The organism is Nonomuraea sp. K271 (genome assembly GCF_009908215.1).
Lineage (GTDB): Bacteria > Actinomycetota > Actinomycetes > Streptosporangiales > Streptosporangiaceae > Nonomuraea > Nonomuraea longispora.
In genome coordinates, this window is record NZ_JAAAHR010000034.1 from 1 (window position 1) to 57,671 (window position 57,671).

Genomic DNA, 57,671 nt, shown 5'->3' on the forward strand with positions numbered 1-57,671 from the left:
CCGCCGCCCGGCTCCGGGCCGGAGCCGGGCGGCGGGTAGGCGGGGGCCGGGGCGGTGGCGCGGTTGCGGCCCGTCAGCGTGCCCGCCTCGCCCTGGACGTACAGGCTGATGGCGAGGCGGCGGCGGGGGCGCACCCGTACCGGGAGCGGGTCGCTGAGTGCGGTCGCGCCCGGCGCCACCGTCACCGCAGGGCTCCCGCCGAAGGTCAGCATCCGGTTCGACCCCGGCTCCAGCGCCGCCCCCGCCAGCGGGACGGCCAGCGGGACGTGCAGCGGGACGCCCGCGTGGACGTGCCCGAACGTCACGGGCCGGTCCCCGAAGGCGTTGGTCAGCCGTACGCGCAGGCCGTTCCCGCCCACGGTGGTCCGCACGATGTTGCGTACGGTCACATCACGCAGGCCGCCGCCGTCGAGGCGTTCGGCGGCGGCGGCCCACGTGGTCACCGGCCGGTACGTCACCGACCCCACGACGCGGTGAACGTGTACCGGCCGGAGCCCACCTGGCACACCGAAGCGGCCTCGGTCGACTTGATCACGTCGATCCCCGCCGTGGCAAGCGGCGTTCCGGACTCGCGGACCGACGACGGGTCCTTGGTGGGCACGTGGACGGTGGCGAGCGCGCCCGGCGGTACGCGTACCTCCAGCGTCAACTCCCCGCCGGAGATCTCCCACCGGCTGGACAGCCGCCCCAGCGGCGTGTCGTACGCCGCCGCGGCCCACCGCAGCCGCCCGCCCGGCAGCGGCCGGATGAGCGGCCGCCGGAAGCCGACAGAGTTTTCCTCCTGGCCGAGCCCCGCGACCCCGCTGTACAGCCACTCACCCACCGAGCCGAGCGCGTAGTGGTTGAAGGAGTTCATGGCGACGGGCCCGAAGCCGTTCTCCTCCGTCCAGCCGTCCCACCGCTCCCAGATCGTGGTGGCTCCGCGCTTGATCGAGTACCCCCACGACGGGTAGCGGTCGTCGTGCAGCAGGTCGTAGGCGAGGTCGTGGTGCCCGTACGCGGACAGGACGGGCCCGAGCAGCCCCACACCGGCGAACCCGGTGGTGAGCCGCCGCCCCCGCCGCTCCAGGTCGGCCACCAGATGCCTCACTGCCGCGGGAACCAGGTCATCGGGGACAAGCTCGTGCGCGAGCGCCAGCAGGTAGCCCGTCTGCGTGTCGCCCGAGACCCGCCCGTCGGCGGAGACGAACTCCCGTACGAACGCCTCCCCGATGCGCGCCCGCAGCTCCGCGTAGTGCTCGGCGACGTCCGCGAGGCCCAGCACGGCGGCGGCCCTGGCGGTGAGGCCTGCGCTGAGCGCGAAGTACGCGGTGGCCAGCACGTCGCGGGAGGTCCGCACGCCCGCCTGCAGCCAGTCGCCGTAGTGGCTGCCCACCCGCTCGCGCCAGATCAGGCCGGGGTTGTGACGTTCGACGTGGTCGACCCACCGGCGCATGCTGGGCAGGCTGTCGCGCAGGACGCGCTCGTCGCCGTAGACGCGGTAGAGGTGCCAGGGCACCACCGTGGCGGCGTCCCCCCAGCCGGGGGCGCCGTGCCGCTCCGTCATCACGTGCGGCACCACGTCGGGGACCGCGCCCTCGGCGGTCTGGGCGCAGCGCAGGTCGGCCAGCCAGCCGGTGAAGAACGCGGCCACGTCGGCGTTGTAGCAGGCGGTGGGCAGGAACACCTGCGCGTCGGCGGTCCAGCCGAGCCGCTCGTCGCGCTGCGGGCAGTCGGTCGGCACGGACACGAAGTTGCCCCGCTGGCTCCACCGGAGGTTGCTCGTCAGCCGCCGCACCATGTCGTCGGAGCAGGAGAACTCGCCGGCGACCGGCGTGTCCGAGTGCATCGCCCGGCCCAGCACCTCGACGTCGTCGTGCCCGGTGACCTCGACGTAGCGGAAGCCGTGCACGGTGAAGCGCGGCTCGAACGTCTCCTCCGGCAGCCCTGCGGCGACGTAGTGGTCGGTCGCCTCGGCCGAGCGCAGGTTGGCGGTGTAGAGGGAGCCGTCCTCGTCGAGCGCCTCGCCGTGCCGGAGCGTGACGCGGGTGCCGGCGGGGGCGCCGCGCACCGTCAGCCGCACCCGGCCGGCGATGTTCTGCCCCAGGTCGACGATGGTACGGCCGGAGCCGTCCCGCCGGGTCCCCACGGGCACGAGGTCCTCGGTGACGCGTACGGGCTCGGCCGCCGAGGGCACGAGGACGTCGTGACCGGTGTCCACGACGCGGGCGGGGGCCCACGACGAGTCGTCGAAGCCGGGCAGGTCCCAGCCGGGCTGCTCCAGCCGGGCGTCGTACCACTCGCCCATCAACAGGTCGGCGTAGCGCAGCGGCCCGGTGCTCTCCCGCCAGCTCCCGTCGGTGCCGACGACCGTGCGCGAGCCGTCGGCGTGGTCGGCCACGAGCTGGACGAGCAGCTCGGGACGCCTGCCGTAGCGCTGGGCCTGCCGGCGGCCGTCCCAGCCGAGGCTGCCCGACCACCAGCCGTCCGCGAGCACCGCGCCCACGCAGGCGGGGCCGTCGCCGACCAGGCCGGTGACGTCGTACACCTGGTACGGCACCCGGTAGCGGTAGTCGGTCCAGCCGGGGGTCAGCTCGCCGTCACCCGCCCGGTGGCCGTTGACGCGCAGCTCGTACAGGCCGCGGGCGGTGCCCACGATCCGTACGGAGGTCGCAGGGCGCAGGTCGACGACGCGCCGGAAGTAGCGGGGCGGGGGCAGGGACGCGGTGCGTACGCTGCGGGGCTCGCGGTCGTCGGCCGGCGGCTCGAACGGCGGCAGGGTCTCCGGGTCGTGGCCGATCCAGGCGGCCGCCCACTCGTCCGGGTGCAGCACGCCGGTGCCGAACCACGACTCGGCCGCCGCCTCCTCGCCGTCCGCGGAACGGACCTGGACCTGCCAGGTGTGACGGGCGAACGACGCAAGCGGCGCGCCCGCGTACGAAGCGCTGGGGTCCTGTCCGTCGATCCAGCCGCTGTCCCAGGCCGGAGCGCCGCCGGAGCGGACCGTGATCCGGTACGCGGCCTGCGCGTCGCCGCGCCGGCCGGAGGCCAGCCGCCAGCTCAGCCTGGGCGCCCGGGTGGCGATGCCCTGCGGGGTGGCGAGGTGCTCACAGCGCAGGTCGTACGGGTGCAGCGCGCCCCCGGCGGGAGCAGGGGGAAGTGACCATCCGCTCACGGCGCTCACCAGGCCCATTCCGTGGCCGGCCGGGACAGCGGGTAGTCGCGTCGCGGCGCGGTGGGGTGCACCTTGCGCCCGCTGTACATCGGCCGGGCGGTGCCCTCGGGGCTGATGCCGATCACGTCGTCGCCGCGCCAGCGCACCCGGAACTCCCGGCCGGACGCGACCTCCGTGCTCGTCGACTCGGGCACGGGGAACGTGACGGTGATCCGCTCGCCCCGCCTGGGCGCGCGTACGGACAGGTAGCCGTCGGGCGCCCACGCGCCGGGCCGCGTGCCGTCGAAGCCGTCGCCGTCCCGGGTGACGCGCACCTTGGCGTACCCGGCCCATTCGGGCACCCGCATCCGCAGCTCGCGCAGGTCCCGGTGCACGTCGAGGTCGACGCGGCCCTCATGGGGGAGGTGGCTGAGCACGGTGACCCGCTCGGTGGCCCTGGTGAGCAGCAGGTTGACCCGAACGTCACGGTCATCGCCGGTGACGACGGAGTTCCACCCCCAGAACAGCCCGCGCACGCCGGAGCCGACGCAGCACGCCTGCACGTCGGCGGTGTGCCCGCGGCCCAGCTCGATGTCGCAGACGTAGTCGTTGGGGGCGCCGTACCCGGCGAAGGCGCCGCGTACCCGCTCGCCCACCCGCACGTGCGTCACCCAGCCGGGCTCGTCGCCCGAGGTGTCGGGGGCCGACTCGACCCAGCTCAGGTCGAGCAGCTGGGACTCGACGAGGTGGTTGCGCAGGAACCGCTCCACCACGCCCCAGTAGGCGGTGTGCCCGGAACCGGCGAGCGTGACGCCGGTGCCGATCAGGTCGACCAGGGAGCAGCTCTCGTGTTCGTAGCGCTGGCCTTCGAGGTCGCCGGGCGTCCAGCCGAACCGGGTGGCCTGGGTGAGCGCCCAGTCGTAGGAGCGGCGTACGAACGCGGTCAGCTCGTGGTCGCCGGTGTGGCGGGCGTAGCGGGCCAGCCCTTCGAGGGTTCCGAGACGGGTGTGGAAGTGGCCGCTGCGGTAGGCGCGGGCCGCGTTGAAGGCGCCGTCCTCGTGGAAGACGCCGCTCTTGTGCACGATCAGCCGGGCGAACCAGCCGCACAACTCCAGCGCGTCCTCGTTGCCGGTGGCCTGGTGGTAGCGGAGCAGCGGCATGATGAGCCGGCCGCTGAACGACGCCGGGTCGGGGGCCAGGTGCAGCGCGATGGCGTTCGGGGACGGCCAGCCGTCGGGGGTGTACTCGGAAGCGGGGTAGAACCAGACGTCCCGCTCCTTGATCGCGATCCGCTTGAGGGCGGCCACGTGCCGGTCGGCCAGCCGCCTGGCCTCGGGGTCGCCGTCGGACACGTACCACGTGGTGAGCGACAGGAGCACGGCGCGCTGGTCGATGAGGTTGGCGTTCGGGGGCCAGCCGGCCTCGGGGCGGGCCCGCCGGTAGCTCAGCCCGTCGGGGCCGAAGAAGCTCGTCAGCCGCCGCCTGAAGCCGTCCTCGACCTCCCGCCAGGTGTCCTTGCCCGTCATGTGCCGGGCGAGCAGGCAGGCGTCCAGCAGCCGGCCGTGGCTGGAGCCGTAGTCCCAGTCGCCGTGCCGCAGCGCGGCGGGCCGGGCGAGCAGGTCGGCGCTGAAGTACGGAACGCCGTCCATGCCCGTGTCCGGGTCCGTGTCGGGCAGTCCGGCCACCGCGTTCATCGCCAGCTCGGCCCGCTCTTCGAGCAGCACGGTGTCGGGGATCTCTGGCATGGCCGTCCCTTCGTTGCACATAAATATTCAACTGTGCATAGATGTCGCATTCAGCCTGCGTCGCCAGTTGACCCGCGTCAAGGTCTGCATGGATATTCATATCTTGTTGGATATGTCAGGCTGGGGGAGGATGGTGCCATGAGCGTTGATCCGGTGGTACGGCCAGGTTCGGGTGCGGCGGTGGCCCTGCGGCCCGTGACGGGAGCCCGCATCCACGACGGCTTCTGGGAGGCGCGGCAGCGGGTCAACCGCGAGGTGACGATCCCGCTGGGAGGGGAGCGGGTACGCGACTCCGGCGCCTTCGGCAACCTGCGCCGGGCCGCCCGGGGAGGCCCCGCCGAGCATGAGGGGAAGATCTTCGCCGACTCCGACGTCTACAAGTGGCTGGAGGCGCTGGCCTGGGAGCGGGGCAGGCGCGAGGACGACGGCCTGGCCCGCTCGTACGCGCGGGCGTCGGAGCTGGTCGCCGCCGCTCAGTGCGCCGACGGCTACCTCCACACGCACACCCAGCTCACCGGCCGGCGACGCTACTCCGACCTGGCCTCCAGCCACGAGCTCTACTGCGCGGGCCACCTCATGCAGGCCGCCGTGGCGGGCCGCCGGGCCACCGGCGACGAGACGTTGCTGCGGGTCGCCGCCCGCTTCGCCGACCACCTGGCCAAGGACCTGCCCCCGGACGCGATCGACGGCCACCCCGAGGTGGAGATGGGCCTGGCCGAGCTGCACCGGGAAACCGGCGTGCCCGCGTACCTCGACCTCGCCGCGCGCCAGGTGGCCGCGCGGGGGCGCTCTCTCATCCAGCTCAAGGGCCACCACGGCCCCGGCTACCGGCAGGACCGCGTGCCGGTCGCCGAGGCCACCACGGTCGAGGGGCACGCGGTGCGCGCGATGTACCTCGCGGCGGGGGCGACCGACGTCGCCGTCGAGACCTCCGACCTCGACCTGCTCGCCGCACTCGGCCGGCAGTGGCGCGACATGGTGGCCACCAAGACCTACCTGACCGGCGGGCTCGGCTCCAACTGGTACGGCGAGGCGTTCGGCGGCCACCACGAGCTCGCCCCCGACACCGCGTACTGCGAGACCTGCGCGGCGATCGGCAGCGTCCAGTGGTCGTGGCGGATGTTGCTGGCGACCGGCGACCCCGCGTACGCCGACCTGGTCGAGCGCACCCTCTACAACGCCGTGCTGCCCGGCGTCTCGCTCGACGGCGAGCACTTCTTCTACGTCAACGCGCTGCGCGTGCGCGCCGGCGCCGACCCCGACGACCTGCGCTCCCCCGCCCGCGGCCGGCAGGGATGGTACGGCACCGCCTGCTGCCCGCCGAACGTCATGCGCCTGCTCTCCTCCCTCGACCACTACCTGGCCACCCGCGACGCCGACGGCGTGCAGCTCCACCTGTACGCGCCCGGCACCGTACGCGCCGGCGACGTGCTGCTTGAGGTGGAGACCGGCTACCCGTGGACCGGCCGCGTCGAGATCGTGGTCAAGGAGACCCCCGGCCACCCGTGGACGCTCGCGTTCCGCATCCCCGCCTGGGCCGACGCGGCCGGGGCCGACGGGCGGACGGCCGAGCCGGGCGGCTACCACCGCGTGCGCAGGACGTGGCGGCCGGGCGACCGGGTGGAGCTGAACCTCGGGATCCGCCCCCGGCTGACGGCCGCCGTGCCCCGGCTCGACGTCGCCCGCGGCCAGGTCGCGGTGGAGCGCGGGCCGCTGGTCTACTGCCTGGAGCAGGCCGACCACCCGGGGGTGATCGTCGACGACCTGTGCCTGGCCGCCGCGGACCTGCGCGACGCGGGCCCGGTCGCCGGCCTGCCCGCCGACGTGGTGCCGGTCACCGCGCGCGGCCGGGCCCACGTGCACCGGGAGGACGACGGCGGTTTCCCCTACCGCGCCGCCGTCGCCCCCCATGAGCCGGAGCACGGGGGCCCGGTCGATCTGACGTTCGTCCCATACCACGTGTGGGCCAACCGGGGCGCCGGGCCGATGACGGTCTGGACGCCCATGCACCGGACATGACCGGCGAAGGCAAAGGAACCCTCATGATCTGTGATCACAGGTGGAAAACGGGTATGTCGTAGCGGCCGTTCGTGACGACTTCCGATCGCCCCCGACGTCATGCCCGGAGTGGAAGCGGCGGACGGCGGGATGTGATGATGTCCCCAACGGCACGGGGAGGAAGCGATCGTGGGGTCCCTCGCGGGCGACGGGCTGCCTCCGGATGACGTCGTCGTCTCCGCGCTGCGTGCGGGCGACGAGGAGATGTTCGCGACGCTGCTCGACACCTGGGCGCGGGGCATGCTGCGGGTGGCCCGCTCCTACGTGTCCACCGACGACTCCGCGGAAGAGGTCGTGCAGGACACGTGGCTGGCGGTGATCGGCGCCATCGACGGGTTCGAGGGCCGATCGTCGGTGAAGACCTGGGTCTACCGCATCCTGGTGAACACGGCCAAAAGGCGCAGCGTGCGCGAGAGCCGTACACTGCCGTGGAGCGCCTTCGAGCGGGACACGAGCCCGGCCGCCGATCTCACCCTGTTCCACGGAATCGACGGGGCTCTGGCGGGCAGGTGGAAGGAGGCACCCGCGGCCTGGCCGACGCCCGAAGGGCAGGCGCTCGCCGCAGAGGCGCGGGGTCTGATCGGCGAGGCGCTGGCGACGTTGCCTCCACGGCAGCGCATCGTGATCACGCTGCGCGACGTGGAAGGATGCACCTCCGAGGAGGTGTGCGAGATCATGGAGATCTCCGCCGTCAACCAGCGGGTGCTGCTGCACCGAGCCCGTGCGGCGGTTCGGGACCTGCTGGAGAGTTACTTCGCGTCGGTGAAACAGCCAGAATAGGTGAAACGGTTAAATACGCAGAGGGTAAGGCGGTCAACGTCGTGAAGCGGTTCACGTGCGGCGAACTGGTGGAATCCATCACCGCGTACCTTGACGACGCCCTCGACCCGCCCGTCCGCGCCGGGTTCGAGGCCCACGCGGCCTGCTGCGACGACTGCCGGCGCCACGTCCACCAGTTCCGCGTCACCATCCGGGCGATCGGCGACCAGCCCCCCGAGAAGTTGCCGGACCGCACGCGCGAGCGGCTGATGTCCGCCTTCAGACAGCGCCGGCGAACCTGACCGCTCCCGTGTAACGCTCGCCCGGCCGGCGGCTCTATAGAGCCATGCGTCACGCGAGGGCAAGACGATGATCGGGCTCACGACCGAGGGGTCGCCGCTCCGAGACGCCTCCGAGGTGGGGGACTACGCGCACCAGTGCTTCCGCCCCGGCGGCGACGACCAGGTGGGCGTGGAGCTGGAGTTCCTGGTCTTCGACCGCGTGTCGGCCACCCGCCACGTCCCGATGGACCGGGTCGAGCGGGCGCTGCCGCCACTGCCCGGCGGCAGCCGGGTCACCTTCGAACCGGGCGGCCAGTTGGAGCTGTCCGGCCCGGCCGGCTCGCTGACCGGCGCGATCGACGGCCTCACCGCCGACGTGGCCGCCGTACGCCAGGCCCTGGCGCACGACGGCCTGGTGCTGGCGGGCGTGGGCCTCGACCCGATGCGCCAGGCGGTACGCCAGTTACGGCAACCCCGGTACGACGCCATGGCGGAGTTCCTCGGCCGGCCGTACGGCGCGCTGATGATGTGCTCCACGGCGTCCATCCAGGTCAACCTGGACCTGGGGGAACGGCCCCGCACGCGGTGGGAGCGGGCGCACCTGCTCGGACCCGTGCTGACCGCGGCCTTCGCCAACTCGCCGCTGAGCCGGGGCCGGCCGTGCGGATGGATGTCGGGCCGCCAGGCCGTGTGGGAGCACCTCGACCCCACCAGGACGGCGCCCGTCCCCGCGTCGGGAGATCCGGTGGCCGACTGGGCCCGCTATCTGCTCGACGCCCGCGTCATGCTGGTGCGGGAGGGCGGCGAGCGCTGCCGCACCGTCCGCGACGGCTCCACCTTCCGTGACTGGCTGGGCTCGCGCGAACGCCCGCCCACCGTCGAGGACCTGGCCTACCACGCCACCACGGTGTTCCCGCCCGTACGCCCCAGGGGCTGGCTTGAGATCCGCTTCCTGGACGCCCAGCGCCCCGCGGACTGGCCGGTGTGCGTGGCCGTCACCCACGCCCTGATCAGCGACGACCGCGCCGCCGACGCCGCGGTCGCCGCCGTCGAGTCCTGCCTCGGACCCGGGTGGCGGCGAGGGCCGGGGGCGGACCGCGAGCCGTGGGCCTCCGCCGCGCGCCGCGGCCTGGCCGACCCCCGGCTGGCCCGCGCCGCGGACGCCTGCTTCCGCGCCGCCGCCGAGGCGCTGCCCCGCCTGGGCGCCACCCCCGCACTGACCGGGGCGGTGGCGGCGTTCGCCGACCGGTACGTGACGACCGGCCGCTCCCCGGCGGCCGACCTGATGGATCTGGCGAGAGAACCGGGGCGGCGCCTGCCGGCCTGGCTGACCGAAGAGGGACGAGAATGAGCGACTTGAAGGAACGCATCGCGAGCGAGCTGCTCGCGGTGCGCAGCCGGTCCCTGACCTACACGGAGGCCGAAGACGACCTGCTCGTACGCCAGCACTCCCCGCTGATGTCGCCCCTGGTGTGGGACCTCGCGCACGTCGGCAACTACGAGGAGCTGTGGGTCCTGCGCGAGGCCGGCGGCCTCACCCCGCTCAGGCCCGAGATCGACGACATCTACGACGCCTTCAAGACCCCGCGCAAGGACCGCCCCAGCCTGCCCATCCTCGGCCCGGCCGAGGCCCGCCGCTACATCGAGGGCGTACGCGGCCGCGTCCTCGACGTCCTGGACGCCGTCGACTTCGACGACCCCGCGCCGCTGCGCCGCGACGGCTTCGTCTTCGGCCTGGTCATCCAGCACGAGCACCAGCACGACGAGACCATGCTGGCCACGCTGCAACTGTCGAAGGAACCCGGCCTGGTACACGACGGGCGCCTGCCGCCGGCCCGCCCCGGCGGCCCGGCCGAGGTGTACGTGCCCGCCGGCCCCTTCCTCATGGGCACCGACACCCGGCCGTGGGCCTACGACAACGAGCGCCCCGCCCACCGCGTCGACCTGCCCGCCTACTGGATCGACCGGCTGCCCGTCGGCAACGGCGCCTACGCCGCGTTCATCGAGGACGGCGGCTACCACGACCCCCGCTGGTGGACCGGCGAAGGCTGGGAGTGGCGGCAGCGGCAGGGCGTCTTCGCCCCGCTGTTCTGGACCAAGGACGGCGGCGCCTGGCACCGTACCCGTTTCGGCCGCACCGAGCCCGTGCCCATGGACGAGCCGGTGCAGCACGTGTCCTGGTACGAGGCCGACGCCTACGCCCGCTGGGCGGGCAGACGGCTGCCCACCGAGGCCGAATGGGAGAAGGCCTGCGGCTGGGACGCCGGGGCGGGCCGGGCGCGGAAATACCCGTGGGGAGACCACGAGCCCACCCTCGAGCTGGCCAACCTCGGCCACCGAGCCGCCCGGCCCGCGCCGCTCGGCGCCTACCCGGCCGGCGCCGGCCCGTACGGGGCCGAGCAGATGATCGGCGACGTGTGGGAGTGGACCGGCACGTGGTTCGACGGCTACCCGGGCTTCCGCAGTTTCCCGTACCGGGAGTACAGCGAGGTCTTCTTCGGCCGGGACTACCGCGTGTTGCGCGGCGGCTCGTGGGCGGCCGACCCGGCGGCGATCCGCACCACGTTCAGGAACTGGGACTATCCGATCCGCCGGCAGATCTTCACGGGGTTCCGCTGCGCCCGTGACGCGGAGCCGGCCTAGTGTGCCGGCACGCGGCCTGGCTCGGAGCCCCCCGCGCCCTGTCCACGCTGATCCAGGACCCCGGGCACGGCCTGCTCGCGCAGTCGTACGCGCCCCGGCGGCAGCGGCACGGCACCGTCAACGCCGACGGCTTCGGCATGGGCTGGTACGACGCCGTCCGCGCCGAGCCCGTACGTTACCGGCGGGCCATCCCGATGTGGGCCGACGCCAACCTGCCCGCGCTCGCCCAGGTCGCCCGCTCCGGCTGCCTGCTGGGGGCCGTCCGGTGCGCCACCGTCGGCATGCCGGTCGAGGAGAGCGCCACCGCGCCGTTCACCGAGGGCCGGTGGCTGCTCAGCCACAACGGCCGCGTCGAACGGGACGCGGTCAGGGCGCTGGCCGACAGCGCCGAGAGCGCCTGCGACTCCGCCTGGCTCGCCGCCGCCGTCTTCGAACGGCTGCGCACCGGGCCCGACCTCGGGGAGGTCCTCGCGGAGGTCGTCGCCCACGCCGGGGAGAAGGACCCCGGCGCCCGCCTGAACCTGCTCGCCTGCGACGGCGCGTCCATCGCCGCGACCGTCTGGGGCGACACGCTCTTCGTCCAGCGTCACCAGGACGGCGTGGTCGTGGCGAGCGAACCGCTCGACGATTTGCCCGGCTGGCAGGCCGTGCCGGACCGCAGCCTGCTGCTCGCCTCGCCGGAAGGCGTGCGCGTCCAGCCCATGTGACCCCTTCTCCTGAGGAGACACCGTGCCTGTGAGCCCTTCGACCGTGCGCCTGGTCAACCACCTCGACCTCGACTATCTGCGCTCCTCCCTCGAGAACGACGTCAGGGCCGGCCTGATATCGTCGCCGAAGTTCCTGCCGCCCAAATGGTTCTACGACGAGGCGGGCAGCGACCTGTTCTCGCAGATCACCCGGCTGCCCGAGTACTACCCGACCCGGCGCGAGCTGGCCATCCTGCGGGAACGGGCCGCCGAACTCGCCGCCGCGAGCGGCGCCGACACGCTGGTCGAGCTGGGATCCGGCACCAGCGAGAAGACCGTGCTGCTGCTCGACGCCCTCACCGAGGCGGGCACGCTGCGGTGTTACGCCCCCGTCGACGTCGACGCGGTCACGCTCGCCGCGGCGGCGCAGCGGCTTGCCGAACGCTACCCCGGGCTCGCCGTTCGCGCCGTGTGCGCCGACTTCGAACGCCACCTGCGGCTGTTGCCCCGTACCGGCCGGCGCATGGTGGCCTTCCTCGGCGGCACCATCGGCAACCTCGAACCCGACGCCCGCCGGGTCTTCATGAAGGAACTGCGCGGCACGCTCCGACCCGCCGACACGTTCCTGCTCGGGGCCGACCTGGTCAAGGACAGGAAGCGGCTGGTCGCCGCCTACGACGACGCCGCCGGGGTGACGGCCGCCTTCAACCGCAACGTGCTGCACGTCATCAACCGGGAGCTGGACGCCGACTTCGAGCCGGACGCGTTCGAGCACGTCGCCCGCTACGACGAGGAGCACGACTGGATCGAGATGCGCCTGCGGGCCTCCCGCGCCATGCGGGCGCGCGTCGCGGCGCTCGACCTGGACGTGGACTTCGCCGAGGGGGAGGAGATGCGTACGGAGATCAGCGCCAAGTTCCGCCCTGACGGCCTGCGCGCCGAGCTGGACGCGGCCGGCTTCACCGTTCTGCGCTGGTTCACCGACCCGGCGGAGGACTTCAGCCTGGTGCTGGCCCAGGCGTGATCGGCAAGGCGTGGCGGGCGGCACGCTCCGTCGTACCGCCGGGTCACCTCGACGCGGCCGGCTGCAACGTACCGAGTGACCGGGTGCTCGACACGGTCGTGGAGCGGCTCCGGCGCGAACGCGAGCACGGCGGCTACGCGGCCGAACCCGGCCTCACCGACGCGAGATCCGCCCTCGCCGCCCTGCTCGCCCCGGCCGGCGTGTCTCCCGGGGACGTGGCCTTCGTGGAGAGCGGTACGGCGGCGATGGCGGCGTTGCTCGGCGGCTTGCGGCTCCCACCGGGCAGCCGTGTCGGCTTCGCCCGCACCGAGTACGGCAGCACTCTGATGCTCCTGCGCCGCCTGGCCGCCGACCGCTCGTGGACGCTCGTCGAACTGCCCGTGGACGCCGGCTCCCGCCTCGACCTCGACGGCCTCGCATCCGCGCTCGCCGGGGGGCTGGACCTCGTCACCCTGGTCCACATCGCCTCCCACCGGGGCGTCGTCCAGCCCGCGCGGGAGGCCGGCGCGTTGTGCCGCGCCGCCGGGGTGCCGCTGGTGCTGGACGCCTGCCAGTCCTTCGGCCACACGGACGTGGGCGGGGTGGGGGCGACCGCGTATGTGGGGACGTCCCGCAAGTGGCTCGCCGGCCCACGCGGCACCGGCTTCCTCATCGTCCCCGGACTCACGACGGGCACGGCACCGGGACCCCCGTGGGGGCCGCCGGCAGGCATGGACGCCGCCGCCCCCGCGCTCGGCGGCCACGTGTGGGGCACGGACGACCTTCCCGAACCACTGCCGGGGGCGATCCGCTACGAGAGCTCGGAAGGAGCGATCGCGTCCCGGGCGGGACTCGGCGCCGCCGTACGGGAGTACCAGGAGCTCGGCCCGGCCGACCTGCACGAGCACGGGGCAGAACTGGGCCGCACGGCCCGGCACCTCCTCCACGGCGCCGGCGGCTGGCATGTGGCGGAACCGCTCGACGAACCCTCCGCCATCGTCACCCTCCGGCCTCCGCCGGGCGACTCGGTGGAGGCCGCCCGCGCCCGCGCCGCCGAGGCGGGACTGCTCGTGGGCGCGGCACCGGTGGCGAGGGCGCCGCTGGACCTGCGAGAGCCCGTCCTGCGCGTCTCACCCGCCCCCGGCACGGAGCCGGAAACCCTGCACACGCTCGCCAGGATCCTCAGCACACCGCACAGGCGTTCACGGCCGACGTCCGAGCAGTAACTGGCCGGGAGACCACGCACCCTCAGTGCACACTGGAAACATGGCTTGGAGCTCGCGCTACGCGCATCTACGACATGCTGGACAACAGCCACGTGGGACTGATGGACGAACGTGTGATCCGCGAAGCGACTCGGCTGGACGATGTGCGTACATACCTGAACCATGAGAAGCTGATCGAGCTGTGGCCTCGTCTGTTTCTGCCCATCGAAGTGAGACGGGCGTGGGAGGCATCGTCCCTGCGGCTTGGACGAGCGGCGTAGCCGAGCTCTCATGAGTCGCGAATCTCCGCCGTTGCTTCCACCGCTGGGAGGTGTCGCTCGATCGGTGACAAGCGTGCTTGATGAGTTCGGACATACTGAGGAAAGTTGATGGGCGGGGAAGAATGACAGCGGGTTCCGGAGCGGGTGAGCGCCTCACGGCATTGGGTACGCAGCTGCTGGAGGTGCACATCTGGCTGCGCGAGATGCTGGAAGACCTCCAGGACGGCATCGACGACTACCTTGACGGCAAGGGCATGCCGCCCCGTGATCTGCGCGCCCACTGCCTGTCCTTCTGCACGGCGCTGACCCGCCACCACACGGGCGAGGACAGAGCCGCGTTCCCGGCGATCGCCGAGGAGTTCCCCGAGCTGCGCAAGGTGCTCTCCGACCTGCGCACCGACCACAACCAGATCGACTGGCTCATGGGGAACCTGCGCAAGCTCCTCGACTCCCTCCCCGAGCAGCCGGACCCGGCCACGGTGGCCAAGGTGCGCGAGGAGGTGGAGGCGCTGTCGGCGGTCATGCAGACGCACTTCATCTACGAGGAGAAGAAGCTGATTTCCGTGCTGAACTCCATGGACGTGCCCGAATGGCGCGATAACCGGCCCGACTTCCTGCTGATCGACGACGAGGACGACGCCTGAGGTGGCCGAACGCGGCCGGATCACGCTCCTTTCTCGCGCCGCAGACTCACGGTGGCAACGCCGGCCACATCATCGTCCTGGAGGACGGTCGTGGTCGTTCGGACGGGAAGCACGGGATTGCACATGTCCATCGCTTGAGCAGCTAACTGAGCTCGCTACGGGCGTCGCACGTGTTCTACACTTGTGGCATGTCTGCCATTCCAGCCCGCGAACTCCGCAACCATACGGCCGATGTCCTGCGGCGCGTCGAGAGCGGCGAGGAGATCGAGGTGCTCAGGGACGGTCAGCCGATTGCGAAGATCATCCCGTTCACGCGACGCCGTCGGTGGATCTCCGCGGTCGAGGTCGGTGGTGAGCTGGCTCGCCTGGGCGCGGACACGACAGGCCTGGCAGAGGAACTGCGGGAAACCCTCACCGGGACAACGGACGATCTCCCGTGGTAGAACGCAAGCGCGCATTGGCCGACACCTCGGTCTTCATCGGCATGGAAGCCGAGCGCTTCGATACCGCTCGGTTCGCGGGCTTCGAATGGGGTGTCTCGGCCGTGACTCTCGGCGAGCTCAGGCTGGGCGTGCTGCAGGCTCGTGACTCCGAGACATCGGCCCGGCGGCTGTCCACGTACCAACTCGCCGAGCGCTTCGAACCCATCGTCATCGACGAGGCGGTCTCGGACGCTTGGTCACTGCTGGTCTCCCGCCTCAGAGCCGCAGGGCGCAAGGCGCCCATCAACGACAGTTGGATCGCCGCCACCGCCATCGCCCACAAAGTTCCCGTCGTCACCCAGGACGCGGACTACGACGAGATGCCCGGCCTCGACGTGATCAAACTCTAGGCTCCGGTGCTCGCCCAACAGGGCACACCCGGCGTACGCGTCGCGCCGGAGCGCCGCGTACAGGCCGACATCGGTTCTTCTCTTCGCGGACATCCTTCCCCTGTTCGGCGAACGCCTTGAAATCCTGCATGTGCTGCTGCGACTGCTTGTGGAAGGAACCGGGCATCAGGAGCCCCACCAGCCGCATCAGCAGGCCGCCGAACCGGTATTCGCTCTCGCTCTCCCGACGATCTCGCGGTCGAAGTGGTGAGCAGCGGGTGTGGCTCGGCAGTCCCGACGGGCCCGCGTGGAAGCTCCCGGCTGATTCTGGTTCGTTCACGGTCGGCCCTCATCAGGGCGCGGGACCCACCTTGACGTCCGCGAGGGTCAGGCCGGTCACGTCGGCGGCCACGTCCGCGCGCTGCACGTGGGCGAACGTGCTGTCCCTGATCGTGATGTCCCTCAAGGGCTGTTCGGGATACCCCCGCAGCAGGTACGCGCTGCGCGTCCGGTCGCTGCGCACCCCCGCCACGTTGATGTTGCGGATGGGGGGCGGGTCGTCGCCGTTGTGGCCGTCGCCGTGGTAGAGGTCGATGGAGACGGCTTCCTTGGTCAGCTCGCTGATCTCGACGTCCTTGACGAAGACGTTCTCGACGTAGCCCCCCCGTACGGAGTTCGTCTTGATGTAGAGGCCGAAGTAGAGTCCGGGGCCGCCCCAGCGGCAGCGGCGGACGAAGACGTTGCGGATGCCGCCGGTCGTGTCCGTGCCGATGGCGACCGAGCCGTACCGGTAGCGCATGTCGCAGTCCTCGATCAGCACGTCCTCGCACGGCACCCCCACCCGCCGCCCATCGGGGCCGCGGCCGGCCTTGATGGCGACGCAGTCGTCGCCGACGTCGAAGACGCAGCCCGTGATCACCACCGAGCGGCAGCTCTCGGGGTCGCAGCCGTCGTTGTTGGGCCCGCGAGAGTGGATCGAGACGTTCCTGACGAGGACGTTCTCGCACCGTACGGGATGGATCTCCCACATGGGGGAGCGCACGATGCGCACACCCTCGATGAGCACGTCGCGGCACAGATACGGCTGGATCATGTTCGGGCGCAGGTGGTGGCCCGCGCCGAACACCCGCTCCTCGACCGGCACCCCATCCGCGGCCATCCGCTGCAACGCCGCCCAGTCGTCCGCCTCGTTCGGCATGCCGGGTCGCCAGCCGAAGGCGGGCGTGCCCACCCACCACCACCAGTGCTCGGGCCCGGCCCCGCCGTCGAGCGTCCCGGCGCCTGTGACGGCGATGTTCTCCTGTCCGTGGGCGTAGATGAAGGGGGAGTAGTTGTAACACTCGATGGCGGAGAAGCGGGTGAAGACGGCCGGGAGGTAGTCGGCGGGGTCGGTGCTGAACAGGATCGTCGCGCCCGCCTCCACGTGCAGGTCCACGTTGGAGAGCAGGTGGATCGCGCCGGTGGGGTAGGTGCCGGGCGGCACGCGCACGTGCCCGCCGCCGCTCTCGTGGCACGTCTCGATGGCGGCGCGGAACGCCCTCGTCCACGTCTCCCCGCCGCCGAAGCCGGTCACGTCGAACCACCGGTCGGGGAACTCGGGCGGCCGCACCCGCTTCCGCAGCTCGTCGGCGTACCGCCAGGCCTCTTCCTCGTTCATGCCACCTTCCTCATGCGCAGCGCGTGGTGCAGGGGCAGGGCGATCACCCAGGACGGGTTCCACGTGTTCGCCTCGCCCTTGCGCTGCCAGTTGGTCTGGAAGAATCCTTCGCCCTGCTCGCCGGGGACGTGGAAGCCCCAGTCGCCGGGTTCCGTGCAGATGCCCTGGCCCATGGCGTGCAGGATCGTCTCGGCCCGTTCCGCGTAGTGCGTCCGGCCGGTCATCAGGCCGAACTCCATCAGTTCGGACGTCGGGAAGAACACGTCGAGGTGGTGGTTCTGCACGCTCACCGCGGGCCAGCCGCACGCCTGGAAGCCGCGCCGCCGGAACGTGCTGCCCTCGTCGAACTCGGGCGACCACACGTAGACGAACGTCAGCAGCCAGTCGGCCGCCGTCTCCGCCCACCGCGCGTACGTCTCCCGCCCGGTCAGGCGGTAGAGCTCGAAGGCGGCCTGGAAGTAGTACATCCCGGCCTCCTTGTCCTCGCCGGAGGCGTCGAGGGTGGCGTGGGCGAAGGGCCGCTCGAACGTGGCCGCGTACAGCCGGTGGTAGTGGCCGAGCACCTCCTCCGCGCGCCGCAGCCACACCTTCTCGCCGCCCAGCCGGTACGCGCCCAGCAGCGCCTGCACGCACGCCACCCCCGCCGCGGTGACCATGGGAGAGAACGGGTCGCCGTCCGGGGTCCAGCCGAGGGGGACGACGCCCTCCGGCAGCCGGGTCCGCCAGAAGAACGCGGCGGCGTCCTCCACCGCCTCCTCCCAGTCCGGCGGCACCGGCAGGGCGGCCTCGCGCAACCGCAGCGCGAGCTCGGCCAGGTCGGCGACCGTCTCGCCGTGGGCGCGGCTGGAGACGAAGGCGGCGCCGTCCTTGCGGAACGCCTCCCACCTGTCCTCGTCGAGCAGGTGGCGTCCGTGCCGCAGCCCGCGTACGGGCATCCGGCTGCCCTCGACGTAGAAGGCGGCGGCACGACGAGCTCGCCCGACACGTTCGGGTTCCTCCCGTTCGAGGCCCAGTTCGGCGTCGCAGCGGGCCAGTTTCATGCACTGGCCCGTCCAGCCGTACAGGTACGAGCGGGGCTTGCCGGGCCGGGTGCCGTCGTAGGCGAGGTAGCCCTCGCCCGCCCAGCGCGCGTCCATGGCGTTCGTCTTGAGCCGCACGATCTCGTCCCGGGACAGCGGCCTGGCGCCCGTGTCCCGGTAGAGATCCGTGCGGACGAGCCTGGTGAAGCCGAGGCCGCGCGGCTCCACCGAGCCCCAGTCGAGCGTGTGGCGGGTGGTGACGGTCTCGCCCGGCCCCAGGTCGCGGTAGCCGACGGGCCGGTCCGCCACCTCCGCCTTGCTGACGTAGCAGACGTCCGGCTCGCCGTCGAAGGCGATCACGCCGGTCATCGCCGCGACCGTCAGGCCCGGCGACCGTACGACGCCGAGCGAGCCGTACGCCACGGTGCCGTCGTCGAGCCTGGCCGGCGTGGGGTGGGCGAAGAGGCTGACGTAGCGGCCGTCCCATGCGGCGTTGACGGCGGGGATGGGCAGGCGGTGCTCCTCGCCCACGAACCCCTCGCGCGGCACCTTCCTGCGTGGGTCGGACGAGGGGTTGCCGTTGTAGAGCACGCCGGGCATGGTGACGTGCGCGTCCGTGGTGGGCAGCGGCAGCAGGAGGCCGGCCGCCACGTCGGTGACCTCGTGATCGGCGTCGTTGCGCCAGGTGGTGGTGAGGGTGAGCAGGCCGCCGTGGGCGAAGGCCAGCTCCAGCCGGGCGCTCAGCGGCCCGAGCCCGGCCGTGACCACGACGGTCCCGCCCGCCGTACACACGCGGACGGAGTCGCCGAAGGCCGGCTCGACCCGCCACGGGCGGCCTGTGGAGGCGGTGAGCATGCCGCTCAGCGGCGCCCGCAGGTGCGGCCCGTCCGTGTCGCGGCGGCGCAGCAGCAGCTCGGGCCCGCCCGCGCCGGCCACCACCTCGACGACCTTCCCGCCCGGCTCCTCGACGGCCGTGAGAACGCCCGCCGTCATGGCCGCCGCCGGATCCTGACGGCCTGGCCGACCGTCCCGGGCAGCGGCACCGTGATCGTCCCGCCGTCCAGCACCCCGAGCGGCGTGACGGTCATCTCCCAGGTGTCGATCACCTCGACCTCGTACCGGCCCTGCGGCACCTCGTACGTCCTGTCGGGGAAGCGGTGCTCCCCGCAGTACTCCAGGTAGAACTCCCCGGGCACCTCCAGCATCGGCGCGTCCCGGTCCTGGTAGCGCGCCTCGTCCGGGGTGCCGGCGACGACCTGGCGCAGCAGCGCGAGCCGGGGCACAGCGGCCCCGGTGAGCGTGCCGCCGTCCTGCGACCAGGTCAGCCCGTCGTCGTCCACGTACGACTCGCCGTGCGTAAGGTGGCGTCGGCGCACCGACCCGTCCCAGGCCATGGTGACGACCTTCTCGGGCGGCAGGCTCAGGGATGGGTCCTCGGCGTCGCCCTCGTACCCGCACATGTCCATCAGCACCGGCTTGTGGTGGTCGCGCGTCGCCACCCACGCGTCGCGCGGGCTGGGCGCGCGTACGCTGCCGTGCGTGAACGAGCGCCGCCACAACAGCGGCGAGTCCGCGGGCACGGTGATCGAGAGCGGGTGGTGGCCGGGGTCCTCCTCGGCCACCAGGTCGGCCAGCCGCACCCAGTCGTGCTCGGTGAACGCCGGGAACCGCGAGGGGTCGCCGGACAGCGACCACCACACGTTCGGGTGCGCGGACAGACGCGGCACCACGTCCCGCACGTAGCGGCGGGCGGTCTCGACGTCGGAGACGCCCTCGCCGGGATGCATGAGCACGAGTTCGGCGGTCACGCCGATCCCGGCCAGCTCGGCCACCCGCTCCTCCAGCGCGTCGAGGGAGCACCGGGTGGCGAACGCCGCCATCCGCACCCGCTGGAACGGCGACGACTCCAGCGTGGCGAGGGTCCGCGAGCGCCGCTTCTCGTCGTGCAGGTGCCAGCCGAGCGCGGTGGTCGCCATCGGCCCGATCCTCATCGATCTCCCACTCTCGTCATCCGCAGCGCCAGGTACGGTTCGCGCGGCAGCCCGACCCGCACCCGGTCGCGGTGCACCCCGTCTACCGGGGTGACGGTCATGTTCCAGGTGTCGATCAGCTCGACCTCGTACGCGCCGCCCGCCGGCAGGTCCACCGTGACGTGGGCCGGTTGCCGCCGCCCCAGGTAGCGCAGGAGCGTGCCGTCGGGGCGCTGCTCCACGATCGTGCGCAGGAAGGCGATCCTCGCCGGGCTCTCGCCGTACAGGCCGCCGCCGTTGCCGATCCACGCGCGGTCCTGGAAGCCGGCCAGCGACTCGCCGTGCCCCACGTAGCCGCCGCGCGTCACGCCCTCCCAGAACCGGTCCACCAGCTCCTGGGCGGTGACGTTGCCCCAGCGTTTGCCGATGTTCCCCTCGTAGGAGATCTCGTCGATGACGACGGGCTTGGGGCAGGCCGCCAGCCAGGCGTCCGTCGGGGTGGCGTCCCAGTGCTGGATGCTCTGGTGCGTGATCCACGGCTTGGTGAAGTCGTACAACGACGCGACCTCGAACATGCGGGTCCCGTTGTGGATGGAGCGCAGGTGCTCGTACGGGTCGTGGCGCACGATCGTGCGCAGGATGTCGTCCCAGTCGGCCACGGTCTTGGCCCGGTTGAAGTCGTACTCGTTGGCGGCCGACCACCACACGTTGCGGTAGGCGGACAGCCGGGCGATGACATAGCGCACGAAGGCGTGGTCGACCTCACGGCCCATGTCCTGGAAACCGCGTACGCCGCCGTCGTACGGGTGGAAGAGGATCACGTCCGCCTCCACGCCGATGTCGCGCAGTTCGCGGACCCCGGCCTCCAGGTGGCGGAAGAACACGGGGTTGAACCGGGTCAGGTCCAGCCCGTCCGGGTCCTTCCCGGCGAACGGCACCTCCGGCGGCGTCATCGGGCCCGTCGGCAGCACGCACATGCGCAGCTTGTTGAACGGCGACGACTTGAGCGTCCGCAGCGTCCGGCGTTCCCGCTCCTCGTCCATGTCGTGCGTCCAGTGGTACGCGGTCGTGCCGAACGGCAGGTACGGCGTGCCGTCCGCGTACGCGAAGCCGGTGCCGGCGGCCCGCACGGGGCCGTGGTTGCCCGGGGCGGGCGGCCCCACGTCGAAGCCGCCCGAGCATCCGTCCAACTCTTCCACGTTGCTGACAGTCGTGAACCGCCACGGACCCACCGCGTCCGGCATGAACCGGACGCGGTAGACGCCGTCCCCGTCGTAGAAGCCCTCGGCCTCGACGACGCGGTTGCGGTACTGGTACCGGGCCGACAGGCGAACGTCCGCGAAGGGGTTGCCGCCGGTCGGTCCGGCCAGTTCGATCTCGTGGACGCCCCAGCGTTCCACGGTGGTGGAGAACGTCACCAGTCCTTGCCCGCTTCCGCCTGCGCCTTGATGTAGTTGGGGATGTCCTGCTGCTGGGAGAGGCTCAGCGCCTGCTCGGGCGTGCCGCCGTCACGCAGGATGTGCTGGCGGTAGACCGACCACAGCGGCAGGTCCCAGTACTCGGTGTTCTCGTAGTTCGAGATGGTGGCGTTCTCGCCCCAGTAGACGGCGGAGGTGTCGATGCCGGCCAGTTCGGGGATGGCCGTGCCGAAGCTCCGCACGACCTCGTCGGTCTGCAGGACCGCCTTGAGGCCGTGGCTGGACAGTTCGGTCTGGCCCTCCTCGGAGACCAGCCACTTCACGATCTGCAGGGCCTGGTCCTTCTTGGGTGAGGACGGCGGGATGAACGCGGCCCGCGTGTTCGGCTGGTAGGTCGTCGTGGAGCCCTTCTTGAGCACCGGGACGGCGCTGACGCCGATGTCGACGCTCTTGGCGTGCTCCGCGAAGGAGTCCTCGTCGCCGTCCTCGATGAACAGCTCGCTGCCGGCGTACATGTTGAGCCGCGACAGCGTGTCGACCGCCATGGCCAGGTGGCCCGGCTGGCTCATGTCGCCCTTGAAGAAGTCGGTGACGGTGGTGAAGTCGTTGCGCGGGATCTCCAGGAAGCGGTACAGGTTGTCGACGTACGTCTTCCAGGCGTCACTGCTGATGTCGACCTTGACGTCCTCGGGCGCGGGCTCCTCGCTCGTCGTCGGCTGGAACGGGTAGAGGCCGGCCTGGTTGAAGTCCAGATACTGGTCAGGGTGCTGCATGTAGCCCTTGTAGTGATCCAGGCCGTCGTCCGCGGTCAGCCGCTTGGCCTTCTTGTACGCATCGTCGTACGTCATGCCGGGCTTGGGGTGCTTCACCTTGAACTTGTCGAAGATCTTCTTGTTGTAGAGCAGCACGTGCTCGTCGATGAACAGCGGCACGCCGTAGATCCCGCCGTCGGAGCGCGACCTGGTCAGCTCCACCGCGGAGGTGTTCAGCGTGTTCAGGTCGATGCCGGCCTGTTCAAGGTCGGGGGTGAGGTCGCCGACCCAGCCCATCGGTTCGAGGTCGCGGTCGATGCGGTTCTTCGGATCCTCGATGATGATGTCGGGGACGACGCCGGCGTTCTTGAGCTCGTCGTAGCGGACGGGCAGGTCCCACGTCGCATACTTGATCTTGACGTCGGGGAACGCCGCCCGCAGCTTGTTCCCGATGACCTCGTCGAAGACCCTGGTGCCCTCCCGGGTGTCCTCCGTGACGGTCGACTCGAACGGCTTGTAGTTGGCGGCGAAGATGAACAGCTCGTCGTCGCAGACGCTGAACGGCACGTCGTACTGGTTGGGCACGTCCTTGCAGGCCGCCGGCGGCGAGGAGGTCGCACTGGCGGCGGCGGGGACGGCGGTCGTGACGGCGAGGGCGAGCGCGAGCAGCGCGAAGCCGCGTGACTTCTTCATCAGGTGGGGTCTCCTCAGGGCTGTTTCGCGGGCGAGTAGCTGCACCGGCGCACCACGTCGCGCCGGACGCCGTTCTTGAACTCGGTGATCGTGTGCTCGGGGTAGTTGGACAGCAGGCCCACCGCGTCGCGGAGGTACGGCTCGTTGAAGACCACGTGCCGGATGTTGTTGCGGTTGTAGGAATAGACCATGTGGATGAAGCCGTCGCCGCTCTGCGCCAGCACGGGATAGGTGAACTGCGGCCCCGACTGCGCCTCCACGTCGACGGAGTGCTCCCACGTGCGGCCCTTGTCGGGCGAGAGCGACAGCCGCATGGGGGAGCGGTGCTCGACCCACGGGTTGTAGGCCAGCACGAGCTTGCCGTCGTGCAGCCTGAGCGCGGCGACGCGCGAGTTCGGGTTGCCGATGGGCTCGGCCACGGGGGTGCTCCACGTGCGGGCGAAGTCGGTCGAGTCGCTGGTGTGGATGGCGCCGTCGCCGGTGCGCAGGTAGGCGCGCAGCCGTCCCGGCTCGACCTCCACGACGGTCGGCTGGATCGATCCCTCAGGCGTGCGGATCCAGTCGCCGTGCTCCTCCGGGTACGCCTTCCACGACGACATGTCCTCGCTGAAGACGTAGAAGCCGGAGCTGGAGCCGCCCTCGTCGTAGATGGGCAGCAGCACCTCGCCGTTGGACATGCGGATGGGGTTGGTGCCCACCATCCACCCCCACTCCTCGCGGATGGTGGCGGGGTCGCTCCAGGTCTTCCCGCTGTCGTCCGAGGTGATCAGCCGGATCGGGGCCTGCTCCCAGCCGTGGCCCTCGATCGTCACGAAGAACAGGTAGAGCCGCTTGCCGTCGGACCACAACACGGGGTTGCCGTCGGCCTTACCCGCCTCGTCGAACACCACCTCGGGCGCGGACCACGCGCGCTTGCCCGCCGCCAGCCGCGACAGGTAGAGCGCCTGGTCGGGCGCCCCCTCCGTGGTGCCGCCGTAGTAGACGGTCAGCATGTCGCCGTTCGGCGCCTGCGCCAGGCCGGCCGCGTGCACCTTGGGGACGCCGGGGTCGGGCGCGGCCACGTCCTGACGGCAGGCGTACGAGCCGGTCGGCTCCACCCGTACGTCGCCCTCCCCGGCACCGTCCGCGAGGGTGGAGGGGAGCGCCACGGCCACCGCCGCGGTCCCGAATAACATGCTCTGCCGAAGTTTCATCACAGGCCGATCTCCAGATGTTTGATGGTTTTGCGCAGGTAGGAGAAGGCGACGTCCACGCGCCCGTCGCCGCCGTCGATGACGCTCGGATAGGAGTAGCCGAGCTCGTTCTGCCAGTACTCGTCGTCGGAGTCCTGCAGGACCCGCCGGTACGGCCAGCTCTCGCCGCCGTCGTCCGACACCGCGAGCACCAGAGGGGTGCGCAGCGCCTTCTTGCGCTGCCTGCCGTTCTTGACCACCCACCGGTACTCACCGCGCTCCAGGCTCGCGTCGTTGTAGACGAGCGCCAGCCGTCCGCCCCCGAGCTTCGTGAGCTGGACGGAGGAGTCGTTGTTCGGCAGGTCGGTGCGTTCCGGCGCCGACCAGGTGCGGCCGTCGGCCGAGGTGGAGGCGTAGATCCGCCCTGCCCGCCGGTCGCGGTACATCGCCAGCAGCCGTCCGCCTGGCTGCTCGGCGATGGTCATCTGCACCAGGTCGCCGCTGCCGGGGACCGCGTGCTCGGCCCACGTACGGCCGCCGTCCGCGCTGACCTGGACGACGCTGCGGTCGCCCGCCTTGCCGCAGTGGTAGGCGGGCAGCAGCCACGTCCCGTCCGCCAGGACGAGCGGCGGGTGCCGGACGAAGACGCCCGGTTCGGCGAAGAGCACGTCCGGCTCGCTCCAGGTGCGGCCCGCGTCGGCCGACGTCCTGACCACGACGTGCGCCGTCGTCTGGTCGTACGGCTCGCTGGAGGTGTGCAGCAGCCGGACCAGCCCGTCGCCGCCGTCGAACAGCACCGGGTTCTGCTCGCTGCGCAGCGGGTCGGCGGCGACGAGCAGCGGCGTCTCCCAGCGTTCGCCGGCCAGCCGGGAGACGACCACATCGGTGCCGGGGGAGCCCTCCTCTGGGCCGCTGAACCAGGCGCACAGCAGTTCACCGTCCCGCGTGCGCAGCAGGTTGGCCGCGTGGTTGTCCGGGCCGTGCGGCGCGGGCAGCAGCGCCTCCCGCGTGCCGGGCAGCGTGCCCGACGGACGGAGGACGCCGTCGAAACGGGGGTCGGTCATGCGCTCACCTTCGGGTCCTCGCGCACGTCCGGGTCGGGGACGCCGCGCAACTCCAGTTCCTCCGCGAAATGACAGGCGACGCGGCGCCCTCCGACCTCGCGCAGCGGCGGCGGGTCCGTGCGGCACACGTCCCTGGCGTACACGCAGCGCGGGTGGAAGGGGCAGCCGGGCGGCACGTGCGCCGGGTCGGCGATGTCGCCGAGCAGCTTGATCCGCTCGCGGTGCCTCCTGGCCGCCGGGTCCGGGTCGGGCACCGCCGACAGCAGCGCCTCGGTGTAGGGGTGCAGGGGCCGCCCGTACAGCTCGCCGGTCGGGCCCTGCTCGACGACCTTGCCGAGGTACATCACCGCGACGACGTCGGCGACGTGCTCGATGATGCCGAGGTCGTGGCTGACGAACAGGAAGCCGAGACCCGACTCCTCCTGCAGGTCGGTCAGCAGGTTGAGGATCTGGGCCCGGACCGACACGTCGAGCGCGCTCACCGCCTCGTCGGCGACGACCAGCCGGGGCGACAGGGCCAGCGCCCGCGCGATCCCGACCCGCTGGCGTTCGCCGCCGCTGAAGGCGTGCGGGTAGCGGTCGGCGTACTCGGGGCGCAGGCCGACGCGGTCGAGCAGGTCGCCGACGCGGGCGTGGACCTCCTCCTTGGTGCCGTACCCGTGCGCTCGCATCGGCTCGCCGATGATCTCGCGCAGCGTCTTGCGGGGGTTGAGCGACGAGTGCGGGTCCTGGAAGATCATCCGCACCTGCCCCCGGTACGGCTTGAGCTCCTTCTCCTTCAGCCCCGCCACGTCGATCACCGAGCCGTCCGGCCACCGGTAGAGCATGCGCCCGCCGGAGGGGTCGTGCGCTCGCACGATGCACCGGCCCAGCGTGGTCTTGCCGCAACCGGACTCACCGACCAGGCCGAGCGTGGTGCCCTCCTCGACGGCCAGGTCCACCGCGTCCACGGCCCTGACCGCGCCCACCTGCCGGCCGAGCAGGCCGCTGCGGATGGGGAAGTGCTTGGTCAGCCCTTCGAGCCTGAGCAGGGGTTCCATGCTCATCGCCGCTCCTCCCGCTCCTGCTGTTCGTCGTCGTAGAGGAGGCAGGAGACCTCGCGGTCGCCCACCACGACGCTGCTCGGGGTCACGGTGTCGCACCGGCCGGCCATGGCGCTGTCGCAGCGCGGGTGGAACGTGCAGCCGTCCGGCCGCGCGAACGGCGGCGGCACCATGCCTCTGATCGCCGCCAGCCGGGTGCGCGAGGCGCGTCCGAGCCGGGGCATCGAGCGCAGCAGCGCCTGCGCGTACGGATGCCGGGGGGCGGCGAGCACCTGTTCGGCGGCGCCGTACTCGACCACCCGGCCCAGGTACATGACGGCCATGCGGTCGGCCACCTGCGCGGCCACGCCGAGGTCGTGCGTGATCAACATGATGGCCATGCCGAACTCCGCCTGCAGGTCCCGCAGCAGCTCGAGGATCTGCGCCTGGGTGGTCACGTCGAGCGCGGTCGTCGGCTCGTCGGCGATGAGCAGGCTCGGGCGGCACGACAGCGCCATGGCGATCATGGCTCGCTGCCGCATGCCGCCGCTCAGCTCGAACGGGTAGGCGTCGACCCGGTGCCGGGGCTTGGGGATGCCGACCCGGTCGAGCATGTCGATCGCCCGCTCGCGGGCCTCGGCCTTGCCGACGTTCTCGTGCAGCCGGACCGCCTCGACGATCTGGCTGCCGATGGTGTGCACCAGGCTCAGCGAGGCCATCGGCTCCTGGAACACCATCGCGATGTCCCGCCAGCGCACCTGCCGCAGCAGCCGCTTGTCCGCGCCGACCAGCTCGACGGGCCCGTCCTGCCGGTGCAGCGTGATCCGGCCGCCCTCGATCTGTCCCGGCGGGTCCACCAGGCGCAGGATCGAGCGGGCCATGACGCTCTTCCCGCAGCCGGACTCGCCGACGATGGCCAGCGTCTCGCCCCTGCGCACGCGCAGGTCCACGCCGTCGACCGCGCACACCACGCCGTCGTCGAGCAGGAAGTGGGTACGCAGGTCCGCGATCTCCAGCAGTACGTCGTCCTCTGCGGCCACGACGGCTCACGCTCCCTTCGCGGTGGTCACGGTGGCGGTCGGCGTGGCGGGCGCGGCGGCGCGGCGCCGCCCGAAGAGCCGCCTGCCGCGGGGCCGGTGCCCCGACCTGTACGGGTCCGCCGCGTCCCGCAGCCCGTCGCCGAAGAAGTTCATGGCGACGACGACCACGACCACCGCGACGCCCGGCGCGAGCAGCCACGGCGCGTTGGCGACGACGCGCACGTTCTGCGCGCCCTCCAGCAGCACGCCCCAGCTGACCGCGGGGGCCTGCAGCCCCAGGCCGAGGAAGCTGAGGCTGGTCTCGCCGAGGATCATCCCCGGGATGGCCAGCGAGAGTGAGGCGATGATGTGGCTGGCGAACGAGGGGATCATGTGGCGGAAGATGATCGACAGCCGGCCCACGCCGTCCAGCCGGGCGGCGGTGACGAAGTCCTCCTCGCGCAGCGACAGGAACCGCCCCCGCACGTCCCTGGCCAGCCCGGTCCACCCGATCAGCGACAGCAGCACCGTGATGGCGAAATATCGGGCCAGCGGCCCCCAGTCCGTGGGGAGCGCGGCCGACAGCGCCATCCACAGGGGCAACGTCGGGATCGCCATCAGGAACTCGATGACCCGCTGCACGACGTTGTCGACGCCGCCCCCGAAATATCCGGAAATGCCGCCTATAAGCATGCCGAGTAAGAAGCTGGCGGCGACCCCGACCAGCCCGATCGACAACGACACCCGGGCGCCGTGGATGAGCCTGGACAGCAGGTCCCTGCCGTTCCCGTCGGAGCCCAGCAGGAAGACCGGCTCGCCCTTGGTGACCGGGCCGATCAGGTGGATGTCGGACGGGATCAGGCCGAGCAACCGGTACTCGTCGCCGTGCACGAACAGCCCCACCCTGACCACCTTGGCGGGGTCCTCGGTGTAGGTCTGCGCGTACGTCGTCGCGTCGCGTTCGGTCGTGTACCCGTAGACGTGCAGGCCGTGCTCGCCCGAGTACCGCACCATCTGCGGCGGCGCGTACGTCATCGACGTGTTCGCCGTCGAGCTGGACATCGGCGCGAAGAACTCCGCGAAGATCGCCACGAAGTACACCGGGATCAGGATCGCCGCGCCGGCCATCGCGAGCCGGTGCCGGCGGAACTGCCGCCACATCAGCCGCCACTGCGGCAGCGTCCCTACTTCCTTCGTCGGTCGCCTGAGGAACATGTGGCGCTACTCTCTCTTGTACCGTTTGCGGATTCGCGGGTCCCACCAGGCCAGCGCCAGGTCACTCACCACGGTGCCGACCACGGTCAGCGTGCTGAGGATCATGATGAAGCTGCCGACCAGGTACATGTCCTGGCTCATGACCCCGCTGAGCAGCAGCGGGCCCCCCGTCGGCAGGCTCATGACGACCGACACGATGGTCTCCCCGCCGATGAGCCCCGGGAGCAGCCAGCCCACCGTGCTGAAGAACGGGCTGAGCGACATCCGCACCGGGTACTTCAGCAGCAGCTTCCACTCCGGCAGCCCTTTGGCCCTGGCCGTGTGCACGTAGGGCCGGTAGAGCTCGTCGAGCAGGTTCGCCCTGGTCACCCGGATCATGCCCGCCGTGCCGGACACCCCGATGACCAGGATCGGCACCCACAGGTGTCCCATCAGGTCCAGGACCTTGCCCAGGTTCCAGGCCGCGTCCTGGAACTCGGGCGAGAACAGGCCGCCCACGCTCGCGCCGAAGTAGCGGAACCCGATGTACATCAGAACCAGCGCCAGCATGAACTCGGGGACCGCCATCCCGATGAAGCCGAGGAAGGAGAACCCGTAGTCACCCCAGGAGTACTGCTTGACCGCGCTGTAGATTCCGATGGGGAACGCGATCGCCCAGACCATGAGCAGGGAGCTGATCGACAGGATCGCCGAGAGCGCGACCCGCTCGCCGATGAGCGTGGCGACCGGCTGATTCCAGGCAAACGATTGACCGAAGTCGCCGTGGAGCAGGATCGCGGTGATCCAGCGCCAGTACTGCAAGAAGATCGGATCGTCCAGGCCGTAGCGCAGCCTGAGGTTCTCGATCTCCGCCGGAGTGAGGCCTTCGCCGCCCGCCTGCGCGTTCGCGATCAGCGTCGAGACATAGTCGCCCGGCGGCAGGTTGATGATGACGAAGGCGGCGATCGAGATCGCCCACAGCGTCACCACCACGTACAGCAGGCGGCGGCCGAAATAACCCAGCATGCCGGCGCCTCAGAAGGAGTACTGCTCGGGCTGGGTCGGCCCGGGGTTCACGGGACAGACGGACATGGAGTCGGGCACGTTCTTGACCTCGTTGGAGACGATGCCGTACTCGTCGGGATGCGAGCTGATGCCGATCGCGTAGAACTGGTCCTTGGCGATCCGCACGACCTTCCTGGCGTGCTCCAGCGCCTTGTTGACGTCCGGCTCGGTACGCATCGCGGTGAACGCCTCAAGTTGCTCGCGGACCACCGCCGGCGGCTCGTCGCCGTTCTTGCCCTTGCTGCCGTACCACAGGGCCCAGCGGATGGCGTAGCGGGCGCTGCCGGAGTTGCTCGGCACGTAGTAGTGGCTGCCGCCGGTGCCGGTGATCACGTCGAAGTCGCTGCACGTGAACGTGGACGCCTGCGGGTTGTTGCCCATCGTGCGCTCGGTGAACAGCGTGTCCGAGACGGGATCGACGCGCAGGCTGACCCCGACCGCCTCCCAGTGCTTCTTGACGAACTCCAGCGCCTGGACGTGGTGCGGGAACTCCGCGCTGGTCATGACGGTGACGATCAGTGGCTTGCCGTCGGGGCCCAGCCGCCTGCCGGCGGAGTCCTTCTCGGTCAGCCCGGCCTTGTCCAGGTACTCGCCCGCCTTGGCGACGTCGTACTCCGTGTACTGCTTGGCGAACTCCGCGTCGTAGACGGCGTTGTTCTTGGACGGCGCGGCCTGCCAGGGCTCGCCCTGCCCGGCGTACACGCCGTCGATGATCTCCTTGCGGTTGATCGCGTACGACAGCCCGATCCGGAAGTCCTTCTTCTGGAACAACTCGCGCAGGTCGTCGTCGCCGATCGTCTGGTTGAACTGGATGATCATCGTGTTGCTCAGCCGGCTCGGCACGTTGAACAGACGGTACTTGCCCTTCCCGGCGTTCTGCGCGACCACCGGCTTGTTCTCCGGCGTGTTGAAGTTGCGGAGCTGCATGTGGATCTCGCCGTTCATGATCTTCAGCAGCTCCACCTCGACGTCGCCGAGGAGGTCCGACCTGAACCGGTCGATGTAGGGAAGCTGGCGCCCCTGGTCGTCGACCTTCCAGTAGTACGGGTTCCGCTCGGCCACCACCGCCGTGCCGTCGCCGATGGCGGTAGTGATCTTCCATGGGTGCAGCGTGGGGATGTCGGCGTTGTGCGCCCAGTCGTTCTTCTGCATGAACAACTGGGTCCAGTCCTCGAACTGCTGCTCCTTGGCGAGCTTGTCGGCGTCCGGGTTGTACTTCTTGTGGAACTGCTTGAGGTAGTGCTTGGGCAGCAGGAAGCCGGCCGCCCCGCCACGCTCGAAGGTGGCGACCGCGATCTGGAACAGCAGGCCCGCCTTCGGCTCCTTGTAGACGTAGCGGACCGTCCGCTCGTCCACCTTCTCCACCTTGACCAGTTCGTCCGTGCTGCCGTTCTCCAGGTAGAGGTCGTAGACGCCGGTCGTGTGCAGGTCCTTGTAGACGGCCACGTCCTCGAAGGCGAAGAGCAGGTCGTCGGCCGTGCAGGGCTGCCCGTCCGACCACTTCAGGCCGTCGCGCAGCCGGAAGACGTACTCCCGGCCGTCGTTCTCGACCTCGAACTCGGCCACGTTGGGGATGATGTCGTCCGGGCCCTTCTGGCCGTTGGTGCCGGGCTTGAGCCGGACGACGGGCTCGTAGGCGAGGGTGTAGATCAGCCAGTCCCAGTCGTCCTCGCCCACCATGGCCGAGTTCCACGTGCCGCCGTACGCACCGGCCTCCTTCAGCGGCTTGACCACCAGGGGGTTCTTCGGCAGGCGCTCGGCGAGCGGCGGCAGCTTGCCGTTCCTGACCAGCTCGGCCAGCGCTGGAGCCTCCTTGGCCGACAGGTCTGCCGCCTTCGCGACCTTGCCGCCCGTGTCGGGGCTGGTGTCGAAGAAGCCGCATCCAGTGGCGGAGGCCAGCAGCAGGAAGCCGCCGCCGGCGAGCACACCCCTCCTCGTCAACGGTCGTGGTGTCATGAGCACGCTCCTGTCTGGTCAGCCATTGATCTTCACGAGGCTGAACTGCGCCGTGGTGTAGGTGCGGACGGCGATCGCCTCCTGGTTCCCGTCGACCGCGAGGCCGATGTAGAACCGGCCGCTGCGCATCGCTATGCGCTCGTAGCCGATGCGGTCCCAGTTCAGGGAGTTGTCGGAGAGGAAGGCCTCGAACTCGTGGTCGCCGGTCGGCAGGCTCCGGCACACCAGGCGCAGCCAGTACGGCTTCACGCTCAGCGGGTCCTCGCCGTCGTACGGCCAGAGGCCGACGCTGGGCTCCTTGCCGTGCTGGGCGACCCTGATGGCCTTGGCGCGCAGTCCGGCGCCGTCGTCGCCGCTCGCGGAGTAACCGATCCCGGCCATCATGAACGGCGAGTTCGGCGCGAGGTCCTGGCGCACCATGACGCCCGCCACGGCATCGATGTGACCCGTGCTGATGTGGTCCAGCCGCGCGGTGATCTCGACGACCTGCCCCCGCTTGGTGAACCCGACCGCCTGGTGGGCGAAGTGGAAGGAGTCCTTCCAGCCGGCGATCTTGCCCGACCCCTTCAGCGTGAGCACGCCGTCCTTCAGCGCCGTGCTGCCGGGGATGGGCACCTCGCCGATGTCCTGCGCCTTCCACGGCTTGTGGGGCCTGGTGCGGGTGACGTGGATCGGCACCAGCGACGAGGTGGTGGCCGACCCCGTGCTGTCGGTCGCGCGGGCCGTCAGGCAGTGGGTGCCGTCCGTCGCGTTCTCCCAGGTCACCTGGTACGGCGCCGCGGTGGCCTCGCCGATCTTCTTGTCGCCGTGGAAGAACTCGACCGTGGCGATGGACGCGCCGTCCATGGCCTTGGCGTCGGCCTTGACGACGACGGACTGTTCGTCCTGTGCGGCGGCGAACACCTGGTCGGCCTTGGGGGAGAGGATCGCCACCTCGGGGTTGCGGGCCCCGGCCCGCTGGATGGAGTTCAGGTAGCGCTCCAGGTTCGTGTACCCGCTGCCGTCCACCGTCCCGGCGTCGTCGGGGTTCTCCGGGTCCAGCCCGTTGGCGCTCTCCCATTCGTCCGGCATGCCGTCGTGGTCGCTGTCGGCGGGAGCGGGCGTCTCGGACGGCAGCGGCAGGAAGCCGCCGACGTCCTTCTGCGAGTTGATGTGGCGTCCCGTGCCCGTGCGCGCCTCGCCGACCAGCCGGGCGTCGATGGCGTCCCGCCGCGGCAGGGTGGCTCCGGCCTGTTCGAGGACCGCGGCGTACGCCTGCGCCGGGGTCTGCTCCGTGATGCCGTGCTCGAACTCCACCGGCCTGGGCAGCAGCGTGATGCCGCCGACGGGGTAGGTGATGCCGAGCGTGTTGTCGGCCGTGATGTCGTCGTGGCCCTCGACCGTGTTGCCGCTGACGTGCCACTGGCCGAACCGCCCCGGCGCCACGATCGTCCTGGCGATCGGGGGTCGCGTGTTCGGGCCCGGCTTGTAGTGGTTGCCGATGATGTTGATGCCGTTGGACCACTCGCCGCCGTAGCAGGACGTGATCCCGGGGTTGTAGATCACGTTGTTGCGGTGGTCCACCCTCAGGCTCATGCCCTCGGTGAAGCTGAAGCGCGGGTTGCGGCCGTTCTCGTGGACGAGCAGGTTGTGGTGGTAGGTGACGGTGTCGCCGCCCCACAGGCCGCCCATGCCGTGGCGGCCCTTGGGGTGCACCGAGTTCACCAGGCCCTCGGAGATGACGCACCACTGGACGGTCACGTTGGTGTTGCCGTAGACGGAGAAGCACTCGTCCACGCCCCAGCTGAACGAGCAGTGGTCGATGATGAGGTCGCGCACGTCGCGGGCGCCGAAGGTGTCGATGGCGGTGCCGAGCTCGTCGCCGCCGCGGAAGCGCAGGTGGCGCAGGATGATGTTGTCGCCCTTGATCTGCGTCTCGTTGCCGGTGACGGTGATGCCGTGGCCGGGGGCGGTCTGACCGGCGATGGTGAGGTTGCTGCCGGTGATGTCGAGGCCGCCCTTGATCCGGATGGTGCCGGCGACCCGGAAGACGATCGTCCCGTCGGACTTGGCCACCGCCTCGCGTAATGATCCGGGGCCGTCGTCGTCGAGGGTGGTGACCTCGTACACCGCGCCGCCCCGGCCGCCGGTGGTGTACATCCCGGCCCCTTCGGCCCCGGGGAAGGCGGGCACTCCTTTGGCCCGCTCCTTCGCCTCGACGGTGGGGGTGGGGCTCGGGCTCGGCTTCGCCGCCACGCTCGATGTGCCGCTCGATGTGCCGCTCGATGTGCCCGCCCACGCCACGGCGGGCGGGGCCAACGCCGCGGACCGCACGAAATCCCGGCGGCTGAAATGTGAATGATGGCGATCGAAGCCAAGGGCCTCGGTCATGCGAAACGCTCTCTTTCCGCCCCGAATAGACAGGGCTGTGCCGTCTTTCGGCACGACTCCGGAACCACGCTGTCGTTGCTGAGAATTTTTATTCACGCATGAATGGAGTGGATTCATCACATCGTGAACGACACGGATGTGACTGTCAAGAGCGCTTTCGTACGCGAACGGAACAGCCGGTTCACGGATCCGTCACAATGACCGGGCGCGCGGACGACGAAAGGCCGCCGGGCCAGATGCCCGGCGGCCTTTTCGCGCGAGAGGAGACCCTGGGCGCGATCGCCCGGGGGAGGCGGTGGTCAGTCCTTGAGCAGCTGCTCGGCCACGCCCACGTCGGTGATCAGGGTGTTCACCCAGCCGCCCCTGAGCGCCGCCCGGATGGCGGCCGTCTTGCGGCGGCCCCCGGCGATCGCGATGCGCCGGGGCACCCGCAGCAGGTCGGCGGCCGGAATGCCGAGGATGCGCCGCTCCAGCGGCGAGTCGACCAGACGGCCCTCGGCGTCGAAGAAGCGCAGGCACACGTCGCCCACCGCGCCCAGCCCGCGCAGCGTCTCCAACTCCTCCTCGTCGATGGCGTTGCCGCTGTCACGCAGCAACGGCGACGGGTCGAGGCTGCCGATGCCGACCAGCACGGTCGTCAGCCGGGACCACGCGTCCACGACCTGCCGCACCACGTGGTCCTCCGACAGCGCCTGACGCGCCTCCGGCGTGCCGACCAGGCCGGGAGCGGGCAGGAACACCGGCTCGGCGCCCGTCAGGTCCGCCAGGTGGGCGGCCAGCCGGGTGGCCTGCACCTGCGCCGACCCCTTGCCCACCCCGCCGATGAGCTGCACGACCTCCTCGGCCACCCGCACGGGACGGCGCTGCATCGCCTCCACCGTGGCCAGCAGGCTCGCGCTCCACGACGAGATGCCGAGGTGCTCGCCGCCGATGAGGGTGGCGTCGAGATGGGTGGCCCCGGCCGAGCCCAGCGCGGCCACCACGTCGTGGTTGTTGTCGCCCGCTGCGTCCACGACGATGATCTGCTCCACGCCGTATTTCCGCTCGAGGTCCTCCTCCAGCAGCGCGTGCACGCCGCTCGGCACCACCACGACCGTGCGCACGATGCCGATCTCCGCCGCCTCCTTGAGCAGCCGGGACACCCGCGGCTGCGAGATGCGCAGCTGGGCGGCGATCTGCGGCTGGCGTACGCCGTGCTCGTGGTAGAGGCGCGCGACCCGCACCAGCAGCCGCATGCGTTCGGACTCCTGGCCGAGCCGGCGCCCGGTGTATCTCACGGGCTCCCCGCCGGCACGGCTCTTCTCGAACTGACTGTCAGCTCCCACGATCGCTGGCCTCCGCTTCGGCTCCGCCGCTCCTGCTGGTCCGGTGGCGAGCCCGGGCCACTGCCGAGTGCCATTCTGCTAGGGCGCGGCGGCGCTCGCACACCGGAAGGCCGGGTGTGTAGCACCGGCCGTGGCGGGGCAGCCCGGACAGCTCCCGGCGGGACCATACACCGTACGTGATCCCGGCCAGGTGAGCGGCCCCCAGCGCGGACAGCTCCGGCCGCCTCGCCACCCGCACCACGCGCCCCGTCACGTCGGCCTGCCACTGCATGAGGTCGGCGTTGGCGGTGGGACCGCCGTCGGCCAGCAGCTCGTCCACCGGGCCCGCCGCCCGCTCCAGAGCCGCCACGACGTCGCCCACCTGCAGCGCGATCGAGTCGACCGCCGCCCTGGCGAGGTCTTCCCTGCGGCTGTCGAGCCCGAACCCCGCCATGACCGCCACCGCCCGGTCATCCCACCACGGAGCGCCGAGACCGCCGAACGCGGGCACGAGCTGCACCGCGCCCCGGCGACCCCGGGCCGCGAGCCGCGCCAGCTCCTCCGGCTCCGTGCCGAGCACCCCGGCCAGCCAGGTGAGCGTCGCCCCGGCGGCCAGGACATTGCCCTCCAGCGCGTACGCGGGTTCGCCGTCCTGCCACCCGATGGTCAGGCACAACCCCTCGTCCCCGCCGGCATCCGGGCCGGCCAGGCCCATCACCGAGGAACCCGTACCGTACGTCACCTTGACCCGCCCAGGACGGCCCGCCGCGTGCGCGAACAGGGCGGCGTGCGAGTCGCCCATCACCGCGCCGACCGGCACCCCGGCCAGCGACGGGTGCAGCGCTGCGGCGTCGGCGTGCGCCTGGGGCGCCGCGGAGGGCACGATCCTGGGGAGGGTGTCCTCGGGAACGCCGAACAGCTCCAGCAACTCGGGGCTCCAGCGGCGGGCCCGCACGTCGAGCAGCTGCGTACGCGAGGCGCTGCCGACCTCGATCACGTGCCCGGCGCCCAACCGGGACAACACCCATGAGTCCACCGTCCCCAGACGGCAACCGTCACGGGTTCCGTGGTGGTCGAGCAGCCAGGCGGCCCTGGCCGCGGAGAACATCGGGTCCAGCGGCAGGCCGCTGATCCGGCGGACCATGGGCGCCGCGCCGGAGGCGGCCAGCCGGGCGCACAGGTCCGCACCCCGGCGGTCCTGCCAGCTCACCAGCGGGCTGAGCGGCGCGCCCGACGCGCCGTCCCAGAGGATCAGCGACTCACGCTGCACGCTCAGCCCCACGGCGGCCACCCGTCCTGGCGGCACCCCCGACAGGCATGCCGACACCGCGTCGAGGACGCTGCGCCACAACTCCTCGCCGTCCTGCTCGACCAGGCCAGGCCCCGGATGCCGCTGCGCGAGCGGCGCGGAGGCCCGCGCCACCGGCTCGCCCGCGACGTCCACGAGGATCGCCTTGGTCGCGCTGGTCCCCTGGTCGACACCCAGCACCAGCGGATCACCCGTCGTCAACGCCCACACCCCCCGCCCCGCCCGCTCCGAGTCCACCTGTTCCGATCCCACCTGTTCCGAGCCCGCCAGCTTCGAGGCCCAGCACGTCCAGCGTCGCGCGGGCGATGCCCCCGGCGGTGAGCCCGAAGTGTTCGAGCAGGAACGCCGTCTCCCCGGTCGGCGCGAACGTACGCGGACCGAGCAGCCGCATCGGCACCGGCCTGGTCTCCAGCACGACCTCGGCCACCGCCGCCCCAAGGCCGCCGGTGGGCACCGCCTCCTCGGCCGTGACGACCGCCCCGGTCTGCCGGGCCGCGGCGACGATCTCCTCACGGTCGAGCGGGCTGATCGTCGACACGTTCACCACCCGCGCGTCCACCCCGTGGCCGGCGAGCAGCGCGGCGGCGCTGAGCGCGCGGCTGACCATCGTGCCGGTCGCCACGAGCGTGGCGTCCGCGCCGTCCCGCAGCCGCGCCGCCCGCCCGTAGGTGAAGGCGGGCCCGCCGGGCGGTGAGACGTCCGGCACGGGGAAGCGGCCGATCCGCAGGAACGCCGGCCCCGTCGTCTGCGCCGCCCACCGGACGGCGGCGCTGGTCTGCGCGGGATCGGCGGGTACGACCACGGGCAGGTCGGCGATGGCCCGCAACCACGACAGGTCCTCGGTCGAGTGGTGGGTGGGCCCGAGCGCGCCGTAGGCGAGGCCGGGGCTCATCCCGCACAGCTTGACGTTGGCCAGGCTGTAGGCGACGTCGGCCTTGATCTGCTCCAGCGCCCGCGCGGTCAGGAACGTCGCCGCCCCGCACACGAACGGCACCAGCCCCGCGTTGGCCAGCCCCGCGCCGATGCCCACCATGTCCTGTTCGGCGATGCCGACGTTGATCAGCCGTTCGGGGAACTTCCGGGCGAAGGCGGCCAGCTTGCTCGACCCCACCGAGTCGTTGCACACGGCCACGATCCGGTCGTCGGCGCGGGCCAGCCGCACCAGCTCCGCGGCGAAGGCGTCCCTGCAGTCGTACGTCTCCTCGACGGTCAACGCAGTTCCTCGAGCGCCATGCGGGTCTGCTCGGCGTCCGGCACCTTGTGATGCCACTCCACCCGGTCCTCCATGAACGACACCCCTCGCCCCTTCACGGTCCTCGCGATCACGCAGCGCGGCCGCGACCCCGCGTGCGGTGCGGTCACGGCGTCCAGCAGCGCCAGATGGTCGTGCCCGTCGACCTCGGCGACCTCCCACCCGAACGCCCGCCACTTGTCCGCGAGCGGCTCCAGGTCGTTGGTGTCGCCGGTACGGGCGCCCTGCTGCAGCCCGTTGCGGTCGATGACGGCCGTCAGCGACGACAACCCCCGGTGCGCCGCCGTCATGGCGGCCTCCCAGTTGCTGCCCTCCTGCAGCTCGCCGTCGCCGAGCACGACCACGGTCCTCGCCGGTGACCCGCGCAGGCGCAGGCCGACCGCCACGCCGACGCCGACGGGCAGCCCGTGCCCGAGCGGGCCCGAGCTGGTCTCGACGCCCGGCACCGCCCTGCGGCTGGGGTGGCCGTTGAGCGGCGACATCGGGGCGGCGAACGTGGCGAGCCGGTCCGCGGGGAAGAAACCGCAGGTCGTGAGCGTGGTGTAGAGGGCGACCGAGCAGTGTCCCTTGCTCAGGATGAGGCGGTCGCGCTCGGGCCAGTCGGGTCTGGCCGGGTCGATGCGCAGCACGGCGCCGTACAGCGTGGTGAGGATGTCGGTGACGGACAGGTCGCCACCGGTGTGCCCGAGGCCCGCCGCGTGGATCGTGCTGATCGCCGTACGTCTGATCCCGCCCGCCAGCGCGGCCAGCGCGGCGGCGCGGGCGGCCCGGTCGGCGTGCGCCAGCCGGTCGCGCAGCCGGCGCCATGCGCCGATGGCGTCGTGGTCGGGCAGCAGCAGGCCGCCGGCGGCCTGGGCGAGGGTCACGGCGTCTCGCGCGCGGTTCCGAGCGCCGACCAGAGCAGCGCCTGCGCCGCGAGGGCGTCCTGCCGCTCCTGCGCCTCACGCAGCGCGTCGTGGTCGACGCGGTCGCACACCTGCTCCAGCATGCGGATCGTGGCGATGCTCTGCGACAGCGCGCGTACCGGATCCTCCCTGAAGGGGAACTGGTCGAGCAGGACCGGCGCGCTCCAGCCGATGCGCCGCACCGCCAGCAGGTACTCGATGGTCTCGAACAGGTGCACCGACGCCACGGGCAGGTCGTCGTCCCAGCCGCGCCAGTTGTCGTTCAGCTCCACCGACACCAGCCGCCCGCGCCGGTGCACGAGCTGCACCGCCTCGGCGGGCGTCTCGCCGGCGAGCAGGGAGTGGCCGAAGTCCATGACGATGCCGACGTTCGGCTGCCCGGCCTCCTCGATGGCGAGCAGGGTGCGGGCCGCGTCGGAGAGCGTGATGCGAACCCGCGGCTCCTTGGCCTTGTACTCGATCGCGAACCGCACGTCCGGGTGCGCCGAGGCGAGTTCGCGGATCGCGGAGACCGTCAACTCCCACAGCCGCGCGTAGTCGGCCTGCCCCGGCATGTCGAAGCCGTCCTGGCCGGGCCAGAACTTCACGTAGCCGGCCCCGAGTTCCCGCGCGACGGCGACGGCCTCGTGCACGCGCTCCACGGCGCGCTCCCGCACGGCGGGGTCGGGGTTGGTGAAGGCGCCCTTGGCGAACTCCCGCGTGTACAGGTGCGGCGTGATCGCCCTGGCCCGCAGGCGGCGCTCGGCCAGCGCCGCCGCCAGCTCGGACGTCTTGGAGACGCCCTCGGCGAACGGCACGTTGATGTCGAGGCACTCCAGCCCGTCCACGGAGGCCGCCAGGTCGAGCATCTCGGTCATCGTCCTCGACGGGCCGTAGCCGTCGGTCGCGTACCGGTCGACGATCTGCCCGAACGCCCATATCCCGGCGCCGAACGTCAGCGCGCTCATGTCACACCCTCCTCTGCGCGAAGGCCCGCAGCTTGGCGAAGAAGTCCTCGTGGATGAACCGTGCGTCGATCGAGTCGTAGGTGCGGATGGGCCGGTTGGCGACGGAGAAGTCGTGCGAGCCGTCGTGGCGGAAGTTCGGAGCGGGCCGCTCCACCCACGTCCCGCACGCCGGGTGCAGCATCAGCCCGATCGCGGGGGAGTCGCCCAGCACGCGGAACTCGATCGACCCGCCGTGCCGGCTCTCGTTCCACTCGACGAGCTGGCGCACGAGGTAGTCGCCGATCTCGCCGCACGGCGCGACCTTCTCGTCCAGCTCGGCGTAGCCGACCGCCATCATCCGGTACGTCGGCGCGGGGACCTGCCAGACCCGCAACGACGAGGAGAACACGATGTTGGCCGCCACGATGTCGTTGGACAGGTTGAACTCGGGGCGTCCCGGCTCGCCCTCCCTGCCGTCGTATCCGCCGCCGCCGATCCAGACCACGGTGACGTCCCGTTCGGCGATGCGCGGCTCCAGCAGCAGGGCCGAGGCCATGTCGGTGAGCGGGCCGAGGAACGCCACGAACAGCGGCTCCTCCACGTCGCGCATGGCCTCGGAGATGATCAGCTCCACGCCGGGCGTCCTGACGGGGGTGCCGACGTCGGGCAGCGCGTACGGCACGCCGTCGGCCACCGGCACCCGGCCGTCGAGCTTCGTCAGCCGCAGCAGCAGCTCGATCTCCTCCCGGCTTTCCTCCAGGCTCGACCGGGTGCGCCTGTTGCCGAAATGCGCGGCGATCAGGCCTCGAATGTCGAGACTCGGGGAGAGCAGGGCGTGCACGATCGCGAATTGGTCGTCCGCCTCATTCTTGGCATCGGTGTTCACGATCACCCGGCGCCGGTGGGAAAAAGTCCTGACCGCCACGCAACCCTCCGCCTGAATATTTATTCAATAATGTATCTATATTCCGATATTAGGTTGTGATATTTGAGGTGTCAAGATCCCAGAGGATCACGGAAAGGGCGTGCGGCGAGATGGTGTGGTCCTCGTGCGTGGCGTCCTCCAGGATGTCCCACCGGCCCTCCTCGGGCCGTCCGCCCGCGAGCAGCGCCACCCGGTCGCGCACCGGGGCGTGGTAGGCGCGGTGCCCGACCCCGTTGAAGCAGCAGTCGTCGAACCGGTTGAGGACCTGCAGTTGGCCGCGTCCCCGGCCGACCGAGGCCAGCACGTACATGTCGAGGAAGTCGTCGGACCCGGCGGCGTAGAAGCCCGGCAGCGCCTCCTTGGTCTGCTCGAAGTCGCCGATCGTCGGGCTCGGCTTGGGCGAGGCCGGGCGCAGGAAGAACGGCAGCGACCCGGCCACCGGATAGCTGCGCGTCACCCGCGGGTCCAGCGCGGCGTAGACCGTGGTCGTCCAGCCGCCGCCCGACAGGCCGACCATCTCCACGGAGGCGGGCCGGTACGTCGCCGTCGCGTAGTTCAGGGTCACCGTGATCGGTTCGAGGAAGAACGTCAGCGTCGAGAACCCGGCCCGCTCCCACGGCGGCAGTTCCCTGTGCGACGGGCCGGGCAGCAGCGTGTCCGGGTCGTCCGGGTCGGCGATCTGCTGGGCGTTCCAGTGGTGGAACGGCATCGCGTACGCCATCACCCGGTAACCCCGGTCGAGCAGCTCCTGGACGGTGCGGAGCATGGTGTCGAACGGCTCACCGTGCCCGTTGTGGTACAGGGCCAGCCGGCGGTTCCAGCGCTTGCGCGGCAGGAGGTCGTACACCTTGGCCGAGACGCGGTAGCGCAGCGGGACCGTCAGCAGGTCGATCCTGCGCACGCCGGTCAGCGAGGCGAAGTCGGGCGCGTCGACGCCCTTCTCCACCTCCGGCAGTGACGTGGGCAGGCCCGCGCCCTTCCAGACGTAGTCCGCCATGGCAGCGCGCCTGGCCGCGATGTCGGCGGCCGAGTGGATGCCGATCAGCGGCTCGATGTCGACGCCCGCCACGGCCGCGGGCAGCGTCCTGTACTCGGGGCCGAACCTGGCGGCGACCTCCTGGTTCACCGGCGCGACCGGGCGCGGCGGCCTGGCTCCTGCCCCGGCCCGCGGGGTGGTGTGCGCGGCCTGCGCGGTGGCCGCCGCGGCCGGAGCCGCCGCGCCCGCGACGACGGCCGCGCCGAGCCCGCCGAGGACCCCGCCCAGTACCCCGCGCCGGCTCGCCACTCCCGTGTCCGTCCCGTCATTCGTGTGCATCAGGCGTGCTCCCGTGCTCTCCGCGGTGGCCCCGCTCCGGATCCCAGCCGCCCAGGACGAACGCCGGGTCGCTCCACTGTTTCGCCTCGGCGTCCGTGAGCTGGCGCGAGCAGGCCAGCCGCTGCGAGGTGTCGATCGCTCGGCCGGACAGGTCGGTGCTGCCGTGCTCCCAGAAGGACGTCTGCCGGGCCTGCGCGCAGTCGTCCGGGTCGATCTGCCAGCCGGCCGGGTCGATGTGGCCGTCCATCTCGGTGTCGATGTACACGACCTGGCTGTGCGTGAACCGCCAGACCGCGCTGCGGCTCAGCGCGACCGAGCCGTCCGGCACGCCGGGCGCCCGCGTCAGCTTGGTCCTGACGAACACCGTGCCCGGGCGGGTCTCGTCGTTGCGGCTCTGCGAGATGTAGCCGCGGTCCGTCGACTCCAGCACCGTGTCCTGGATGAACACCGTGCCGGTGCCCCAGACGAAGTCGGTGTCGCCGCTGATGTGGCTGTCGGTCACGAAACCCTTGCCCTGCAGGCGCAGCGTGTCCTGGAAGCTGCGCAGGTGCACGCGTTCGAGCGCGATGCGCTCGTTGTTGCCCCGGAACGCCTCGGCCTGCGAGCCGCCGTCCGGCGTCGTGTTGTGCACGGTGACGTCGCTCATCCGGAAGTCGGAGGCGTCCACCCCGAACGAGGCCCGCCAGCAGTTGTGCAGGTCGGACGTCTCCAGCACGCGACGCGGGCACACGTCCTCGGGGCCGCCGTCGCTCAGCGCCTTGTCGCCGTTGCGCAGGTCGTTGTTGGGATAGCGGATCACGGTGCGCTTCGCCCCCGCGCCCCGCACGGTGATGTGCGGGCGGTCCTCGCGGACGTAGACGATCTCGGTGTAGACGCCGGGCCGCACGTCGATCGTCACCGGGGTCGTGTTGCCGGTCGGCACCGCGTCGATGGCGCCCTGCACGGTGCAGAAGTCGCCGGCGCCCTTGGCCGACACCGTCAACCGGCCGGGCTTGGGCTCGCGCCTGGTCGTCGTGAACCGCCAGGCCCGGGGGTCCCGCACGCCGTCGAAGCCCGCGAACACGCCCTGGTCGACGGTGACGTAGTACTCCTGGCCGTACTCCAGCCGGTGGTGCAGGTAGACGTCGGCCCGGTGGCCCTCGATCATGATCGATTCGTACGAGAAGTCGTGCGGCAGTCCCGTGTCGGAGATGGCGCTGCCGACGTTCTTCCTGTCGGTCTTCGCGGTGGCGGCCTCGATGCGGTCGGCGAGTGTGCCGTCGGCGCGGCGCACCTCGATCGCGCCGGTCGTGCCCAGGGCCGGCGGCTCGGGGAACGTGATGGTCAGGGGCGCGTCGACGCAGGTCCCGCCGCCTCGCCCGGGCACCGAGAACCGCGGCTCGTCACCGGCCTCGGCCTGTGCGGTCACCGAGCATAAGACGAGCGCCGCCGCGGTCGCGAGCACCGTGATGGTTGCCTTCACCTGCACCTCTCGTGGCGAATGGATAGTTGGCTGTGAATAAATATGTATACGTCTCCACAGGTCCGGTCAAGGCCGCAAAGCCCCCTGCTCGCTCGCATCCATGGCTTCCGCAGGGCATCGGGCAGGTTCCAGGCCGGGAAAGGGCCGACAAGGAGAGGCCGCGAACGCGCGGAGGCCGCCACCCGATGCGGGTGGCGGCCCGAGAAACGGGCAGGAGAGCCCTACCGTTGTTCGGCGACGGTGAAGCGCAACTCGTCGGTGAACTTCCGGCCGTAGGAGTCGGTCGCGGTGACCCTCGCCCTGTGCTCGCCCTCGGCGAGGTCGGCGGGCAGCTCGAACCGCCAGAGATGCATCGACCGGTCCGCGATGCTGGCGTCGCCCACCAGTTGCCGCGCGACGGCGTGCGGGTCGGACCACTCGGGGCCGACCAGTTGGTCCTCGCCGCGGAGCTCCTGCGTACGCGTGGCCTCGCGCGCCGGGCCGTGGTCGATCGAGACCTTCACCGTGGAGCCGGTGGAGCCCATCCAGAAGTTGGTCGTGAGCCAGGTGCGCCCGTTCAGATCATCGCGATCCACGACATTGGGGTCACCCAGTTCCGGCGCCTCTCCTTGGTGATCCTCGTTCCAGGCCTGCCGCGCGGCGTACCACTCACGATAGGCCGGGCTGTTGAGGCCCAGCTGCGTCTGCACCCTGTCGCTCTTGCCGGTCACCGTGTACCGCTCCTTGAAGGAGCTGCCCCTGATGTCGAGGGTCAGCAGGCCCGGCATGCCGCCGTCGCGTCCGACGGCCACGGGGTAGCCCTCGTCGGTCAGCTCACCCGAGTACCAGTCACCGGAGATGGCGCCCGCCGTGATGTGCGGGAACGGCAGCCCTTCGACGCCGAAGAGGTCACGCCAGCCCTGGGCGAGGTCGCCGGTCTTCATGTTCTCGATGGAGTGGCTGTGCCCGGAGACGGCGACGGCCTTGCGGCCGTCCAGCAGTTCGTGCACCTTGCGAACCTGGTCGACGTTGTGGATCGGGCTGCCCTCGTCGGCCCAGTTCAGCAGGGAGATGTGGCTGGCGACCACGATGAGCTTGCCGCGGTCGACCGTGGCCAGGTCCCGCTCCAGCCATGTGAGCTGGTCCTCGCTGAGCCTGCCGTTGTACGCCGCCTTGCCCGCGGGGTCGTCGCACTGGGGCCGCAGGCCGTCGGCGTTGTCGACGTCGGGGGTGCACGGGTAGCGCACCGTGTTCAGCGCGACGACGTGCACCTCGCCCACGTCGTACGAGTAGTACGCGGGCGCGAGCTGCGCGCGGAAGGTGTCGAACGAGTGCTCGGCGGTCTCGGCGTCGAAGTCGAGGTCGTGGTTTCCGGGCAGGAACCGGGCCGGCCCGTTGGTCAGGCTCGTGAGCTCCTTCACGTCCGGGTAGAGCGACAGGTCGTCACCGACGACGTCACCGATGAAGAGCGTGCCGCATCCCTGGTAGTCGTGGCGCTTCGCGAGGTCGGCCATCGCACCCTTGCGGGCGTAGCCGATTTCCGTCTTGTTGTAGGGCTGCAGGTCGCCCGCGATCACGCAGTGCTGTTCCCTGGTCTTCGTCCGCGCGCTCCGGACGACGGGGAAGTTCACAGCGTTCGGAAGGGCGCCGGTGGGGGCGATGCCGCCGTAGCGCAGCTCGGGCGAGCCCTCGGGCAGGTGGTTGTAGTGGAACTGCGCCACGTTGGACGCGTCCACCGGCACCTGGTAGCCGGCCGGCTGCGTGATGAACACCGTCATGTTGTCGTAGACGGGTAGCCGGTAGCGGCCGCGGGAGTCGGTGGTCACCACGTCGCGCCCGTTCGACACCACGACGTCGCGCAGGCCGCGCTCGTGCCGGTCGTGGACGCTGTCTCGGTCACGGTCGTCGAAGACGATCCCGGTCAGGACCGAGGGGTCGGCCGGGCCGTCAGGGGTGCGGACGACCTCGACGTGGCCGCGGTAGGCGGTCTTGTTCCAGGCACCGTGCAGCGTGCTCGCCGCGGCGCCCGAGGCGGGGCCGATCGCGACGGCTGAGCCGGCAACCAGGGAGGTGAGGGTCAGGGCGACGCGGAGTCTGATGCCTTCTCGGGAGGGACTCAACATTAGCGTTCTCCGGTGAGTCGTTCGGTGCGGCCGTCATGGCAGCCGAACGATCTTTTCCGAGAGAGCTGAACAGCGGCCCCTGTGCGAGAGAACGCCAGCGGTCCGGAGGCCGGCCCGCGGGTGATCCAACGTGGGGGCGCATCGAATTTCTGTTTCGCCGACACCGGGAGGGGTGAGAAAGCATGTCGGTCCGCCATGCCGGTGCGTCGCCCACCGGCCATCCGACGATCCGCCAGCCGCGCGGGTCATGGCCTCTCTGGTGCCGCCGTGCCGGCAACCCGCCCGGGGATGGTTGTGTTCATCTACGGGATGAGGCCGCGCCCGCCTGCGCGCCCGCCTGCGCGCCCGCCTGCGCGCCGGCCGGGGCGTCCCCGTGGCTGAGCAGGAGTTTGCGCAGCAGGGCGGCCAGTTGGTCCTGTTCGGTGGGTGACAGTGCGGCCAGGGACCGGGCCTCGCCGTTGACGTGGTCGGTGACGGCCTGGTCGATGAGGTCACGGCCGGCGTCGGTGAGGGTGATCAGGACACTGCGGCGGTTGTCCGGGTCGGTTTCGCGGGTGACCAGGCCCCGGATCACAAGGTGGTCGATCCGGTTGGTGATCGCGCCCGAGGTGACCATCGACGCGCCGCTGAGACCTCCGGCCGTCATCCGGTACGGCGGTCCCGACCGGCGCAGCGTCGCGAGGATGTCGAACTCCCAGGGTTGCAGCTGGTGGCGGGCGAACACGGCACGATTGCGCTTGCTGAGCGTCTGGGCCGCGCGGGAGATGCGGCCGATCACGCCCATGGGCGAGGGGTCGATGTCGGGGCGCTCGGCCCGCCACTGACGCAGCACGTGGTCGACGTGGTCCTCGGCGCGCTCCATCGATACTCCTTAACATTGAAGTGTTTGACACCAAGATAACCCATCTTCTACGATCCTCAGTGTTGAAAAGTTCAACATTGAGATTTTGAGGTGGTTGTCATGTCCGTGGACACCGCACCCGTCGCCAGCGCCACGCCGGCGCCCCCGTCTCCGAACGTTCCGCTGCGGAGCTGGCTGGCCGTCATCGCGGTGGCCACCGCCACCTTCGCGATGGTCACCGTGGAGTCGCTGCCGGTGGGGCTGCTCACCGCCATCAGCGGCGGTCTCGGCGTCTCCCAAGGGCTGGCCGGGCTGACCGTGACCCTGCCGGGGCTGCTGGCGGCGATCTCAGCCCCGGTCCTGCCGATCCTGATCCGTCGGCTCGACCGGCGTCTTGTGCTGCTGAGCCTGCTCACGGTCATGCTCGCGGCGACCCTCACATCCGCGCTCGCCCCCAACTTCGGCGTGCTGCTGGCCTCCCGCGTCTTCGTCGGCATCGCCATCGGCGGCTTCTGGGCGCTGGCCGCCAGCGTCGCCGTCCGGCTCGTACCCGAACGTCACATCCCCCGCGCCACCTCGCTGGCCTTCGGCGGCGCCACGGCCGCCAACGTGCTGGGCGCTCCCGCCGCCACCCTGATCGGCGGGCTGACCGACTGGCGGATCGCCTTCGGCGTCGTCGCCGCCCTCGGCGCCCTGGTCGCCGTCGCGCTGCACGCCCTGCTGCCCAAGCTGCCCGCCACCACGACCGTCTCGCCGCGCACCCTGGTCGCCCAGCTGCGCAACCCCGCCGTGCGGGCCGCGGTGACCGCCACCTTCCTGCTGGTCGGGGCACACTGGGCCGCCTTCACCTTCATCAGCCCGATCCTGCAGCAGACCTCCGGGCTCGACGCCACGCTGATCGGCCCCGCGCAACTGGCCTTCGGCGTCGCCGGGATCCTCGGCACCGTCGTCGCCGGGTCCGCCGCCGCCCGCGACCCGCGCCGCGCGCTCATCGGCGCCGGTGTGCTGCTGGCCGCCTCCCTGGCCCTGTTCCCCCTCGTCGGCGCCACGCCGGCCGGCGGCCTGGTGCTGCTGGTCGTCTGGGGCCTGGCCTTCGGCGGGGTGCCCGTGGGCGTGCAGAGCTGGATCTTCAAGGCCGCTCCCGAGGCGGCCGAGGCCGCCACCGCGCTGAACACCTCGATGTTCAACCTGGCGATCGCTGCGGGCGCGGCGGTCGGCGGCGTCATCGTCTCGATGACCGGCACCACCGGCGTGCTGTGGATCGGAGCGGCCCTCGGCGTCGTCGCCGGCCTGGCCGTCTGGGCCACCGGCCGCTCCCTGACCAGGTGAGCCGTACGCCGAAGCAACGACCACGCGGCGCGCTCGATCCGGACCGGCTCCGGCGGGCGCGCCTCATGCCGCCGCGTGAGGCGTTCCCCTCGGCCACCGCTGCCAGGACCGAGTGGCAGAGAGCCGCGTCGCGCAGGTCCGGCTCCTCCGCAAGGAGGTAACGCGCCTCGTGGAACGGTGGCCGGGCGGGGTTCAGTGATCGTCGGTATACGTTTTGGATCAACCTATTTCGAGAGACCCGTGGAGGCTCGCGATGAAGATCGCATTCTTTGGCGATGTCCACGGTTGTGTCCTGCAAGGTTGGTCCTTCCTCGCGCAGAGCCCCAACAGCTGGGCGACCTGAATCGCGGACTCGAGACCCTCCTTGATCAATACACGGAACCAGGCGGCGTATTCGTCTGTGACCTTCACTGTCCGCGCCAAATGACGCTCCTCGATTCAAGGAGCCTTAAGTGTTGGGCCAGACTACTTCCCGAGGCGTGAGAACACAGCGGATCCGATCGAACTCATAGAGTGACCGACGTCATTGCTCGCCCCGCTCTGAGCTGATCGGGTCAGCAGCGGTGCATCCGGGGCGTGGTTCCGGGCGCGCGACCTCAGCTGGGCAGGCGGGCTTCGCTGTACGGCACCAGCCGGACCGGTCCCTTCAGCCCGTACGGTTGCCGGCGCAGACCGCCGTAGACATCCGGGTCCGCGACCCTGAGCCGGTTGCCGAGCGGGGTGGCGACCTCGACCTCGATGGTGTTGGTCCCGCCCCTGAGGTGAGGGCCGAGGTCCACGATCGGGTGGAGCTGGTCGACGGCGGCGAGGCGGCGGCCGTTGACGCGCACCCGGCACGTGTCGGTCACCTCGCCCAGCTCCAGGTACGCGGGGCCGTCCAGGTCCACCGTGGTGGTGTAGGTTCCGACGCCCGACACGTCGGCCAGTCCGGGGAGCTCCGCCCAGGGAACGAGCGTGTCCAGGTCCAGCTCGTGGACGACTTTCGAGGTCTGCGTCGGCGTGGCGCCGGGCTGCCAGTCCTCGACCCTGAGCCGCCACGACGACAGCTCCACGGGCGGGGGGACCTCGCCGACGGTCGTGGTGACGGTGCGGCCGGTGGAGAGGGCGGTGGTGTAGGTGCCTGCCCTGGCGGCCCGGATGGCGAGGCCTCCGCCGGAGTAGAGGGCGCGGTCCGCGTCGGTGGCGGTGGTGTGGGGGAGTCGGCCCGTACGGTCGCCGAACAGCCCGGCCCGGCCGATCGCGACGATCCGGGCCTGCCCGGGCCGGAGGGCGACGCGCAGGCGGATCCCGTCGGGCTCCTCCGTGTACAGCGCGATCCGCTCGGCCCGTCCGGTCCACGGGTCCAGCAGGTACGGGACTCCGTGGCGGTCCGCGCGGGCCAGCGTGACGTCGTGGTCGATCGGGGCGACCGGCGGTTTGGGGTTCTCGACGTGCCTGCCGTTGCACAGGTAGTAGTAGTCGATCTTCCCGGCTGACCGTCGCAGGGTGAGCAGCGTGCTGGGGGCGGCGTAGCGCACGTCGGGCCGCACGCCGAGGGAGGCGAGCGCGCCGGGGACGTCCGCCTGGCCGGCGACCATCCGCACCGTGGGCTCGGCCAGCAGCGCGGCGACGAGTTCGCGGAGCCGCTCGTTCTCGCCGTCCCGGGGCAGGCCCGGCACCGAGGCCGACTCCCACGTGCCGAGCAGCACGATGGGCAGCCCGGCCCGCGCGTACTCCAGCAGCCGCCCGGCCACCGGCACCGTCATCGTGGGCTCGCCCGCGTAGAACTTGTCGCCCTCGACGAACAGCGCCTTGTAGGCGGGCCCCGACGGCGCGAGCCGGCCGCCGGAGACGCGGGCGGCGGGCAGGTCGAGCAGGGGGCCGCTGACGAACTGGTGGGTCCAGCCGGTGGGGATGCCGTCGCCGGTGAACCAGGAGGCGCCGATGCCGGTCTTGGTGTAGCCGGTCTGCCGCAGGACGGCGACGTCGGCTCGGGGCACGCCCTCACGCAGGACCTCGTGGACACGGGCGAGATATCCAGAAATATCGGATACGTGGTGCCAGGTCGGCTGGCGCGGCCCCCACGACTCGGCATAGCCGGCCGTCCCGTCGTACGGCGTGAACGCGGCGAACCCCGGCCAGGCCGCCCCCGGCGCGCTCGCGTAGCTGAACCCGTGCAGCACCGTCTGGTTGAGCCCCGCCGCGTACGCGCCCCCCATGGTGGTGAGCAGCCTCGTCCACGTCGTGGTGTAGGCGCCGCCCGCGTACGCCCCCGCCTCGCTGGACAGCAGCTCGTGCCCCGCCAGGTCCCGGCCGCCCGCCAGGCAGCGGTAGTCGTCGAGGTTCTTGAACCCGAGCGACTCGCCCTCGGGGATGTCCAGCACGGCCGCCGCCGCGATGGCGTCGGTCCGCAACCCGTACGGCTGCGCGCGCAGCTTCAGCCCGAGCGAGTGGGCCCAGTCGCGCAGCCCGGCGAAGTGGTGCTCGTTGAACAGCTCGGAGATCGTGTCCCAGTAGTCCTTGCGGGCGTGCCGGGTCATGGCGGCCTCGTACGCGAAGACCGGGTCCTCCTCGGCCAGCAGCACCACCGGCAGCAGGGGCGCGAGCGGGTGGCCCCGCCGCCGCCCGAACTCCTCCAGCAGCCCCGGCGTCCACGGCAGCGCGTCGGTCTCGATCTCGATGGAGTCCTCGAACAGCGCGCCGCCCGCCTTCTTCAGCAGCCGGCGCGTGGCGGGCGTGAGCAGCTCCGACTCCCAGTGGTCGATGACCGCCTGGGTGCCCGCCGCGCTGAAGTGGTCGACCACGTACGCCTCGGGCGCGGTGTGCGGGCCGGACTCGGGGCGCTGGCCGGAGCCGCGCTCCCAGTAGGAGATCAGCACCCACTCGCCGTCGGCGGGCGCGGTCCAGGTGACGTTCTCGCCGGTCACGGGCACCTCCCGCACGGAGGCGGGGTCGAGGCCGGTTTCGTCGTCGGTGGAGTGGGCGGGCTCGATCCTGGCGGCCTGGACGAGCAGCAGTTTCCGCTCGGTGACGCCCTCGCCGGGCGGCGCGGCCGGTGGCGGCGCGGCGCCCGCGTACGTGGAGCCCGCGGCGACCGTGACCGAGCCGTGGGCGAGCTCCTTGACCGCGGCCGGGCTGTCCGGGGTGATGGACGGCACCGCCGCCGGCCAGGACGGGCCGATGGTCAGGTCGATGCGGATGCCGCGCCTGGCCGCCTGGTCGAGCGCGGCCTCGACGGCGGCGTTCCACGCGGGGGTGCCCCAGCCGTGGCCGGCGGGGTCTAGCACGGACTTGTCGCGGATGCTGTGGTGCACCGCCGCGATCTCCGCGCCGCCGAACCCGGCGGCGGCGAGCTGGTCGACCTCCCGCCGGATCTCGGCGGGATCGACGTGGGCGTCGGGCCACCACCAGCGCACCATGGGCCGCGCGGACCGGGCCGGGCGAGAGGACCAGATCCTCCCCGGCCCACCGACGGCGGGCGTTCCGGAAAGGGCGAGCGTGGCCGTGGCGGTGCTCAGGAAGAGGAAGCCGCGGCGCGTCAGATCGTTCATGGGGGATGCTCCAGCGGGCCGGAGGGCGGGGTGGAGAACGCCCGCGGGCGGGAGATCGGTCGCCGCCCGCGGGCGTCGTCTAGCGGGGGACGGGGTACGGGAAGGCGCTGGTCACGCCGATCTTGTCGTACTCCATCTTGGTGGCGTCGAAGCCGTCCGCCCAGTTGGCGTTGGTGACCTCGTTGCACTGGTAGCTCTGGTACTTGTCGTCGGTCACCTCGCCGACCTCGATGTCGGCGAAGGAGAAGCCGCAGCCGCCGGCGTCCATGTGCACGCCGCGCGTCCCGCTGTCGGGCATCGACGCGTCGGGGATGACGTCGCCGATCACCACCTGGGAGACGTGGTTCGTGACGGGGTGCGGGTCGGTGTTGCTGACGCCGTAGGTGTAGAAGGCGCCCATGTCGCCGCTGTCCAGGCCCGCCTCCTCGATGCGGAGGTATTTGAACACGTTGCCGTGGGCGTACCCGTCGCCGTCTTTGACCTCGGGGCGCACCTCCAGGCTGATGCCGTAGCGGGCGCTGTGCCGGACGACCGTGTGGCTGACCTCGTTGTGGCCGGTGTTCATCAGCTCGACGCCGGCCGCGTCGCCGGGCACGAGCTCGCCCACGTGGTGGATGTAGTTGTTGGTGAAGACGTTGTGACCGGCCACGTCACCTTCGCCCGGGTACGGCCCCTCGACCTTGATGCCGTCGGCGCCGATGTTCTCCAGCAGGCTGTCGGAGATCCGGACGTGGTCGTTGGCGAACAGCAGGTACAGCGCGGTGAAGCCGGTGTCGGCGATGTGCAGCCGGGTCAGGTCGATGTGGCGGGTGTTGGTGAGCGTGACCGCGCCGAACCGGTTGCGCGGCATCTCGATCTGCCGGTCGTACTCGGGGTACTTGTGCGGCACGCCCGCGTCGCCCGCGCTGATCCAGCCGTTGCGGTACCAGCCGACGAAGTCGCTGTACTGCAGGGCCAGCCCGTCGAAGGCGAGGTTCTGGACCCGCTTGCCCGGGGCGCTGCCCGCCAGCGACAGGATCGTCTGCACCGTCGGCGCCACGACCTTGTCGATCGAGCCGCGCGGCCAGTAGTAGACCTCGCCCTTGGCGAAGTCGAAGAAGTACTCGCCGGGCTGGTCGAGGAAGTCGAGGGAGTTCTGCAGGAAGTAGCGCGAGCCGCCGCCGCTGTTGACCAGGGCGTAGCGCGTCCAGTGTTCCAGGGTGAGCTGGTTGTCGTCCCACGACGGGTTCTGGATCGGTACGGTGTCGGTGAACCAGCTCCAGCTGCCGCCCGACCAGACCGTCACCTGCGCGTTGTCGAGGTTCCAGCTCTTGTCCCACTCGCCCGGCCTGGAGTAGAGCCACTGGTGCACCGCCTCCTTCTCCGGCTCCTTGAGCACGGAGGTGAGGTAGGGCGCCCACACGTCGTGGGACCTGCGGTTGGGGAAGCGGGCGGTGGTGGCGCGCCTGCCGTCCTCGAACAACGTGTAGAAGGTCCGGTCGACCTTCGTCCGGTAGATCTCGCCCTTGTACTTCTCCCAGCCGGTGAGTGGCTCGGCGCCGAGCAGGCGGGCCTTGCCCGGCCCGTCCACGCTGCGGTAGACGATCCGGTGGCCGTTCTCGCCCGAGTCGGCCTCGGTGAACTCGATGGTCTCGCCGACGACGTAGTCACCTGCCCTGACGTTGACCACGATGTCGCACTTCTGGTGTTTCTTCTTGGCCCTGACCTGGTCGCGGGCGTGCTCGATCGTCTTCCACGGGTGCCGCGCGCCGCCCGCGCCGCGGTCCGCGCCGTCGGGTGCGACGTGGAACTCCGTCGGCCTGCACGGCGCCTGGGCGCTCGCGGACGGGGCGACGACCAGCGCCGCCAGGACGACCACTGCCGCACTGACGACTTTCACCGCGTCACCTTCGCTTCCGGCAGCGGGTACGGGAACGCGCCTGTCACGCCGATCTTGTCGTACTCCATCTTGGTGGCGTCGAAGCCGTCGGCCCAGTTGGCGTTGGTGACCTCGTTGCACTGGTAGCTCTGGTACTTGTCGTCGCTGACCTCGCCGACCTCGATGTTGTCGAAGGAGAAGCCGCAGCCGCCGGCGTCCATGTGCACGCCGCGCGTCCCGCTGTCCGGCATCGCGCCGGCCGGGTCGTTGATGACGTCGCCGATCACCATCTGCGACACGTGGTTGTCGATCTCGTGCGGCTCGGTGTTGCTGACGCCGTAGGTGTAGAAGGCGCCCATGTCGCCGCTGTCCAGGCCCGCCTCGTCGATGCGGATGTAGGAGAAGCGGTTGTTGCGGGCGTAGTTGTCCTCGTCCTTGATCTCGGGGCGCACCTCCAGGCTGATGCCGTAGCGGGCGCTGTGCCGGACGTTGACGTGGCTCACGGTGTTGTTGCCCGTGCTCATCAGCTCGATGCCGGCCGCGTCGCCGGGAACCAGCTCGCCGACGTGGTGGAGGTAGGTGTTCGTGATCGTGTGATGGCCGGAGATGTCGCCCTCGCCGGGATAGCCGCCCTCGACCTTGATGCCGTCGGCGCCGATGTTCTCCAGCAGGCTGTCCGACACCTTGACCCGTTCGTTGGCGAACAGCAGGTAGATGCCCATGAAGCCGCTGTCCGACAGGCGCAGCCGGGTCAGGCCGATGTCCCGCGAGTTCGTCACCGTGATCATGCCGAACCGGTTGCGCGGCATCTCGATCTGCCGGTCGTAGACGGGATACTCGTGCACGTAGCCCGAGTCGCCCTCGCTGATCCATCCGGCGCGGTACCAGTCCACGAAGTCGCTGTACTGCAGCGCCAGCCCGTCGAAGGCGAGATCGTGCACCCGCTGCTCGGGGGTGCTGCCCGCGATCTGCAGGATCGTCTTCACCGTCGGCGCCATGACCTTGTCGATCGAGCCGCGCGGCCAGTAGTAGAGCTCGCCCTTGGCGAAGTCGAAGTAGTACTCACCCGGCTGGTCGAGGAAGCGCAGCGTGTTCTGCAGGAAGTAGCGGGAGCCGCTGCGGCTGTTGACGAACGAGTAGCGGGCCCAGTGGTCGAGGGTGAAGAAGTTCTTGCGGAAGTCGGCGCCGCCCAGGGGCACGGTGTCGGTGAACCAGCTCCACGAACCGCCCGACCAGACCACGATCTGGGCGTTCTCGTCGAAGTCGGCGTCCCACTCCTGCGGCACGTCCTCCGGCTTGAAGTACAGCCACTGGCGCACCGCCTCCTTCTCCGGCTCGCCGAGGATGGAGAACAGGTAGGGCGACCACAGCTCGTCGCTCGTCCTGTTCGGGTGGCGGGCGGTGGTGGCGCGCTTGCCGTCCTCGAACAGCGTGTAGAAGGTACGGTCGATCTTCGTCTTGTAGATGTCGCCGTCGTGCTTCTGCCAGCCGGTGAGCGGCCTGGCGCCGAGCAGGCGGGCCTTGCCCGGCCCGTCAGCGCTGCGGTAGGTGATCGTGTGGCCGTTTTCGCCCGAGTCGGCCTCGGTGAACTCGATGGTCTTGTCGACGACGTAGTCACCGGCTCTCACGTTGACCACGATGTCGCACTTCTGGGGCTTCCTGTCGGCCCGCAGCGCGTCGCGGGCCTGCTCGATCGTCTTCCACGGGCGTTTCTCGCTGCCGTCGCCCCGATCGCTGCCCGAGGGGGAGACGTGGTAGTCGCAGGTGGGCTTGCCGGCAGCCGACGGGCCGGGGGTGGGCGCGGTCAAGCTGCCGATGAGTAAGACGATCGCGCCGACGGACCTGAGTATCACTGGCTCTCCTTGACGTTCCGCCACCGTTCGTACTCGGCGCGGGTTTCGGGGGTGAGTGGGTAGTAGTCGGAGAGCGCCCCGCCCTCCTCGATGCGGGCGCGGCTGTAGCGCTCCCACTGCTCGTGGTCGGCGGCGGCCTCCAGCACCTGCTGGGCGCGGCGGCGCGGCACGATCACCGCGCCGTCGTCGTCGGCCACGCACAGGTCGCCGGGCAGCGCCAGCGTCCCGCCGACGGCCACCGGCACGTCGTACGCCCACGGGAACAACTCCGCCTGCGAGGCGTAGTGGGGGGTGGCGCCCGTCGACCAGATCGGCAGGCCCAGGCCGCTCACCCTGGGCAGGTCCCTGATCCGGCCGTCCACGACGATGCCGGCGCCGCCCTTGCGCTTGAAGTAGCGGACCAGCATGTCGCCGAAGCATCCGGTGTAGGCGCTGCCGTACGCCTGCACGACCAGCACGTCGCCCGGCCGGATCTCCTCCAGCACCGCCCACAGGGCGGTGTGCCGCTCGACGTACTCCTGGCCGAGCCCCGAGGCGATGTCCTCGCGCTGCGGCATGAACTGCAGCGTGCGGACCCGGCCGGCGACCTTCTGCCCCTGGGCGATGGGACGCGGTCCCTCGATGAAGGTACGCCGGATGCCCTGCGCGTGGAGCTTGGCGCAGGCGGTGGCCGCGCTGATCCGGGACAGTCCCTCCACGAGGGCGGGATCGGGTTCGGCGGGCAGGTCCCCGCGAACAGGCAGATCCCAGATGGCGTCGTCCATGAAACTCCTCAGTAGTGCTGGTGCGACGGCGTGCGGACGCGCGCGGTCGTGTGCAGGTCGAGCCGGATGCGGCGGCCGGGCGGCAGCTCCACGAGCAGGCGCGGGCCGTCCACCGCCACCTCCTGACCGGCCTGAGTGATCGGGGGAGAGGTGTAGGAGCGCGGGTCACCCGGGTAGTCGCCGCCGGACCGGGTGACCACCGCGCGGTCGATCCGGTGCTCGCCGAACGCGCCCGCCTGCACCACGACCCTGCGGGTGCGGGCCACGCCGAGGTTGACCAGCTCGACGCCGGTGGCACCGGGGCGTACCGAGTCGACCAGCGCGGCCACGTCCGGGGGCAGGCCGGGGCGGCGGCGGTCGGCGTCGAAGTAGGCGAGCCTGGCGGGCAGCAGCCCGCCGTTGTAGAGCACCTGCGGGGTGCCGGTGGCCAGCTGCAGCAGCGCCTCCGTGACGACCGGGTTGAGCCGCTGCCAGTGGTGCACGTGGATGGTGGACAGGTCCGCGTTGTCGGCGTCGATGAGCGCCATGCGCCGCTGCACCTGGCCGAGCGCCGTCGACAACATCGCCTCGGGGAAACCGGGGTTCGCGCCGCGCAGGAACTCCAGCCACGGCGCCTCGTGACCGGCCTCCTCCTTGTTGCGGAACGGGCGCACGGCCGTCCAGTCGTAGCCGGAGCCGGCCCGCAGGCGGTCGAGCCGGTCGGCGTCGCCGCCCGACTGGCTCGCGTGCCAGAGCCAGACCGGCAGGCCGAGCTGCGGCGGCTGGAAGTCGAACCAACCCTGGTCGTCGTGCCGGTTGGGCACCAGCATGGTCGGCTTGTCCGCCTCGTCGCCGAGCTCGGCCAGCCAGCGGTCGCTGATGCTCATGTCCGTCCCGGTGACGCCGGCCTGCACGGCGTGGCCGTACACCGCCTCCAGCGGGTCGCGGCCGATCGCGAGCGCGGCGTCGTCGCCGGTCAGCAGATGGGCGTTGACCGCGGCGATCGCGGCGGCGGCCCCCACGCTGTAGATGCCGTGCGGCCACTGCCAGCCGTAGTTGCCGCCGTACCAGCGGCCGCCGTGCAGCTCGCCGACGACGCCGGACGGGCCCACGTTGTCGGGCAGGATGCCGGCGTTGGCCTCCGCCCTGCGCTGCCAGGCGCCGATGTAGCGCAGCGCCCAGTCGCGGTAACGCTCGTCGCCGTCGTACAGCCAGGCGTTGACCGCGAGGCTGGTCGCGGCCAGGTTGACGGCCACGTCGCCCCGGCCGATGCGCTCGTTCATCGCCGCCCCCATGCGGGCCGCGTTGCACGGGTCGGCCAGGTCCTCCCACCGCGTGATGCCCGGCAGGTCGCGCAGCGGCAGGCCGAACGGCCGCATGCTCACCAGGTCGGTGTGGTAGGAGGCCCACTCCCACTGCAGGCCGTAGCGGGGGCCGCCGGCGCCGTTGTGCGGGGCGCGGATGATGTCGCGCTCGGCGTCGTAGTTGGCCGAGCCGGGCAGGTAGAGGTCGGCGAAGCGGCGGGCGCGCTCGCGGAAACGCTGGTCGCGCGGGTCGGCGGCGCAGATGCCGTAGAACAGCAGCAGCGACTCGCCCTGGTGGAACCAGTCATAGCCGCGCTCGAACTCGTCCACCAGGTGGCCGAGCTCGGTGAGCTGCGCGGTGACGCCCTCCCAGTGGTGCTTGGCGGCGTCCAGCAGGTCGTCCGCGCCGCCGAGCTGGTAGAGCGTCGGCCAGTTGAAGAACGCCTCGTAGAAGTCGTCGGCGCCGTCCCGGTCGGCGGCCGGCCCGTGGTAGATGAGCCGCCCGTCAGGGCCGCAGTAGCGGGCGGCGAAGACCCGCCAGGCCTCGTCGAGCATGTCGAACAGGCGGCGCTCCAGCACCGCCCAGGCGGGCGGCGTGCCGAGCGGGACGGTCGCGGTGACGGAGGGCATGACGGAGGGCATGACGGAGGGCTGCGAATCGCCGGCGGGTGTCGTGAGGGAATCGGGGATCGAGGGCACTGTGCGCATCTTCAACCTTTCGTGGCCCCGGCGGTGAGGCCGCTGATGATGTGCCGTTGCATGAAGACGAAGAAGACGAGGAGCGGGGCGATGGCCAGCAGCAGCGTCGGAAAGACCACCGTGTAGTCGGTGGAGTACTGGCTTACGGCGGCGTAGACGCCCGTGGTCACCGTGTAGAGGCCGCTGCCGGGGCCCAGGATGATCTGCGGGTTCACGAAGTCGTTCCACACCGAGAAGGTGTTGAGGATGACCATCGTGGCGACCGCGGGGCGCATCAGCGGGAAGACGATCTGCCAGAACGTGCGCAGCCGCCCCGCCCCGTCGACGGCCGCCGCCTGGTCGAGCACGGCGGGGATGGTGGCGATGTAACCGGCGTACAGGAAGATCGAGAACG

Annotated in this window: 45 protein-coding genes and 1 pseudogene (1 of these 46 running past the window's edge); 14 read left to right on the top strand and 32 right to left on the bottom strand. The window is 71.2% G+C overall.

Going from position 1 to position 57,671, the window contains the following annotated elements:
- The 3 genes and pseudogenes from GUY59_RS14655 to GUY59_RS14665 all read right to left on the bottom strand — a co-directional run.
- A pseudogene (locus tag GUY59_RS14655) lies at nucleotides 1-458 on the bottom strand (hypothetical protein); the annotation flags it as partial.
- Entirely contained in the window at nucleotides 455-3,154 is a 2,700-nt protein-coding gene (locus GUY59_RS14660; RefSeq protein ID WP_201760879.1) for an alpha-L-rhamnosidase, read from the bottom strand. The pseudogene GUY59_RS14655 and the gene GUY59_RS14660, both read right to left, overlap by 4 nt.
- Nucleotides 3,155-3,159: 5 nt before the next feature.
- The gene (locus tag GUY59_RS14665) at nucleotides 3,160-4,878 is read right to left on the bottom strand and encodes a beta-L-arabinofuranosidase domain-containing protein (RefSeq protein WP_138201172.1); all 1,719 of its coding nucleotides are present in this window, start codon (nucleotides 4,876-4,878) and stop codon (nucleotides 3,160-3,162) included.
- A gap of 138 nt (nucleotides 4,879-5,016) precedes the next feature.
- Here GUY59_RS14665 and GUY59_RS14670 point away from each other — a divergent pair, with 138 nt between their 5' ends.
- From GUY59_RS14670 to GUY59_RS14725, 12 genes are all read left to right on the top strand, one after another.
- Nucleotides 5,017-6,897, top strand: a complete 1,881-nt coding sequence (locus GUY59_RS14670; protein ID WP_138201173.1) for a glycoside hydrolase family 127 protein — start codon at nucleotides 5,017-5,019, stop codon at nucleotides 6,895-6,897.
- A 168-nt stretch (nucleotides 6,898-7,065) separates the two neighbouring features.
- Nucleotides 7,066-7,716 carry an RNA polymerase sigma factor gene (locus GUY59_RS14675; RefSeq protein ID WP_252374946.1) on the top strand — a complete coding sequence of 217 codons (651 nt, stop codon included), beginning with the start codon at nucleotides 7,066-7,068 and terminating at the stop codon, nucleotides 7,714-7,716.
- A 41-nt stretch (nucleotides 7,717-7,757) separates the two neighbouring features.
- Nucleotides 7,758-7,997, top strand: a complete 240-nt coding sequence (locus GUY59_RS14680) for an anti-sigma factor family protein (RefSeq protein ID WP_138201174.1) — start codon at nucleotides 7,758-7,760, stop codon at nucleotides 7,995-7,997.
- 67 nt (nucleotides 7,998-8,064) lie between these two features.
- Nucleotides 8,065-9,327: an ergothioneine biosynthesis glutamate--cysteine ligase EgtA gene (egtA, locus tag GUY59_RS14685; protein ID WP_138201175.1), complete on the top strand. Its 1,263-nt coding sequence runs from the start codon at nucleotides 8,065-8,067 to the stop codon at nucleotides 9,325-9,327.
- On the top strand, nucleotides 9,324-10,619 hold the full coding sequence (egtB, locus tag GUY59_RS14690; protein ID WP_138201176.1) for an ergothioneine biosynthesis protein EgtB: 1,296 nt from the start codon (nucleotides 9,324-9,326) through the stop codon (nucleotides 10,617-10,619). Before egtA ends, egtB begins: the two co-directional genes overlap by 4 nt.
- On the top strand, nucleotides 10,619-11,326 hold the full coding sequence (gene egtC / locus GUY59_RS14695; protein ID WP_138201177.1) for an ergothioneine biosynthesis protein EgtC: 708 nt from the start codon (nucleotides 10,619-10,621) through the stop codon (nucleotides 11,324-11,326). The genes egtB and egtC overlap by 1 nt, the downstream gene beginning before the upstream one ends.
- A gap of 22 nt (nucleotides 11,327-11,348) precedes the next feature.
- On the top strand, nucleotides 11,349-12,329 hold the full coding sequence (gene egtD / locus GUY59_RS14700) for an L-histidine N(alpha)-methyltransferase (protein ID WP_138201178.1): 981 nt from the start codon (nucleotides 11,349-11,351) through the stop codon (nucleotides 12,327-12,329).
- Nucleotides 12,326-13,534, top strand: a complete 1,209-nt coding sequence (gene egtE, locus GUY59_RS14705) for an ergothioneine biosynthesis PLP-dependent enzyme EgtE (protein WP_138201179.1) — start codon at nucleotides 12,326-12,328, stop codon at nucleotides 13,532-13,534. The genes egtD and egtE overlap by 4 nt, the downstream gene beginning before the upstream one ends.
- Nucleotides 13,535-13,608: 74 nt before the next feature.
- Nucleotides 13,609-13,794, top strand: a complete 186-nt coding sequence (locus GUY59_RS14710; RefSeq protein ID WP_138201180.1) for a hypothetical protein — start codon at nucleotides 13,609-13,611, stop codon at nucleotides 13,792-13,794.
- Between the two features lie 161 nt (nucleotides 13,795-13,955).
- Nucleotides 13,956-14,438, top strand: coding sequence for a hemerythrin domain-containing protein (locus tag GUY59_RS14715; RefSeq protein WP_201760880.1), 483 nt, complete (start codon nucleotides 13,956-13,958; stop codon nucleotides 14,436-14,438).
- A 188-nt stretch (nucleotides 14,439-14,626) separates the two neighbouring features.
- Entirely contained in the window at nucleotides 14,627-14,881 is a 255-nt protein-coding gene (locus tag GUY59_RS14720) for a type II toxin-antitoxin system Phd/YefM family antitoxin (protein WP_138201182.1), read from the top strand.
- The gene (locus GUY59_RS14725; RefSeq protein ID WP_138201183.1) at nucleotides 14,875-15,270 is read left to right on the top strand and encodes a type II toxin-antitoxin system VapC family toxin; all 396 of its coding nucleotides are present in this window, start codon (nucleotides 14,875-14,877) and stop codon (nucleotides 15,268-15,270) included. Before GUY59_RS14720 ends, GUY59_RS14725 begins: the two co-directional genes overlap by 7 nt.
- A 331-nt stretch (nucleotides 15,271-15,601) precedes the next feature.
- On the opposite strand, the gene GUY59_RS14735 is transcribed toward GUY59_RS14725, so the two are convergent.
- The 13 genes from GUY59_RS14735 to GUY59_RS50695 are packed head-to-tail and all read right to left on the bottom strand — an operon-like array spanning nucleotide 15,602 to nucleotide 33,422.
- Nucleotides 15,602-16,906, bottom strand: a complete 1,305-nt coding sequence (locus GUY59_RS14735; RefSeq protein WP_138201184.1) for a glycoside hydrolase family 28 protein — start codon at nucleotides 16,904-16,906, stop codon at nucleotides 15,602-15,604.
- Complete coding sequence (locus tag GUY59_RS14740; protein ID WP_201760881.1) at nucleotides 16,903-18,918, bottom strand: hypothetical protein; 2,016 nt, start codon at nucleotides 18,916-18,918, stop codon at nucleotides 16,903-16,905. Before GUY59_RS14740 ends, GUY59_RS14735 begins: the two co-directional genes overlap by 4 nt.
- Nucleotides 18,915-19,901 carry a DUF5605 domain-containing protein gene (locus tag GUY59_RS14745; protein WP_138201185.1) on the bottom strand — a complete coding sequence of 329 codons (987 nt, stop codon included), beginning with the start codon at nucleotides 19,899-19,901 and terminating at the stop codon, nucleotides 18,915-18,917. Before GUY59_RS14745 ends, GUY59_RS14740 begins: the two co-directional genes overlap by 4 nt.
- An 11-nt stretch (nucleotides 19,902-19,912) precedes the next feature.
- On the bottom strand, nucleotides 19,913-21,313 hold the full coding sequence (locus GUY59_RS14750; RefSeq protein WP_138201186.1) for a DUF5060 domain-containing protein: 1,401 nt from the start codon (nucleotides 21,311-21,313) through the stop codon (nucleotides 19,913-19,915).
- On the bottom strand, nucleotides 21,310-22,758 hold the full coding sequence (locus GUY59_RS14755) for an ABC transporter substrate-binding protein (protein ID WP_138201187.1): 1,449 nt from the start codon (nucleotides 22,756-22,758) through the stop codon (nucleotides 21,310-21,312). The genes GUY59_RS14750 and GUY59_RS14755 overlap by 4 nt, the downstream gene beginning before the upstream one ends.
- A 14-nt stretch (nucleotides 22,759-22,772) precedes the next feature.
- Nucleotides 22,773-23,933, bottom strand: coding sequence for a sialidase family protein (locus GUY59_RS14760; protein WP_138201188.1), 1,161 nt, complete (start codon nucleotides 23,931-23,933; stop codon nucleotides 22,773-22,775).
- 17 nt (nucleotides 23,934-23,950) lie between these two features.
- Complete coding sequence (locus GUY59_RS14765; protein WP_138201189.1) at nucleotides 23,951-24,994, bottom strand: sialidase family protein; 1,044 nt, start codon at nucleotides 24,992-24,994, stop codon at nucleotides 23,951-23,953.
- Nucleotides 24,991-26,040 (bottom strand): ABC transporter ATP-binding protein, encoded by a 1,050-nt coding sequence (locus GUY59_RS14770; protein WP_138201190.1) that lies wholly within the window; start codon nucleotides 26,038-26,040, stop codon nucleotides 24,991-24,993. Before GUY59_RS14770 ends, GUY59_RS14765 begins: the two co-directional genes overlap by 4 nt.
- Nucleotides 26,037-27,056 carry an ABC transporter ATP-binding protein gene (locus GUY59_RS14775; protein ID WP_138201191.1) on the bottom strand — a complete coding sequence of 340 codons (1,020 nt, stop codon included), beginning with the start codon at nucleotides 27,054-27,056 and terminating at the stop codon, nucleotides 26,037-26,039. The genes GUY59_RS14770 and GUY59_RS14775 overlap by 4 nt, the downstream gene beginning before the upstream one ends.
- Nucleotides 27,057-27,062: 6 nt before the next feature.
- Nucleotides 27,063-28,250 carry an ABC transporter permease gene (locus GUY59_RS14780; protein WP_138201192.1) on the bottom strand — a complete coding sequence of 396 codons (1,188 nt, stop codon included), beginning with the start codon at nucleotides 28,248-28,250 and terminating at the stop codon, nucleotides 27,063-27,065.
- Between the two features lie 6 nt (nucleotides 28,251-28,256).
- Nucleotides 28,257-29,255, bottom strand: a complete 999-nt coding sequence (locus GUY59_RS14785) for an ABC transporter permease (protein ID WP_132332102.1) — start codon at nucleotides 29,253-29,255, stop codon at nucleotides 28,257-28,259.
- A 9-nt stretch (nucleotides 29,256-29,264) separates the two neighbouring features.
- The gene (locus GUY59_RS14790) at nucleotides 29,265-31,250 is read right to left on the bottom strand and encodes an ABC transporter substrate-binding protein (RefSeq protein WP_138201193.1); all 1,986 of its coding nucleotides are present in this window, start codon (nucleotides 31,248-31,250) and stop codon (nucleotides 29,265-29,267) included.
- Between the two features lie 18 nt (nucleotides 31,251-31,268).
- Nucleotides 31,269-33,422 carry an Ig-like domain-containing protein gene (locus tag GUY59_RS50695; RefSeq protein WP_138201194.1) on the bottom strand — a complete coding sequence of 718 codons (2,154 nt, stop codon included), beginning with the start codon at nucleotides 33,420-33,422 and terminating at the stop codon, nucleotides 31,269-31,271.
- 4 nt (nucleotides 33,423-33,426) lie between these two features.
- Between GUY59_RS50695 and GUY59_RS14800 the strand changes: the two genes are divergently transcribed.
- Nucleotides 33,427-33,591: a hypothetical protein gene (locus GUY59_RS14800; RefSeq protein WP_161714545.1), complete on the top strand. Its 165-nt coding sequence runs from the start codon at nucleotides 33,427-33,429 to the stop codon at nucleotides 33,589-33,591.
- 328 nt (nucleotides 33,592-33,919) lie between these two features.
- Here GUY59_RS14800 and GUY59_RS14805 read toward each other — a convergent pair whose 3' ends face one another.
- The 10 genes from GUY59_RS14805 to GUY59_RS14850 all read right to left on the bottom strand — a co-directional run bounded on the left by GUY59_RS14805 (nucleotide 33,920) and on the right by GUY59_RS14850 (nucleotide 45,982).
- Complete coding sequence (locus GUY59_RS14805; protein WP_252374947.1) at nucleotides 33,920-34,897, bottom strand: sugar-binding transcriptional regulator; 978 nt, start codon at nucleotides 34,895-34,897, stop codon at nucleotides 33,920-33,922.
- Between the two features lie 37 nt (nucleotides 34,898-34,934).
- Entirely contained in the window at nucleotides 34,935-36,434 is a 1,500-nt protein-coding gene (locus GUY59_RS14810) for an FGGY family carbohydrate kinase (RefSeq protein ID WP_138201195.1), read from the bottom strand.
- On the bottom strand, nucleotides 36,421-37,446 hold the full coding sequence (locus tag GUY59_RS14815) for a transketolase family protein (RefSeq protein WP_201760882.1): 1,026 nt from the start codon (nucleotides 37,444-37,446) through the stop codon (nucleotides 36,421-36,423). Before GUY59_RS14815 ends, GUY59_RS14810 begins: the two co-directional genes overlap by 14 nt.
- Nucleotides 37,443-38,351: a transketolase gene (locus tag GUY59_RS14820; RefSeq protein WP_201760883.1), complete on the bottom strand. Its 909-nt coding sequence runs from the start codon at nucleotides 38,349-38,351 to the stop codon at nucleotides 37,443-37,445. The genes GUY59_RS14815 and GUY59_RS14820 overlap by 4 nt, the downstream gene beginning before the upstream one ends.
- Nucleotides 38,348-39,337: a sugar phosphate isomerase/epimerase family protein gene (locus GUY59_RS14825; protein ID WP_138201197.1), complete on the bottom strand. Its 990-nt coding sequence runs from the start codon at nucleotides 39,335-39,337 to the stop codon at nucleotides 38,348-38,350. The genes GUY59_RS14820 and GUY59_RS14825 overlap by 4 nt, the downstream gene beginning before the upstream one ends.
- Nucleotide 39,338: 1 nt before the next feature.
- Nucleotides 39,339-40,202 (bottom strand): nucleoside hydrolase, encoded by an 864-nt coding sequence (locus GUY59_RS14830; RefSeq protein ID WP_212746195.1) that lies wholly within the window; start codon nucleotides 40,200-40,202, stop codon nucleotides 39,339-39,341.
- A gap of 88 nt (nucleotides 40,203-40,290) precedes the next feature.
- Nucleotides 40,291-41,556, bottom strand: a complete 1,266-nt coding sequence (locus GUY59_RS14835) for a hypothetical protein (protein WP_138201199.1) — start codon at nucleotides 41,554-41,556, stop codon at nucleotides 40,291-40,293.
- Nucleotides 41,543-43,018 carry a pectinesterase family protein gene (locus GUY59_RS14840; protein ID WP_138201200.1) on the bottom strand — a complete coding sequence of 492 codons (1,476 nt, stop codon included), beginning with the start codon at nucleotides 43,016-43,018 and terminating at the stop codon, nucleotides 41,543-41,545. The genes GUY59_RS14835 and GUY59_RS14840 overlap by 14 nt, the downstream gene beginning before the upstream one ends.
- A 221-nt stretch (nucleotides 43,019-43,239) precedes the next feature.
- Nucleotides 43,240-45,120, bottom strand: coding sequence for a calcineurin-like phosphoesterase C-terminal domain-containing protein (locus GUY59_RS14845; RefSeq protein WP_138201201.1), 1,881 nt, complete (start codon nucleotides 45,118-45,120; stop codon nucleotides 43,240-43,242).
- A 298-nt stretch (nucleotides 45,121-45,418) separates the two neighbouring features.
- Nucleotides 45,419-45,982, bottom strand: coding sequence for a MarR family winged helix-turn-helix transcriptional regulator (locus GUY59_RS14850; RefSeq protein WP_138201202.1), 564 nt, complete (start codon nucleotides 45,980-45,982; stop codon nucleotides 45,419-45,421).
- Between the two features lie 99 nt (nucleotides 45,983-46,081).
- On the opposite strand from GUY59_RS14850, the gene GUY59_RS14855 reads away from it, so the two are divergent.
- Complete coding sequence (locus GUY59_RS14855; RefSeq protein ID WP_138201203.1) at nucleotides 46,082-47,290, top strand: MFS transporter; 1,209 nt, start codon at nucleotides 46,082-46,084, stop codon at nucleotides 47,288-47,290.
- Between the two features lie 596 nt (nucleotides 47,291-47,886).
- Here the strand turns inward: GUY59_RS14855 and GUY59_RS14865 are convergent.
- The 6 genes from GUY59_RS14865 to GUY59_RS48645 all read right to left on the bottom strand — a co-directional run.
- Nucleotides 47,887-50,820, bottom strand: coding sequence for a glycosyl hydrolase (locus GUY59_RS14865; protein WP_138201204.1), 2,934 nt, complete (start codon nucleotides 50,818-50,820; stop codon nucleotides 47,887-47,889).
- A gap of 79 nt (nucleotides 50,821-50,899) precedes the next feature.
- Nucleotides 50,900-52,699 (bottom strand): right-handed parallel beta-helix repeat-containing protein, encoded by a 1,800-nt coding sequence (locus GUY59_RS50700; RefSeq protein ID WP_138208108.1) that lies wholly within the window; start codon nucleotides 52,697-52,699, stop codon nucleotides 50,900-50,902.
- Nucleotides 52,696-54,531, bottom strand: coding sequence for a right-handed parallel beta-helix repeat-containing protein (locus GUY59_RS50705; protein ID WP_201760884.1), 1,836 nt, complete (start codon nucleotides 54,529-54,531; stop codon nucleotides 52,696-52,698). The genes GUY59_RS50700 and GUY59_RS50705 overlap by 4 nt, the downstream gene beginning before the upstream one ends.
- On the bottom strand, nucleotides 54,528-55,295 hold the full coding sequence (locus tag GUY59_RS14880; protein WP_138208106.1) for a ribonuclease activity regulator RraA: 768 nt from the start codon (nucleotides 55,293-55,295) through the stop codon (nucleotides 54,528-54,530). The genes GUY59_RS50705 and GUY59_RS14880 overlap by 4 nt, the downstream gene beginning before the upstream one ends.
- Before the next feature lie 8 nt (nucleotides 55,296-55,303).
- Entirely contained in the window at nucleotides 55,304-57,286 is a 1,983-nt protein-coding gene (locus GUY59_RS14885) for a hypothetical protein (protein ID WP_201760885.1), read from the bottom strand.
- A gap of 2 nt (nucleotides 57,287-57,288) precedes the next feature.
- On the bottom strand, nucleotides 57,289-57,671 hold the end of the coding sequence (locus GUY59_RS48645; RefSeq protein WP_201760886.1) for a carbohydrate ABC transporter permease. 424 nt of this gene lie beyond the right edge of the window; the window shows 383 of its 807 coding nt (coding positions 425-807); its start codon lies off the right edge, out of view; its stop codon occupies nucleotides 57,289-57,291.

Coding starts and splice junctions, on each gene's coding strand:
- GUY59_RS14855 (WP_138201203.1), top strand. CDS start 46,082: ATGTCCGTGGACACCGCACCCGTCGCCAGCGCCACGCCGGCGCCCCCG.
- GUY59_RS14865 (WP_138201204.1), bottom strand. CDS start 50,820: ATGAACGATCTGACGCGCCGCGGCTTCCTCTTCCTGAGCACCGCCACG.
- GUY59_RS14755 (WP_138201187.1), bottom strand. CDS start 22,758: ATGAAGAAGTCACGCGGCTTCGCGCTGCTCGCGCTCGCCCTCGCCGTC.
- GUY59_RS14885 (WP_201760885.1), bottom strand. CDS start 57,286: ATGCGCACAGTGCCCTCGATCCCCGATTCCCTCACGACACCCGCCGGC.
- GUY59_RS14835 (WP_138201199.1), bottom strand. CDS start 41,556: ATGCACACGAATGACGGGACGGACACGGGAGTGGCGAGCCGGCGCGGG.
- GUY59_RS14745 (WP_138201185.1), bottom strand. CDS start 19,901: ATGGCGACCACCGCGCTCGGCTGGCACCTGCACGACGAGAAGCGGCGC.
- GUY59_RS14850 (WP_138201202.1), bottom strand. CDS start 45,982: ATGGAGCGCGCCGAGGACCACGTCGACCACGTGCTGCGTCAGTGGCGG.
- GUY59_RS14735 (WP_138201184.1), bottom strand. CDS start 16,906: ATGAACGAGGAAGAGGCCTGGCGGTACGCCGACGAGCTGCGGAAGCGG.
- GUY59_RS14785 (WP_132332102.1), bottom strand. CDS start 29,255: ATGCTGGGTTATTTCGGCCGCCGCCTGCTGTACGTGGTGGTGACGCTG.
- GUY59_RS14710 (WP_138201180.1), top strand. CDS start 13,609: ATGCTGGACAACAGCCACGTGGGACTGATGGACGAACGTGTGATCCGC.
- GUY59_RS14670 (WP_138201173.1), top strand. CDS start 5,017: ATGAGCGTTGATCCGGTGGTACGGCCAGGTTCGGGTGCGGCGGTGGCC.
- egtA (WP_138201175.1), top strand. CDS start 8,065: ATGATCGGGCTCACGACCGAGGGGTCGCCGCTCCGAGACGCCTCCGAG.
- GUY59_RS14720 (WP_138201182.1), top strand. CDS start 14,627: ATGTCTGCCATTCCAGCCCGCGAACTCCGCAACCATACGGCCGATGTC.
- GUY59_RS14780 (WP_138201192.1), bottom strand. CDS start 28,250: ATGTTCCTCAGGCGACCGACGAAGGAAGTAGGGACGCTGCCGCAGTGG.
- GUY59_RS14770 (WP_138201190.1), bottom strand. CDS start 26,040: ATGAGCATGGAACCCCTGCTCAGGCTCGAAGGGCTGACCAAGCACTTC.
- egtB (WP_138201176.1), top strand. CDS start 9,324: ATGAGCGACTTGAAGGAACGCATCGCGAGCGAGCTGCTCGCGGTGCGC.
- GUY59_RS14880 (WP_138208106.1), bottom strand. CDS start 55,295: ATGGACGACGCCATCTGGGATCTGCCTGTTCGCGGGGACCTGCCCGCC.
- GUY59_RS14825 (WP_138201197.1), bottom strand. CDS start 39,337: ATGAGCGCGCTGACGTTCGGCGCCGGGATATGGGCGTTCGGGCAGATC.
- GUY59_RS14665 (WP_138201172.1), bottom strand. CDS start 4,878: ATGCCAGAGATCCCCGACACCGTGCTGCTCGAAGAGCGGGCCGAGCTG.
- GUY59_RS14740 (WP_201760881.1), bottom strand. CDS start 18,918: ATGACGGCGGGCGTTCTCACGGCCGTCGAGGAGCCGGGCGGGAAGGTC.
- GUY59_RS14760 (WP_138201188.1), bottom strand. CDS start 23,933: ATGTTATTCGGGACCGCGGCGGTGGCCGTGGCGCTCCCCTCCACCCTC.
- GUY59_RS14845 (WP_138201201.1), bottom strand. CDS start 45,120: ATGTTGAGTCCCTCCCGAGAAGGCATCAGACTCCGCGTCGCCCTGACC.
- GUY59_RS14765 (WP_138201189.1), bottom strand. CDS start 24,994: ATGACCGACCCCCGTTTCGACGGCGTCCTCCGTCCGTCGGGCACGCTG.
- GUY59_RS14790 (WP_138201193.1), bottom strand. CDS start 31,250: ATGACACCACGACCGTTGACGAGGAGGGGTGTGCTCGCCGGCGGCGGC.